This is a genomic window from Streptomyces sp. NRRL F-6492 (assembly GCF_001280125.1).
GTDB lineage: Bacteria > Actinomycetota > Actinomycetes > Streptomycetales > Streptomycetaceae > Streptomyces.
Window position 1 is genome coordinate 1 of the sequence record NZ_LGEG01000214.1, and the last position, 56,396, is coordinate 56,396.

General features: G+C 71.6%; 50 protein-coding genes and 5 pseudogenes. 27 read left to right on the plus strand and 28 right to left on the minus strand.

Going from position 1 to position 56,396, the window contains the following annotated elements; all coding sequences use genetic code 11:
- The 3 genes and pseudogenes from ADL08_RS17430 to ADL08_RS17440 all read left to right on the plus strand — a co-directional run.
- Positions 1–203: pseudogene (locus ADL08_RS17430) on the plus strand (hypothetical protein); the annotation flags it as partial.
- A 54-nt stretch (positions 204–257) separates the two neighbouring features.
- Positions 258–1,019: a DUF4239 domain-containing protein gene (locus ADL08_RS17435; RefSeq protein WP_053643933.1), complete on the plus strand. Its 762-nt coding sequence runs from the start codon at positions 258–260 to the stop codon at positions 1,017–1,019.
- Positions 1,020–1,093: 74 nt separating this feature from the next.
- Positions 1,094–1,747, plus strand: a complete 654-nt coding sequence (locus ADL08_RS17440) for a hypothetical protein (protein ID WP_053643935.1) — start codon at positions 1,094–1,096, stop codon at positions 1,745–1,747.
- Here ADL08_RS17440 and ADL08_RS17445 read toward each other — a convergent pair.
- From ADL08_RS17445 to ADL08_RS17455, 3 genes are all read right to left on the minus strand, one after another.
- The gene (locus ADL08_RS17445) at positions 1,696–2,889 is read right to left on the minus strand and encodes a DUF2201 family putative metallopeptidase (protein ID WP_234352169.1); all 1,194 of its coding nucleotides are present in this window, start codon (positions 2,887–2,889) and stop codon (positions 1,696–1,698) included. The genes ADL08_RS17440 and ADL08_RS17445 overlap by 52 nt on opposite strands.
- A 170-nt stretch (positions 2,890–3,059) precedes the next feature.
- Positions 3,060–4,334 carry an AAA family ATPase gene (locus ADL08_RS17450; RefSeq protein WP_053643937.1) on the minus strand — a complete coding sequence of 425 codons (1,275 nt, stop codon included), beginning with the start codon at positions 4,332–4,334 and terminating at the stop codon, positions 3,060–3,062.
- Between the two features lie 119 nt (positions 4,335–4,453).
- Entirely contained in the window at positions 4,454–5,944 is a 1,491-nt protein-coding gene (locus tag ADL08_RS17455; protein WP_053643939.1) for a hypothetical protein, read from the minus strand.
- A gap of 330 nt (positions 5,945–6,274) precedes the next feature.
- On the opposite strand from ADL08_RS17455, the gene ADL08_RS17460 reads away from it, so the two are divergent.
- The gene (locus tag ADL08_RS17460) at positions 6,275–6,820 is read left to right on the plus strand and encodes an EF-hand domain-containing protein (RefSeq protein ID WP_053643941.1); all 546 of its coding nucleotides are present in this window, start codon (positions 6,275–6,277) and stop codon (positions 6,818–6,820) included.
- Positions 6,821–6,854: 34 nt separating this feature from the next.
- Here the strand turns inward: ADL08_RS17460 and ADL08_RS17465 are convergent, their stop codons facing one another.
- Complete coding sequence (locus ADL08_RS17465) at positions 6,855–7,772, minus strand: alpha/beta hydrolase (protein WP_053643943.1); 918 nt, start codon at positions 7,770–7,772, stop codon at positions 6,855–6,857.
- 298 nt (positions 7,773–8,070) lie between these two features.
- Between ADL08_RS17465 and ADL08_RS17470 the strand changes: the two genes are divergently transcribed.
- On the plus strand, positions 8,071–8,406 hold the full coding sequence (locus ADL08_RS17470; RefSeq protein WP_053643944.1) for an ArsR/SmtB family transcription factor: 336 nt from the start codon (positions 8,071–8,073) through the stop codon (positions 8,404–8,406).
- Between the two features lie 129 nt (positions 8,407–8,535).
- Entirely contained in the window at positions 8,536–8,910 is a 375-nt protein-coding gene (locus ADL08_RS17475) for a hypothetical protein (RefSeq protein ID WP_053643946.1), read from the plus strand.
- A gap of 211 nt (positions 8,911–9,121) precedes the next feature.
- On the opposite strand, the gene ADL08_RS17480 is transcribed toward ADL08_RS17475, so the two are convergent.
- Both ADL08_RS17480 and ADL08_RS17485 read right to left on the minus strand, forming a co-directional pair.
- Positions 9,122–9,346 carry a ferredoxin gene (locus ADL08_RS17480; protein ID WP_053643949.1) on the minus strand — a complete coding sequence of 75 codons (225 nt, stop codon included), beginning with the start codon at positions 9,344–9,346 and terminating at the stop codon, positions 9,122–9,124.
- Positions 9,343–10,536 carry a cytochrome P450 gene (locus tag ADL08_RS17485; protein WP_053643951.1) on the minus strand — a complete coding sequence of 398 codons (1,194 nt, stop codon included), beginning with the start codon at positions 10,534–10,536 and terminating at the stop codon, positions 9,343–9,345. Before ADL08_RS17485 ends, ADL08_RS17480 begins: the two co-directional genes overlap by 4 nt.
- Before the next feature lie 118 nt (positions 10,537–10,654).
- Here ADL08_RS17485 and ADL08_RS17490 point away from each other — a divergent pair, with 118 nt between their 5' ends.
- Complete coding sequence (locus ADL08_RS17490) at positions 10,655–11,368, plus strand: TetR/AcrR family transcriptional regulator (RefSeq protein WP_078968166.1); 714 nt, start codon at positions 10,655–10,657, stop codon at positions 11,366–11,368.
- A gap of 60 nt (positions 11,369–11,428) precedes the next feature.
- Here the strand turns inward: ADL08_RS17490 and ADL08_RS17495 are convergent, their stop codons facing one another.
- On the minus strand, positions 11,429–11,830 hold the full coding sequence (locus ADL08_RS17495) for an NTP pyrophosphohydrolase (protein ID WP_053643953.1): 402 nt from the start codon (positions 11,828–11,830) through the stop codon (positions 11,429–11,431).
- Between the two features lie 50 nt (positions 11,831–11,880).
- Positions 11,881–13,137: an extracellular solute-binding protein gene (locus tag ADL08_RS17500; protein ID WP_053643955.1), complete on the minus strand. Its 1,257-nt coding sequence runs from the start codon at positions 13,135–13,137 to the stop codon at positions 11,881–11,883.
- 212 nt (positions 13,138–13,349) lie between these two features.
- On the opposite strand from ADL08_RS17500, the gene ADL08_RS17505 reads away from it, so the two are divergent.
- Entirely contained in the window at positions 13,350–14,261 is a 912-nt protein-coding gene (locus ADL08_RS17505; protein WP_078968167.1) for an aldo/keto reductase, read from the plus strand.
- A 158-nt stretch (positions 14,262–14,419) separates the two neighbouring features.
- Here the strand turns inward: ADL08_RS17505 and ADL08_RS17510 are convergent, their stop codons facing one another.
- From ADL08_RS17510 to wecB, 4 genes are all read right to left on the minus strand, one after another.
- A complete protein-coding gene (locus ADL08_RS17510; protein WP_053643957.1) occupies positions 14,420–14,953 on the minus strand; it encodes a DoxX family protein in 534 nt (177 codons plus the stop codon).
- A gap of 282 nt (positions 14,954–15,235) precedes the next feature.
- Positions 15,236–16,615 (minus strand): glycosyltransferase, encoded by a 1,380-nt coding sequence (locus ADL08_RS17515; protein WP_053643959.1) that lies wholly within the window; start codon positions 16,613–16,615, stop codon positions 15,236–15,238.
- An 88-nt stretch (positions 16,616–16,703) separates the two neighbouring features.
- Positions 16,704–16,877 carry a hypothetical protein gene (locus ADL08_RS37215; RefSeq protein ID WP_159043061.1) on the minus strand — a complete coding sequence of 58 codons (174 nt, stop codon included), beginning with the start codon at positions 16,875–16,877 and terminating at the stop codon, positions 16,704–16,706.
- Between the two features lie 89 nt (positions 16,878–16,966).
- Positions 16,967–18,106, minus strand: coding sequence for a non-hydrolyzing UDP-N-acetylglucosamine 2-epimerase (wecB, locus tag ADL08_RS17520; protein ID WP_053643961.1), 1,140 nt, complete (start codon positions 18,104–18,106; stop codon positions 16,967–16,969).
- Positions 18,107–18,412: 306 nt separating this feature from the next.
- Between wecB and ADL08_RS17525 the strand changes: the two genes are divergently transcribed.
- Positions 18,413–18,664 carry a hypothetical protein gene (locus ADL08_RS17525; protein ID WP_053643963.1) on the plus strand — a complete coding sequence of 84 codons (252 nt, stop codon included), beginning with the start codon at positions 18,413–18,415 and terminating at the stop codon, positions 18,662–18,664.
- Positions 18,665–18,826: 162 nt separating this feature from the next.
- On the opposite strand, the gene ADL08_RS17530 is transcribed toward ADL08_RS17525, so the two are convergent.
- The gene (locus ADL08_RS17530; RefSeq protein ID WP_053643965.1) at positions 18,827–19,630 is read right to left on the minus strand and encodes an SGNH/GDSL hydrolase family protein; all 804 of its coding nucleotides are present in this window, start codon (positions 19,628–19,630) and stop codon (positions 18,827–18,829) included.
- A 798-nt stretch (positions 19,631–20,428) separates the two neighbouring features.
- On the opposite strand from ADL08_RS17530, the gene ADL08_RS17535 reads away from it, so the two are divergent.
- From ADL08_RS17535 to ADL08_RS38235, 5 genes are all read left to right on the plus strand, one after another.
- Positions 20,429–21,340: a S1 family peptidase gene (locus ADL08_RS17535; protein WP_053643966.1), complete on the plus strand. Its 912-nt coding sequence runs from the start codon at positions 20,429–20,431 to the stop codon at positions 21,338–21,340.
- A 163-nt stretch (positions 21,341–21,503) separates the two neighbouring features.
- On the plus strand, positions 21,504–21,713 hold the full coding sequence (locus ADL08_RS35635) for a helix-turn-helix domain-containing protein (RefSeq protein ID WP_078968169.1): 210 nt from the start codon (positions 21,504–21,506) through the stop codon (positions 21,711–21,713).
- The gene (locus ADL08_RS17545) at positions 21,713–22,264 is read left to right on the plus strand and encodes a Clp protease N-terminal domain-containing protein (protein WP_053643971.1); all 552 of its coding nucleotides are present in this window, start codon (positions 21,713–21,715) and stop codon (positions 22,262–22,264) included. The genes ADL08_RS35635 and ADL08_RS17545 overlap by 1 nt, the downstream gene beginning before the upstream one ends.
- Before the next feature lie 95 nt (positions 22,265–22,359).
- Positions 22,360–23,058 carry a hypothetical protein gene (locus ADL08_RS38230; protein WP_234352171.1) on the plus strand — a complete coding sequence of 233 codons (699 nt, stop codon included), beginning with the start codon at positions 22,360–22,362 and terminating at the stop codon, positions 23,056–23,058.
- A 468-nt stretch (positions 23,059–23,526) separates the two neighbouring features.
- Positions 23,527–24,426 (plus strand): Mu transposase domain-containing protein, encoded by a 900-nt coding sequence (locus tag ADL08_RS38235; RefSeq protein ID WP_420709606.1) that lies wholly within the window; start codon positions 23,527–23,529, stop codon positions 24,424–24,426.
- A 910-nt stretch (positions 24,427–25,336) separates the two neighbouring features.
- Here ADL08_RS38235 and ADL08_RS17560 read toward each other — a convergent pair.
- The 4 genes from ADL08_RS17560 to ADL08_RS17575 form a co-directional block, all read right to left on the minus strand.
- Entirely contained in the window at positions 25,337–26,011 is a 675-nt protein-coding gene (locus ADL08_RS17560; RefSeq protein ID WP_234352173.1) for an SMI1/KNR4 family protein, read from the minus strand.
- Positions 26,008–30,732, minus strand: coding sequence for an RHS repeat-associated core domain-containing protein (locus ADL08_RS17565; protein WP_053643976.1), 4,725 nt, complete (start codon positions 30,730–30,732; stop codon positions 26,008–26,010). Before ADL08_RS17565 ends, ADL08_RS17560 begins: the two co-directional genes overlap by 4 nt.
- 521 nt (positions 30,733–31,253) lie before the next feature.
- Positions 31,254–32,420, minus strand: a complete 1,167-nt coding sequence (locus tag ADL08_RS17570) for an adenylate/guanylate cyclase domain-containing protein (RefSeq protein WP_078968170.1) — start codon at positions 32,418–32,420, stop codon at positions 31,254–31,256.
- Positions 32,417–32,866, minus strand: coding sequence for a universal stress protein (locus ADL08_RS17575; RefSeq protein ID WP_053643979.1), 450 nt, complete (start codon positions 32,864–32,866; stop codon positions 32,417–32,419). The genes ADL08_RS17570 and ADL08_RS17575 overlap by 4 nt, the downstream gene beginning before the upstream one ends.
- Before the next feature lie 157 nt (positions 32,867–33,023).
- Between ADL08_RS17575 and ADL08_RS17580 the strand changes: the two genes are divergently transcribed.
- A complete protein-coding gene (locus ADL08_RS17580) occupies positions 33,024–33,572 on the plus strand; it encodes a phosphatase PAP2 family protein (protein ID WP_053643981.1) in 549 nt (182 codons plus the stop codon).
- Between the two features lie 152 nt (positions 33,573–33,724).
- On the opposite strand, the gene ADL08_RS17585 is transcribed toward ADL08_RS17580, so the two are convergent.
- A complete protein-coding gene (locus tag ADL08_RS17585) occupies positions 33,725–34,450 on the minus strand; it encodes a dienelactone hydrolase family protein (RefSeq protein WP_053643983.1) in 726 nt (241 codons plus the stop codon).
- A gap of 902 nt (positions 34,451–35,352) precedes the next feature.
- On the opposite strand from ADL08_RS17585, the gene ADL08_RS17590 reads away from it, so the two are divergent.
- From ADL08_RS17590 to ADL08_RS17605, 4 genes are all read left to right on the plus strand, one after another.
- Positions 35,353–35,778 carry a hypothetical protein gene (locus tag ADL08_RS17590; protein ID WP_053643984.1) on the plus strand — a complete coding sequence of 142 codons (426 nt, stop codon included), beginning with the start codon at positions 35,353–35,355 and terminating at the stop codon, positions 35,776–35,778.
- Between the two features lie 238 nt (positions 35,779–36,016).
- Positions 36,017–36,325, plus strand: coding sequence for a hypothetical protein (locus ADL08_RS17595; protein ID WP_234352174.1), 309 nt, complete (start codon positions 36,017–36,019; stop codon positions 36,323–36,325).
- 299 nt (positions 36,326–36,624) lie between these two features.
- Complete coding sequence (locus ADL08_RS17600) at positions 36,625–37,452, plus strand: thioredoxin domain-containing protein (RefSeq protein ID WP_053643986.1); 828 nt, start codon at positions 36,625–36,627, stop codon at positions 37,450–37,452.
- 1,448 nt (positions 37,453–38,900) lie between these two features.
- Positions 38,901–39,464, plus strand: a complete 564-nt coding sequence (locus ADL08_RS17605) for a hypothetical protein (RefSeq protein WP_053643988.1) — start codon at positions 38,901–38,903, stop codon at positions 39,462–39,464.
- A gap of 253 nt (positions 39,465–39,717) precedes the next feature.
- Here ADL08_RS17605 and ADL08_RS39210 read toward each other — a convergent pair.
- The 3 genes and pseudogenes from ADL08_RS39210 to ADL08_RS17615 all read right to left on the minus strand — a co-directional run.
- A pseudogene (locus tag ADL08_RS39210) lies at positions 39,718–39,930 on the minus strand (transposase); the annotation flags it as partial.
- 99 nt (positions 39,931–40,029) lie between these two features.
- Entirely contained in the window at positions 40,030–40,449 is a 420-nt protein-coding gene (locus ADL08_RS17610) for a DUF5958 family protein (protein ID WP_053643991.1), read from the minus strand.
- 278 nt (positions 40,450–40,727) lie between these two features.
- Positions 40,728–41,429 carry a TetR/AcrR family transcriptional regulator gene (locus tag ADL08_RS17615; RefSeq protein WP_053643994.1) on the minus strand — a complete coding sequence of 234 codons (702 nt, stop codon included), beginning with the start codon at positions 41,427–41,429 and terminating at the stop codon, positions 40,728–40,730.
- A gap of 118 nt (positions 41,430–41,547) precedes the next feature.
- Here ADL08_RS17615 and ADL08_RS17620 point away from each other — a divergent pair, with 118 nt between their 5' ends.
- Positions 41,548–42,759 carry a saccharopine dehydrogenase family protein gene (locus ADL08_RS17620; RefSeq protein ID WP_053643996.1) on the plus strand — a complete coding sequence of 404 codons (1,212 nt, stop codon included), beginning with the start codon at positions 41,548–41,550 and terminating at the stop codon, positions 42,757–42,759.
- Positions 42,760–43,089: 330 nt separating this feature from the next.
- On the opposite strand, the gene ADL08_RS17625 is transcribed toward ADL08_RS17620, so the two are convergent.
- The 3 genes from ADL08_RS17625 to ADL08_RS39215 all read right to left on the minus strand — a co-directional run bounded on the left by ADL08_RS17625 (position 43,090) and on the right by ADL08_RS39215 (position 45,047).
- Positions 43,090–43,359: a GlsB/YeaQ/YmgE family stress response membrane protein gene (locus ADL08_RS17625; protein ID WP_053643998.1), complete on the minus strand. Its 270-nt coding sequence runs from the start codon at positions 43,357–43,359 to the stop codon at positions 43,090–43,092.
- Between the two features lie 779 nt (positions 43,360–44,138).
- Positions 44,139–44,324 carry a hypothetical protein gene (locus ADL08_RS17640; RefSeq protein ID WP_159043062.1) on the minus strand — a complete coding sequence of 62 codons (186 nt, stop codon included), beginning with the start codon at positions 44,322–44,324 and terminating at the stop codon, positions 44,139–44,141.
- Positions 44,325–44,666: 342 nt separating this feature from the next.
- Complete coding sequence (locus tag ADL08_RS39215; protein ID WP_420709603.1) at positions 44,667–45,047, minus strand: zinc finger domain-containing protein; 381 nt, start codon at positions 45,045–45,047, stop codon at positions 44,667–44,669.
- A 188-nt stretch (positions 45,048–45,235) separates the two neighbouring features.
- Between ADL08_RS39215 and ADL08_RS38245 the strand changes: the two genes are divergently transcribed.
- Complete coding sequence (locus ADL08_RS38245) at positions 45,236–46,270, plus strand: transposase family protein (RefSeq protein WP_234352175.1); 1,035 nt, start codon at positions 45,236–45,238, stop codon at positions 46,268–46,270.
- A gap of 567 nt (positions 46,271–46,837) precedes the next feature.
- Positions 46,838–47,165: pseudogene (locus ADL08_RS17655) on the plus strand (hypothetical protein).
- Here the strand turns inward: ADL08_RS17655 and ADL08_RS17660 are convergent.
- Positions 47,158–47,986 (minus strand): annotated as a pseudogene (locus tag ADL08_RS17660) (IS110 family transposase). The pseudogenes ADL08_RS17655 and ADL08_RS17660 overlap by 8 nt on opposite strands.
- Before the next feature lie 512 nt (positions 47,987–48,498).
- Entirely contained in the window at positions 48,499–48,861 is a 363-nt protein-coding gene (locus ADL08_RS17665) for an STAS domain-containing protein (protein ID WP_053644009.1), read from the minus strand.
- A gap of 168 nt (positions 48,862–49,029) precedes the next feature.
- Here ADL08_RS17665 and ADL08_RS17670 point away from each other — a divergent pair, with 168 nt between their 5' ends.
- Positions 49,030–49,494 carry an ATP-binding protein gene (locus ADL08_RS17670; protein WP_420709604.1) on the plus strand — a complete coding sequence of 155 codons (465 nt, stop codon included), beginning with the start codon at positions 49,030–49,032 and terminating at the stop codon, positions 49,492–49,494.
- A 392-nt stretch (positions 49,495–49,886) separates the two neighbouring features.
- Here ADL08_RS17670 and ADL08_RS35670 read toward each other — a convergent pair.
- A pseudogene (locus ADL08_RS35670) lies at positions 49,887–50,474 on the minus strand (transposase); the annotation flags it as partial.
- 576 nt (positions 50,475–51,050) lie between these two features.
- Here ADL08_RS35670 and ADL08_RS17680 point away from each other — a divergent pair.
- The 3 genes from ADL08_RS17680 (at position 51,051) to ADL08_RS17690 (ending at position 54,357) form a co-directional block, all read left to right on the plus strand.
- Positions 51,051–52,586: an IS110 family transposase gene (locus tag ADL08_RS17680; protein WP_324610433.1), complete on the plus strand. Its 1,536-nt coding sequence runs from the start codon at positions 51,051–51,053 to the stop codon at positions 52,584–52,586.
- 38 nt (positions 52,587–52,624) lie between these two features.
- Positions 52,625–53,311: a TMEM175 family protein gene (locus tag ADL08_RS17685; protein WP_267889575.1), complete on the plus strand. Its 687-nt coding sequence runs from the start codon at positions 52,625–52,627 to the stop codon at positions 53,309–53,311.
- A gap of 182 nt (positions 53,312–53,493) precedes the next feature.
- Complete coding sequence (locus ADL08_RS17690; RefSeq protein WP_053644015.1) at positions 53,494–54,357, plus strand: SDR family oxidoreductase; 864 nt, start codon at positions 53,494–53,496, stop codon at positions 54,355–54,357.
- A gap of 208 nt (positions 54,358–54,565) precedes the next feature.
- Here the strand turns inward: ADL08_RS17690 and mscL are convergent, their stop codons facing one another.
- A complete protein-coding gene (mscL, locus tag ADL08_RS17695; RefSeq protein ID WP_053644017.1) occupies positions 54,566–55,009 on the minus strand; it encodes a large conductance mechanosensitive channel protein MscL in 444 nt (147 codons plus the stop codon).
- A gap of 212 nt (positions 55,010–55,221) precedes the next feature.
- On the opposite strand from mscL, the gene ADL08_RS17700 reads away from it, so the two are divergent.
- The gene (locus ADL08_RS17700; protein ID WP_053644019.1) at positions 55,222–55,971 is read left to right on the plus strand and encodes a ZIP family metal transporter; all 750 of its coding nucleotides are present in this window, start codon (positions 55,222–55,224) and stop codon (positions 55,969–55,971) included.
- Positions 55,972–56,396 lie beyond the last annotated feature (425 nt).

Genomic DNA, 56,396 nt, shown 5'->3' on the forward strand with positions numbered 1-56,396 from the left:
CCCCGGCCCCGACCCCCGCGTCGGCTCCGGCGCAGGTGCGGCAGGCCTTCCGGTGGGTACCGCGCCCGCACTACACCGGCGGCCCCACCCGCCCGGCCCCGGCCGGAATGTCGACGACCATGACCACGGTCGTCATCACCCTCCCCGGCGTCCTGGCCGCGGCCGCCCTGCGCCCCGGCTCCCGCCGCCGCAGCCGCGGCTGACGACCCGCCCCCCTTCCCTCTCCCTTCTCCCCTCACCCGTCCTGGAGTTGCGCTGTGCCGGAATGGCTCGTCTACACCCTCGCCGCGGTCCTGGTCTGCTTGCTCGTCATCACGACCACCGTCATGCGGCACCGCCGGGCGGACGCGGACGAGGACACCTCCGAAACCCCGGACGTGCTGGAGTACATGGTCATGATGGTCGGCGTCGTCTACGCCATCGTGCTCGGCCTGGCCATCGCCGGCGTGTGGGAGGCCCGCGGCGCGGCCGAGGACACCGTCCAGCGCGAGGCGCAGGCCCTGTACGAGATCGACCAGCGCCTGGACGTCTACCCGGCCGCCTTCCGCAGCCAGGTCAAAGAGCACATCGACGCCTACGCCCGGCACGCCGTCACCACCGAATGGCCCGCCATGGGGGACGACGCCCCCGTCGGCGGCACCGGTGCCGACCTGCTCGGCCGCATCCGCAGCGACATCGCCCACCACGCCCCGGCCGACGAGCTCCAGGCCCAGGCCTACCAGCCCCTCCTCGACCAGGTCGCCGCCGCGGACAACGCCCGCCACCAGCGCCTGGACAGCGCCGGCACCACCCTGCCCGGCGCGGTCTGGTTCGGTCTCGTCGCCGGCGCCGCGATCACCCTCGGCCTGCTCTACACCCTGCAGATCCGCCGCTCCGCCCGCGAGCTGCTGCTCGCCACCACCTTCAGCGCCCTGGTGGTCTTCCTGCTCTTCCTCGTCTGGAGCTTCGACGCCCCCTTCGGCCACTCCGGCACCGACTCCGCCCAGCCCCTGAGCGACCTCCTCACCACGACCGCCTGACCCCTCCGCCCGCTTTCCTCGGAGAAGCGAGGAGAGCTTGACCTCAACCGCGGTCGAGGTCGGAGGCTGGTGCCATGAACGCCACCGTCACCGGCCTCCTGCCGGTCGCACCGCCCGACCCCGCCCGCCCGGACGCGGGCCTCGTCCTGGCCTCCCTGTGGCACACCGAGGGGCCCGAACAACAGCGGAAGGTCATGTCCGGCGTCATGGACGCCTGGGAGGCGACCCGGCTGCCGGCCGCCTACCTCGCCCGGCACTGCCTGGCGGGGTCCGACGGCCGGACCGTCCTCAACTTCGCCCAGTGGACGACCTCCGAGGCGCACCGGGCCTTCGCCGCCGACCCCGGCAACCAGCAGACCCTCGGCAGCGCCGTCCAGGCGCTCTACTCGGCCGGTCCGCCGGGCCGCTACGCGCCCCACCGCTTCACGGCCCGCCGCGAGGGAGTCGTCCGCTGCCTCACCGCGACCCGGCACGACACCGAGGACGCCGGAGCGGCCCGTTCGCTCGCCGACGAACTGACCGGACGCGACACCGCCGCCCTGGCCGAGTACTTCTACGTCGGCGAGGACGGGCGGCAGCTCCTCGTGCTCGCCGGGTTCGAGGACGAACCCGGCGGCGACGAAACCTCGTTCCGTCCGTTCCGCGGACTGGTGCGGCCGGTCCGCCAGGGACCGCCTCAGGCGATGGCGACGACACGCGCCCAGGAGGGCGGCGCGTCGGGGACGTAGTCGGGATCCCGCTCGTTCGCGGCGCGGGCGGGGCGGGGGAAGAGACCGACGACGGTGCGGCAGGACGGCTGCGCGGAGGGCCAGGGCGTCTGGCCGTCCGTCAGGGCGACGATGACGTCCGGGCGCGGCCGGGAGCGGAGCGCCCGGGCGAAACCGGAACGCAGATCCGTCCCGCCGCCACCGACCAGCTCGATGTCCTCCGCGCGGCAGAGCGGCACGGCGACGCCGGCCGCCGCGTCGCAGGAGATCACCGAGACCAGGTCGCGCCGCCCGCCCACCGCCCGTGAGATCGCCGCCACCTCCAGGAGCGCGCTGCCCAGTTCGGCGTCGCTCACCGACCCGGAGGTGTCGATGACCACACAGACCCTCGGCGGCGTGCGGCGCAGACTCGGCAGCACCACCCCGGGGACACCGGCCGAACGCCGGGACGGACGCCGGTAGCTGTGGTCCTCACCCGCTCCCGGACCTCCCGCCGCCGAGCGGATCGCCGCCCCCAGCAGGTGCCGCCACGGCTGCGGCGGATGGAACGCCTCCTCCGCCCACCGGCGCCATCCCTCCGGTGCGTCGCCCGGCCGGCCCTTGATGCCCTCCGCGACCCGGAAGCGGACCGCGTCCCGCTGCTGTCTGCTCAGCCCGTGGGCCCCGTCGGGCCCCAGTTCCCACGGCCGTTCACGGCCGTCGGCACCGCTGCCGCAGTCCAGCCAGGCCAGGTCGGCGGCGAGCCCCGACATCGACGCCGTCCGCAGGTACTCCTCCATCAGCTGCCCCTCGGGCAGCCGCAGCAGCGACGGCAGCACCGCCCCGGCGGGCCGGGGCAGACCGTCGCCGTAGATGTCGTCGTTGATCTCGAAGTCGGCGGCGATGTTGCGGCGCAGCCGCTCTCCCGGCCCGTACTCGCCGTGCTCCTTCGCGTACCGCTCGCCCCGCCCGTGGTGGTCCCGGAGCAGGTGGGAGACCTCGTGCACCCAGACGCCCGCCAGCTCCTCCACCGGAGTGGACGCCACGAACGCCGGGGAGGCGTAGCAGCGCCAGTACGCGTCCACCGCCATCGTCGGTACGGACCGGTCCTCCACCACGTGCAGGGCGAAGAGCGCGCCCGCCAGATAGGGGCGCACCTTGACCGCGTGCAGCCGCGCCGCCATCAACTTGTCCGTGTCCAGCCGGGGTCCGGACGCACCGGCCGATCCGCCGGGACCGGCCGGCGGCGTCGGTACGGTGGCCCGCACCGGGCGCGGCGGTGGGGGCGGGGCCATCGGGCGGGGGAGCGGGGGCGGGATCTTCCGGTGCGGCGCACGGGGCCGCGCGGCCCCCGTCACCGGCGTACCCCCGTCACGCGCCCGGTGCCGGCCGCGGCGGTGGCGCGTCCCACCGAGCGGTCCGCGCGCCGGGCGAGTCCGACCACCCCGGCCAGCCGTTCCACCGCCCCGGGGATCACCCAGTCGTCCCGGCGCAGCGCGGCCAGCGCCGTCGCCGGGGCGACGAGCAGGTCCGGGGCACCGGTCTCGAGGGCCCGGACCAGTACGGCCCAGCCCGCCTCCCACCGCTCCCGCTCCGGGCGCGCCCCGACGGCGGCCACCACCGCCTCCAGCGCCGCCTGGCGCAGATCGCCCCGCTCCGGCAGTTCGGCGGAGGCCGGATCGGCCAGCAGCGACTCGGGGTCCGGCAGGTCCATCCGGTCCAGATGGGCGAGGAGTTCGAGCCCGGGGCCGTCACCCACCGCTCCCCGCACCAGCAGCGCCAGCACCTCCCGCGAGACGGAGGCCGCCGTCCCGAAGGCGAGCAGGGTCAGCGCGGCCTCCCAGCTCCGGGGCGAGGGCCAGGCGCCCCCGCGCTGCGTCTCGGTGGTCGGCAGCCGGTGGATCAGCGTCGGCCGGGCCTTCAGGAAGCCGCAGACCGCGCGGCGGGCGAAGGCCACCGCCTCCGCGAGCCGCTCCGGGGCCAGCCGGGGCAGCTCCGCCCGGGGCCAGACCCCGCCGAGGCCGCGCACCACCACTTCCCGGTCGTGCACCCAGTACAGGTGCACGAACCGGTTGGCCAGCGGAGGACTCAGCTCCCATCCGTCCGCCGCCGACGCCCGGGGGTTGGCGGCGGCCACGATCCGCACGCCCGGCGGAAGCCGCAGCGTGCCGACCCTCCGCTCCAGGACGACCCGGAGCAGCGCGGCCTGCACGGCGGGGGTGGCGGTGGAGAGCTCGTCCAGGAAGAGCAGGCCCCGCCCGGCGCGCACGAGGTCCACGGCCCACTGCGGGGGCGCCATCGGCACTCCCCGTACCGCCGGGTCGTCGCCCACGATCGGCAGTCCGGAGAAGTCGGACGGCTCGTGGACGCTGGCGATGACGGTCGTCAGGGGCAGGTCGAGGGAGGCGGCGAGCTGCGTCAGGGCCGCGGTCTTGCCGATGCCCGGTTCGCCCCAGAGCAGTACGGGCAGGTCGGCGGCGACGGCCAGGGTGAGCGCTTCGAGCTGCTCGTCGGGGCGCGGCTCGGTCGTCGTCGTCCGCAGCAGCCCGAGAAGGTCCTCGGCCAGGGCGAGGCGGCCGTCGGTGCCGGAGACGGGGGCGGGAGCGGGCATGAGGGTGCTGGGCGTCATGGGCATCACCTGAGGGGATGGGGGAACGGGGCGACCCGTCCCGGATGTCGTGGGCCGTGGAAGAGCGCGCGGCGCGCTGAGTACGAAGGGGTACGGAGGAGTTCAGAGGACCGGGCGGGTCACGGGGACAGGGCGGTCCGGGGCCGGGCCGGACCGCTGCGCTTGCGGCGCACCGCGAGGGGCGTACGGCGGTCGATCCGGAGACGGCGGCCCGTCTCCACGGGCCCGGCGCCCGGAGCGGCCCCGCCGCCCGCCGCGCCGGCACGTCCTCCGGCGGCGGGGTGCCCGGTGGCCAGCCCCGCGCGAAAGAGGCCGTGGTCGACGCGACGGTCCGCGGCGGACAGCAGTTCCTCCCGGAGCGGACCGTCCCGCAGGACCGCGCCGGGACCGAGGAGCTTCACCACGACGGCCAGCGCCCCGGAGACGTCACCGTGGCCGAGCCGTTCCCGGACCGCCGGCAGGGCCTCCGGACTGCGGTGCACCGTGTCGATCACCCGCAGACAGGGCAGCGCCGGCCCGCCGAGGGCCACCAGCAGTTCCTCCCGGCGCAGGGTGACCGGGTCGTGGTCGATCGCCGACAGCACCCCGTCCCGCAGCGCGATCCGGTGGACCTCGCCCCCGCACTCCACCCGGTGCGGATCACCGGGGTCGTGGAGGGGCCCGGACACCACGGCGGGGGCGGCGGGGACGGACGCCGCCAGAGCCCCGGCGACGAGAGGATGCAGCCGCTCCGCCGTGATCAGCCCCGCGCGCAGCAGCTCCAGGTCGGGAAGGGTCCGGGCCGCCGCCTCCGGCAGCACCGGAAGCGCCGCCGCCTCCTGCGGCGGCAACGGCTCCCGCAGCGGCCCGAAGGCCGGGGCGTGGCTGTCGTCGGGAGCGACGAGCTCGAACACGGCCCGCCGCCCCGCCCCGAGCCGTACGGTGAAGGCCCCGCGAGGGCGGAGCCCCTCGGCCCGCAACAGCGACTCCGCTTCGGCCGCCCACCTCGCGACCGCCCACGGGGCGTCCTCGGGGAGGGGCGCGTCGAGCAGTCCGGGCGGTGCGGACGGTGGCCCGTCCGCACCGCACCGCGACGCCAGCTCACCGGCCCGCCCCGCGTCCCAGAGGTGCCGGTGCAGGTCGAACCGGAAACGCCGCTCGGGACGCGGATGCGGATGGGTGTACGAAGGGCCGCCGGGGACGTGGTTCCCGGGCCCCTCCCAGACGGCGAGCGACATCCGCTGCCCGGCATCCGCCCAGGCCGGCGGCGTTCGCACCACCAGGGTCGGCGGGACGGCGCCGGGACCTCCGTAACGGGCCAGAGCCACGGTGAGGCCGGGCCGCAGCCGCCCGTCGGGGGCGATGCGGGGCATGTGCCAGCGCAGCAGGTCCGGCGCCAGACGGCGCAGGTCGGTACGGAGCCGGGCGGCGAGATCGGTGCCGTGGCGGTCGGCCACGGCGCGCAGATCGAGATCGACGTCGATCCGGGCGGCGGCACAAGCCCCCGCCCAGTCGCCGACCGCACGCCGTGCGGTCGCGGTCTCGATCATGGACGGTGGCACGGCGTACTCGCGTACGCGCCGCCACATCGACAGGCGGGTCGGAATCCCGTTCACGAGGTGAGGTGCCATCAGCACTCACCTTGTGTGAACGAGTCCCCCAATCGGTACGAGGAGAAGTTCATCATCTCCGGGATCGTAACCCACCGTTGTCCGATCTCCCAGGGAATTTGACCGGGGGAGAGGGAGACCGCGAACGCCACTTGACGCGCGAGGGGCCGCGCCCGCCTTCCGGGACCGTCGGTGGGTCACCCTCGCGGGTGACGCCGGACCGCCGAACGGGGCGCGTGAGGCATCGGGCGCACGAGCGGGCCGCGAGCACGCCCCTCCGCGCCACCGGGCGCCGTTGGGGCGCGGCCGCTCGCGGGCAGGATCGCCGGGACAACGACAGAAAGGCCGACCGTGGCAAGTGAGTTCCAGCGCGACAAGCTCGTCGACATGTTCCGCGCGTTCGACGCCGACGACAACGGCTACCTCGACCGGCGCGACTTCCAGGCCCTCGCGGAACGCTGGAGGAACCTGCCCCGCGTGCGGCCGGGATCCGAACTGGCCGCACGCGTGGACGCGGTCATGCTGGGCTGGTGGGACCACCTCGCGACGCACGTGGACACGGACGAGGACGGCAGGGTCGACCTGGACGGGCTCCTCGCCATGGTGGACCTGCTGCCCGCGATGCGCGAGGCCGTCGCCGCGACCGCCGAGACCGTCTTCGACGCCGTCGACGAGAACGGCGACGGCCGCATCTCTCCCGACGAGCACCGGAAGCTGGTCGACACGTGGCACGGCGGGAGCGTCGACGTCGGCGACGTCTTCGACCGCCTCGACCAGGACGGGGACGGCTACCTCGACCGCACCGAGTTCACCGCGCTGTGGATCCAGTTCTGGATCAGCGACGACCCGTCCGAACCGGGCAACCACCTGTGCGGCCCCGTCCCGACCCGCACCTGACGACCCCCTCCCGGACACCGCCGGGACCGGGGCCCTACGGTGGCGTGATCCGGTCCCGCAGCCAGGAGTCGACGCCGTGGAGCGCCGTCCTGGCCATGGCCGTGGGATGGCCCGTGAAGCCGTGGGGCGCTTCGGGGTAGATCCGGAGTTCGACGTCGTTGCCGGCGGCGGACAGCCGGCCCGCCAGCGCCAGGTTGTCCTCCAGGAGCACGTCCTCGCCCCCGACGACCAGCAGCACGGGCGGAAGCCCGCCGAGGGCGCCGTAGACGGGGGAGACGTCGGGAACGGTGCGGTCCTCCACGTGGCCGACGTACGCCCGGAGGAAGTACTCGTCCGCGATGCGGCGTCCGGCCGGGGTCCGTGCGCTCAGGTCGTAGGTGCCGAACTGGAGGGCGGCCCCGGTGAACCGGCCGACGGCACCCCTGTCCCTCAGCCGGAGCAGGGTCACCAGGGCCAGGGTGGCCCCCGCCGAGCTCCCGCCGATCGTGAGCCGGGACGTCCCGAAGCGGGCCCCGGCCTCTTCGGCGAGCCAGAGCGCCACCGCTTCGCAGTCGTCGGGGGCCGCCGGCCAGGGGTGCTCGGGGGCCAGCCGGTAGTCGACGCCGACGACGGCGAGACGCAGGGCGTCCGCGAGCTCGCGGTTGCGCCGGTCCCCCCGCGCCGCGGAGTCCATGAAGAAGCCGCCGCCGTGCACGTCCAGGTGGACGCCCCGCGGCGGACCGCCGGCAGGCATGAGGATCCTGACGGGGACGCGTCTTCCCGCGGCCTCGACCGTCTCCTCGACGGCCGACGGATCGACGGCCGGCGGGACGGACCTCTTCGCCCGCGCCTCCCGCAGCTCCTCCGGCGTGCCGGGTCCGCGGCCCGCCCTCCGCGACCTGTAGAAGGCGCGGGCCTCGTCGACCTGCTCCGCGGGCACGTCGGCGTACAGTGCGTCCAGCGCGAACCGCACACGGCCTCCTCGTCGTACGTCGGGGTCAGGGCCCCACGCTATCCCCCGCCCCACGCTGTCCCCGCCCCGCCGGAGCCCCCGCACACCGGGAGACGCCACCCGCGGGGAACACCTCAAGGCCGCCGGAAGGGGACGGGAGCGGCTCCGATGTGCGAAGACGGGTGTGCCGTGGTGCGGGAGTCTGGGATCGTGGGGGCGACAGCATCGGCGGATCGACGACGGCCGCCCGTAGCCAAGGAGGGGGCCCACCGTGCCAACACGCGCACCCAGGGCGGCGGGCGGCGAACCGGCCACCGAGGTGAGCACACCGCTCTACCAACTGAAGGCCGAGTTCTTCAAGACCCTCGGACACCCGGTCCGCATCCGGGTCCTGGAACTGCTCAGCGTGCGCGAGCACGCCGTCTCCGAGCTGCTGCCGGAGGTGGGCGTGGAGCCGGCGGCGCTCTCCCAGCAACTGGCCGTGCTGCGCAGGTCGAACCTGGTCCTGACGCGTCGCGAGGGCGTCAGCGTGTACTACCGCCTGGTGAACGACGAGGTCGCGGAGCTCCTCAGGGTCGCGCGCGGCATCCTCACCGGAGTGCTCCAGGGCCAGGCCGCGCTCCTCGCCGACCTCGACGCCTCGGCCCGCCGCTGACCGCCGGACGGGCCCGCCGTACCCACGTGTTCGGGCAAACCGCCCCCGTCGAACGGGCGGGATGGGTAGCGTCGGACCGATCGGGTCCGCAAAGGCGCCCGGCATATCCCCTACGGAAGGCGGCAGCCCATGGCGAACGTGGAAGTCTCTCTCAAGGAGATCATGACCCGGGTGGAAGGCAGTCTCGCCGCCGCTGTGGGCGATTACAGCAGCGGCATGGCCCTGGGATCCCTCGGCGGCGGACGCGACTTCGACGTCCACGTCGCGGTCGCGGGGAACACCGACGTGATCCGGGCCAAGCTCCACACCATGGAACTCCTGGGCCTCCAGGAGCAGATCGACGACATCCTCATCACCCTGGGCAACCAGTACCACCTCATCACCCTCGGAAAGGGACGGGGCAAGACCAACCTCTTCCTCTACCTCGTCCTCGACAAGCACAAGGCCAACCTCGCCATGGCCCGGCACCAACTGCGCCGCGTCGAAGAGGAGATGGAGGTCTGACCCCCTCCCTCCTTTCGCATGCCCGATAGTTGCAGAAATTTGAAATTCTCTACGAAGGGATTTCCTGAAGTCTGAACGCCCGGTCGGCGCGCATCCGTCCACGACGGCGGGAAGTCCGGCCGGACGATGCGCGCGTCCTTCCCGCCGACCCGCCCCGCGGCGGCCGACGGGAAGGACGCGCGCCGGTCCCTCCCCTCCGCGACCGGTCCCGTCAGCGGCGGGGGCCCACCGTCCGGGCGCCCGCGCGGACGGTGATGGCGAGCGCGGGACAGGAGTCGGCGGCGTCCAGGGCCCGTTCGTCCTCGGCGATCTCCGGGCGCACCGGCTCCGCCGTGTCACCCTCCAGCCGGTACAGGTCCGGAGCGAGCCCGGCGCACATGCCCGAGCCCATGCACATCTCCCGGTCGACCGCGGTGGTCCAGCCCGCCGCGCTCACCAGCCCACCGGCATCTCGCGCGGGCCGCGCACCAGCATCCGGTCCTTCCAGCGGACGTCTCCCGCCAGGTGCAGACCGGGGAAGCGGGTGAGGAGGGCCAGGACCGCCTCCTGGAGTTCCAGGCGGGCGAGCGGCGCGCCCAGACAGTGGTGGACGCCGTGGCCGAAACCGAGGTGCTGGACGCCGGCGCGGGTGACGTCGAGCCGCCCGGGACCGGTGAACTTCAGGGCGTCGCGGTTGGCGGCGCCGATCGCCACGAGCACCGGCTCCCCGGCCCGGACCAGGGTGCCGCCCACTTCGACGTCCTCGGTGGCGTACCGGGGGAAGGCGGCGCCGCTGCCGAGCGGGACGAACCGCAGCAGTTCCTCGACGGCGCCCTTGATCAGATCGGGCCGCTCGCGCAGCAGGGCGAGCTGGTCGGGATGGTCGAGCAGGGCGTGGACGAAGTTGGGGATCTGGCTGGCCGTCGTCTCGTGCCCCGCGACGAGGATGCCCACGCACAGGTCGACGAGCTCCGGCTCGGTGAGCCGGTCACCGGTGTCGCGGGCCTCGATCAGACCGGTCATCAGATCGGGGCGCGGGCGGGCGCGGTGCTCCTCGATGAGCGCCGCCATGTAGGCGCGCAGCTCCTCGCGGCTGCGCCAGAACTCCTCGGCGGTCAGCGAACTCGTCGACAGGGCCGCGTCGCTCCACACCCGGAACTTCGGGCGGTCCTCCTCCGGTACGCCGAGCATGCGGCAGATCACCGCGACCGGGATGGGCAGCGCGTACGACTCCACGAGGTCGGCCGGCGGTCCCGCGGCCTCCATCTCGTCCAGGAACCCGTGCGCCAGCTCGCGCACCTGGGGCCGCAGCTTCTCGACCTGGTGGACCGTGAACGCCTTGGCGACCAGGGTGCGCAGCCGGGTGTGGCCGGGCGGGTCCATGCCGAGGATGCCGGTGTCCTGCTGCGCCTCCGACTGGCGCGGCTCGTCGTGCTTGACGGCCTCGGCGCGACTGAAGCGCCGGTCGCCGAGGACCAGCCGTGCGTCGGCGTAGCGGGTGGCGAGCCAGGCGGGGTCGCCGTACGGCATCCGGACGCGTAACAGTCCGGGCCGCTCCAGCGCTTCGCCGTACGCCTCGGCGAGGCCGAGTCCTTCGGGCTCGTTGAACGGATAGTCCAGGGGGGTGTGGTCCGCCGTCTCGGTCATGGAGCGCCTCCGTTGTGTAAGCGGGTGCTTACAGAACCTAGGCTGGTCGCCGGAGGCGGTCAATGGGGCCGTTTGGGCCGTTCGGGTGGCCGACGGCGGGGGTGCGGAGGGGGCGGGGATGACACGGGCGAGGGTCGACGGGGCGGAGACGACGGGAACGGGGGCGGCCGGGGCGGTGGCGGAGCGGACGCCCGTACGACGGGCGGGCGCGGGGGAGCGGTCCGTACCGGCCGGCGGCGCCCGGACCGGCGGCGCGCGGGGCGGCGACACCCGGGAGCGGCTGCTCGCCGCGGCGTCGGCCCTCTTCGCCGAGCGGGGCTACGACCGGGCGACGGTACGGGAGATCGCCGCCCGGGCCGGAGTGAACCAGGCCCTGCTGTTCCGGCACTTCGGCTCCAAGCAGGCGCTGTTCGGCGAAGTGGTCGCACAGGGCGGGTACGAGCAGCTGCGGAGCACCGCGCCGGAGCGGCTGGTGGAAGCGGTGCTGCGCAGCCTGCTCCATCCGCCGGCGGACCCGGCCGGGGCCCCGGGGGCGAGCCGGTCGCTGAAGACGATGCTGCGCTCGGTGGGCGGCGGCGACGAGGTCGCCGCGGCGGTGGCCGCGCTGGGCGAGGCGTACGCCAAGGCCCTGGCGGAGCTGAGCACGCGGCACGACGCGGCGCTGCGGGCGGACCTCGCCCTGTCGTGGCTGCTGGGCATCGGCCTGACCCGGGTGGTCGCGGGCAAGCGGCCACTGGCGGAGGCGGACCCGGACGAGGTCTGCCGACTGGTCCTCGGGACGCTCGGCCACCTCCTGGACGGCCTTCCCCGGGACGGAACGCCCGGGACGTGAGCGCCGGCGAAGAACCGGGCCCTCCTTCCGGAACGGTCAGCGGGCGGGCACCCGGAACGGTCAGCGGGCGGGTGCCGGAGGGAGACCGCGGGGGCCCACGCAGCGGGCGCCCTCCTCCTCCGCGCGTCGGCGCAGCTCCCGGTCGGACGTGACGACCAGACACGGTCGCCCGCCCGCGCTCCGGACCAGCTCGACGATCAGGTCGTCACCGCTGCCGGGAGCCTCTTCGATCCGCACGCCGGGCACGGGAGCGACGCCCCGGGCACGGCCCTCGACGACCAGCACGATCTCGTACGGACCCGGGTACGGGCCGTCGGCCGGACCACCGGTGGCGGCGAGCCGGTCGCGCAACCGCTCGGCGGCCCCGCGCCGGTCGCGCCACCAGCCGTCGGGCACCGAACCCACGACATTGGCCCCGTCCACCACCAGGAGAGGACGGAGGGCCGGATCCTCAGGACTCATGACCCCAGGATGTCAGGCCGCGGCCGTGGCGCGCCGTCTCCGCCGAGCCGCTACTCCGGCTGCGACGCCTCCCCGGCCTGCCGGGCGATCTGCTCCAGCACGGTCTTCGGATCGGCGGACGGCTCGACCGCCCTGCCGATGTTCCGCTTGATGGTGTCGCTGACCCGCAGCCAGGACGGATCGTTGACCGGGTAGAGCCGGGCGCCGCGCAGGGCGATCAGGAACTGCTCGGCGCTGGGGTCCGCCGCCGCGTCCTGGGACGCCTGGGTGGCGGACACCGTCGACGGCAACAGCTGGTAGCGCTCGGCGAATTCGTTGAGGTTCTCATCCTTGTAGACGAAGTCGAGGAACGAGCGCACCAGTTCGCGATTGCCGTCGCGCTTGAAGGCCATCATCCAGTCGGCGACGCCGGCCGCCGGAGGAATCTCCTCGCTGCTCAGCGTGTCCGACACCGGCATGCTCAGCGTGCCGACCTTCATGCCTTTCCTCTTCGCCTGGTGGAGGAGCGAGGGATAGCCGTTGAGCATGCCGACGTCGCCGCGCAGGAAGGCGTCGAAGGCGTCCTGCCGGTTGAGCGCGGCCGGCGGAACCGGGCCGGTCAGGGCCGGCTTGACCAGGTTGTCCTTGATCCAGCGGAACGTCTGCGTGTTCCGCTCGGAGGCGAGGCTGTACTCCCCGCGGAGGTCGGTGTAGCCGCCGCCGTTGCTGAGCTCCCAGATCAGGGCCTCGGCATGCGCCTCCTCGGGACCGAGGGGCAGCGCGTACGGACAGACCACGCCCGCCGCCTTCAGGGCCTCGGCCGCGGACTTCAGCTCCGACCAGGTCTTCGGCGGCTTCGCCCCGGCCCTGTCGAACAGCTCCTCGTTGTAGAAGAGCAGCCGGCTGCTGGCCACGAAGGGCAGGCCGTAGAGGGTGTTGTCGACCGAACCGGCCTCCACCAGCGGCGGCAGGAAATTCGCCTCCGCCCTGATCGACAGCACCTCGTCGGCGGGGTAGAGGCGGCCCTGCGCGGCGAAGTCGGAGTACGCGCCCAGCAGGGCCACGTCCGGGGCGTCGCCCTCGTGGACCATGCGGGTGACCTCGCGGTCGACCTCCGCCCACGGATGGAGCGTCACCTCGACCTTCTTGCCGGGGTGGGCGGCGGTGAAGGCGGCGGTCAGCCCGTCCCAGTAGGCCCGGGAGCCGGTCGCCGGGCTGTCGCCGTACTCGGGGGCCACCAGGCGCAGCGTCGTCCCGCCACTCCCGGAGGAGCCGCAGGCGGTGACGAGGGAGCCCAGCAGTCCGAAGGCGGCCACGGACGCGGTCATGCCGAAGAGTCTTGGTCGCACGAATCTTTCCTCTTGGTCTTCCGGGTGGTGCGACCGGAATTCTCTCCTGATCAGGCCGAATATCGCGCCCCCTACCGAACGGTTGTGCCATATCTCCAATCGGGGGGATTCCGCATGGTGCTTTCGAATATGCGGGTACCGGCTCGTGCCGCACCGGCCCCGGTATCGTCGGACCGATGAGCGGAAAACCGATGACCCCGAGCACATCGAACCCTCCCAACCCTCCGAACGCACCGAACCCTCCGGATGCGGCGAGGACGTTCTCCATCGGGGGCGAACACCGGGTGAACCGCCTCGGGTTCGGTGCCATGCGCCTGCCGACCGGGCCCGGCCCCGAACGGGAAGCCGCCGTCGCGGTCGCCCGGCGCGCCGTCGAGCGGGGCGTCACCCTGATCGACACCGCCCACCTGTACGGATGGGGTGCCAACGAGGAACTCCTGGCCGAGGCCCTGCATCCCTACCCGGACGGGCTGCTGGTCACCACCAAGGTCGGGATCCTCCGGACCGGCCCGGAGGGGTGGGCGTACGACGCACGGCCCGAGAGCCTGCGCGAGCAGGTCGAGCAGGGCCTGCGCCGCCTCCGGACCGAGCGCGTCGGCCTCCTGCAACTGCACCGGATCGACCCGGAGGTCCCGGTCGCCGAACAGATCGGCGCGCTCCGCGAACTCCAACGGGAAGGAAAGATCGGGCACATCGGCCTGTCCGAGGTCACCACCGAGCAGCTCGCCGAGGCCCGGCGGACCGCCGAGATCGCGAGCGTGCAGAACCGCTACAACCTCTTCGAGCGGGAGCACGAGCCGGTTCTGGAGGCGTGCGAGGCCGCCGGCATCGCCTTCCTTCCCTGGCGCCCCGTCGCCGTGGCGGCCGACTCCGGCGGGTCCTCCGCGCTCGCCGCCGTCGCCACCGAACTCGGCGCCACCGCCCCCCAGGTCCTGCTCGCCTGGCTGCTCGCCCGTTCCCCGGTCGTCCTGCCGATCCCCGGCACCGCCTCGCTCGCCCACCTGGAGGAGAACCTCGCCGCGGCGGACCTCCGGCTCACCGACTCCCAGCGCCGGCTCCTCGACCGCGCGGCCGCGCCCGACCGGAGCGCCGGCCGCGACTGAACCGGTGCCCGCGACCGCCCGGCCCGGAGCACCGGCCGACGAGCGGCGACTCCACCGACGAGACCGCGTTCCACTCCGGGTCCAGACCGGTCAGCACGGCTGTCGGCCCATCCGGACGTCCAGCGGCGGCCCGCCCGTCCGTCGGACGACTCCGGGGCTCAGATGCCCAGCTTGGCCCGGCCGCTGCCGATCGCCGCCGCGGGAGGCGCCGTGGCCCGGACCGAGCGGCGCACCAGGCGGGCGTCGTGTCGCAGGTCCTGGGCGGCGTGACGGCCGCGCCACAGGACGGAAGGGGCGCTGCCGGTGTCGTCGGCGGTGATCAGCAGGCCGCCCAGCATGGACACGTTCTTGAGGAAATGGATGCGCTGCTGGGCCCGGTCGGAGGGGTCCTCGACCTCCCAGTAGCGATGTGCCGCCAGCGTGGTGGGCACCAGCGTCGCGGCGAGCGCCAGTGCGGACAGCCGGGGACAGCGGCCGAGCCCGAGCAGGACGCCGCTCACCACTTGTACGGCGCCGGTGAGCCGGACGACTTGCTTGGTGTCGTCCGGCAGCACGGAGATCCGCTCGGTCACGGGCCGGACGACGGATTCGGCCACCGGGACCACGCGCTGGGGATCACGTAGGGAGCTCACGCCGCCGGCGATGAACATCGAGGCGAGCATCGGGCGGCCGACGATACGCAGAAGACTCATGACGATGCCTCCGGAACGAACAAGGGGTTCGGTATCTGCTGGAAGTATCAGGTGCCCCGTCGGCACGCCGCCATTCGGCATCCGGCGGAACCACGCCGATCACCGGCCCCCTCTTCCCGGCCCGCTTCGGGCGGTCGGGGAGCCCCGCCGCCCGAAGCGGGCCCGCACCCGCGCCCGGCTCCCCGTCGGCGGGACCGCCCCCGGAGAGGCCGTCCGGCAGGTGCCCGCCGAGCGGGTGAGGCGCCGGTCGGGCCGTGGGGGAGCGGGGCGGCCGAACCCCGGTCAGGCTTCCTTGGCGACGGGCCCGCCGGCGGGGGCTTCGGCGTTGCGGCGCGTCTTGGCCCAGCCGTTGCGGCCGCTGATCATGCGGCCGACGGCGCGCCAGGAGACGACGTAGAGGAACAGCAGGTAGAAGGGGTAGGTCAGCCCCCAGCCGAGGGAGCGCCAGAGGCCGGTGCCGGGTTCGCATTTGCGCCGGTAGATCGGCCCCCAGATCACGAACTGGCCGAGGGCCATGACGGCGTAGAGGGCGATGCCTCGCCATCCGCCGTCGGCGAGGTACGCGGCGGCGGCCTCGGGGTGACGGCTGTAGGAGGCGGCGAGGGCGATCAGCGGGATCGGGTACAGCAGTGCGCCGATGAGCTGGAGCCAGGGCTGGCTGAGGAAGAAGGTGAGTTCCAGGAAGCCGATGTTGGGGATCTTGTTGCTGCGCCAGATGGCGGGGATGTAGCCGACGCACTGCATGACCCCCTGGGCCCAGCGGGTGCGCTGGGTGAGGAAGCGCTTGGTGTCGAACAGGGCCTCCTGCTCGACGTGGGTGTCGGCGCAGAAGGCGTTGATCCAGCCGGCGAGCATGAGGTGGATGCCGAGTTCGAAGTCCTCCAGGAGACGGCCGGTCCAGGGGCGGCCGCGCTCGGCGTCGAGGTCGTCGAGGGCGGAGAGGCGGACGAACTGTCCGTTGCCGCCGAGGCAGACGGTGCGGGAGGTCTTGCGGGCGTGCTGGAGCGCGGCCACCGGGGCGCGGAACTCCAGGTCCTGCATGCGGATGAGGAGGCGGCTGTAGAGGTTGCGGCCGGCGCCCTTGCCGCGGGCGGGCCGGCGGTCGTCGCGGTTCATCATCCGCACCTCGATCTGGACACCGCCGATGTCCGGGCGCCCGAAGAACCTGCGCGCGGCGACGTGGTCCAGGCAGCCCGGTGCGGGGCGGCCGTCGGCGTCGAAGACCCCGACGACGACGCGGTGGCGGTCGGTGCCGGGCGGGAGCAGCGAGCTGAGCGTGTCGTACGCGGCGTTGAGGGCCTCGCCCTTGCCCAGGCGGGCGTTCGGCCGGCGCCGCTGGACGAGGTGGACGCCCGGGTCGAGGGCCGCGGCCCGTCGGACGATGTCGCCGGTGCGGTCCTCGGAGTCGTCGTCGATGACCCAGATGTGCGCTTCGGGGCAGGAGGCGCGCAGGTAGGTGAGGGTGTCCCCGATGACGGCCTCCTCGTCGCGGCACGGTACGAAGAGGTGCCACTGGTAGTCGCCCGCCTTGCCGTGCCTGCGCTTGCGGCGTACGAGGAGGGGCAGCACCAGGCCGAGGAGGTAGAGGGGGAAGAAGAGGCTCAGGACGAGGCTGAAGTCGGCCAGGAGGCCCAGCAGGCCGGAGGGCTCGGAGGACGTCACGGAGGTTCCTGGTTCCAGAGGGGCGGGTGCTGCGGAGAGGGCCGGTCCGGCCGGCGGGCGAGCGACGGCCGGACCGGCCGGGCCCGGGTCAGGCCCTGGCGGCCTTGAGGCGGGCGGAGCGCATCATCAGGGCCCCGCCGACCACGAGGGCGACGGCCAGCAGGGTCGCGACGAGGCCGGGCATGCCGCCGGTCACGGCGAGCTGTCCTCCGCCGACCACCACTCCGGCGCCCACGGCGCCCTTTCCTACCGACCCGTACACGGGTCCTCCTTTCGTCGGGGAGCCCCGCCGGCCGATCCGGCGAGGCTCCGATGGTCACCGGCGCGCGGTGCGCGCCGGCTGCTGCGGGGTCAGCGGCCCGGCGCCGCGCCGGGCAGGGGCGCGCCGTCGGCGAGGGCCGTCGCCAGGGCGTGGATCTGCCGGGAGGCGGTGCCGTCGCCGTACGGGGACGCGGTGCCGGCCAGCCGGGTGCGCAGGTCCGGGTCGGCGAGCGCGGCGCGGGCGGCGTCCAGGAGCGGCCGGCCGGGCTCGACCAGACGGCTGAACCCGGCGGCGACCGCTTCGGGGCGCTCGGTGCTGGTACGGACGACCAGCAGCGGCTTCTTGAGCACGGTGGCCTCCTCCTGGACGCCCCCGGAGTCCGAGACGAGCAGCCGGGCGCGGTCGGCCAGGGCCAGGAAGGTGGGATGGTCGACCGGGTCGATCACGTCGAGCCGTTCCAGGAGGCCGTCCAGGCCGAACTGCTTGGCCTTGGCGCGGGTCCGGGGGTGCAGCGGCACCACGACGCGCTCGCCGGTCCCGGCGAGGGCGGTGAGCAGCGCCCGCAGCCGCTCGGGACTGTCGGTGTTCTCGGGGCGGTGGACGGTCGCGAGGACGAACGGCCCGTGGGCACCGTGCTCGTGGGCGATGCGGTCGCGGTCCGCGGGCGCGGGCAGGGACATCAGGGTGGCTTCGACGACCGTGTTGCCGGTGACGCGGATCCGCTCGGGTGCCGTTCCGGTCGCCAGGAGGTTGGCGGCGGCCCGGTCGGTGGCGGCGCAGTGGACGTCCGCGAGCACGCCGACGACGAGCCGGTTGATCTCCTCGGGCATCGCCCTGTCCCCCGAGCGGAGCCCCGCTTCGACGTGCACGACGGGTATGCCGCAGTAGTGCGCGGCCTGCGCTCCGGCGGAGGTGCTGTTGGTGTCGCCCTGGACGACGACCGCGCGCGGCGGGTCGGCGACGAAGGCCCGTGCGAGTTCGGACGTCAGCGAGCCGATCTGGTCCCCGCGTCCCCATGGCCCGGAGGCGCCGTCGAGCAGGAGGTGGGGGTGCGGCAGGCCGAAGTTGGCGAAGAACGTGCCCGACAGGGCGCTGTCGTAGTGCTGACCGGTGTGCACGATCCGCGCCCGTTCTCCGAGGAGCCGGATCAGCGGCGCGAGCTTGATGATCTCCGGCCGGGTGCCGAGCACCACGGCCACGTCACGTCTGCCGGACGGAGTCCCGTTCATGTCTGGTTCCTACCGCGCACGCCGAGCGACCGGTGCACGCGCGCGGCCTGGTACCCGGAGCCGCGCGTGATCGACACAGCAGCCGAGCGAAGCTTATGAGCCGCCGGATGGCCGAAAATGCCACCCTCGGCGTTTGTGATGGAATTGTGTTCAACTTGAGGATTTTCCAGTTCACCGCCGGACGGCTCCCCGCGGAACCGGCTCCGCGACCGCCCGACGCGACCACCGCCCTGCGTTCACGCGGAGCCGCGACGGTGCGCGGACGCGAGCGGATCGCCGGCGGGACGTTGGAAGGGGAGGCCGAGGATGGTGACTCGCCGGGGACGCCACGGGGAGCCGGAGGCGCCGGCACGGGCGGCGACCTGCTGCACGACCGAGGGGCAGAGGTACTTCTGCGACTACGGCGTCACGACCACGAAGTTCCCCGACGGGACGAAGCGGGAGTTCGTCGTCGGCGCCGATCACGCGGTGTGGACGAACTGGACCCGCACCGACGGCTCCTGGACCGACTGGCAGGTGAGCTGCGTCGTGAACCCGAACGGTCCGGGCTGCCCGTGACGGCCGCGGGGGAACCGGGCCGGTGGGCGCACCGGGCCCGCAAGGCCGCCGGGGCGCCGACGGGGCCACTCACCGGCACCCGGTGAGCGGCCCCGTCGGCGATGCCGCGCCGGGCCGCGACGACGGAACGCGGCCACGCCTCGCGGGGTTTCGCGCGGGCGGTCAGACGACGGAGCGGAAGGCCGGCAGATACCCGCTGGAGTGACCGGCGGCGGTGGGGTGGTAGCTGTTGGAGACCGGCACCGTGACGCTGTGGAGCCAGGCGTTGCCGGAGCAGATCTCGTGGCCGGTGAACTCGTCCACGACGCTGGAGTACGTGAAGCCCGCGTTGGCGGCCTGCTTGGCGAGCATGCCGTTGAGGGCGTCGCTGCCCCGGTTGATCGCGGCGCGTTCGGTCTCGCTCAGGCCGGCGATGCAGTTGCCGTTCAGCTGGTAGAAGCGCGGATAGCCGAGGACCACCACGCGGGCCTGGGGCGCGCGGCTGCGGATGGTGCCGTAAAGGGACGAGAGGCTGGCGGGAAGGGACCCGTTGACCTGCGCGATGGCGCTGTTCACCGCGTTGACGCAGGTCGCCTCGCTCTGGAGCACACAGGTCTGCATGACGTCGGCGAAACCGACGTCGTTGCCGCCCGCGGTGACGCTGACGAGCGTGGTGGAGCTGTTGAGCGGGGCCAGCTGACCGCTTTTGACCGTGCCGGTCGTCGCTCCCGAGCAGGCGGTGAAGGTGAACGAGGCCGGGGCGTTGGCCGCCGCCCACAGGGACGGGTAGGCCTTGCTGCTGCGCTGACAGCTGCCGCTGTCGGACAGGTAGCTGCCGGCGCCCACCCCCGAGGAGTAGGAGTCGCCGAGCGCGACGTAGCGCTCTCCGGCCGACACGGCGGCGGAAGCGGGCTGGACGAGGCCCACGGCGACGGCCGACACGGACAGCAGCGCGGACAGAACCCATCTCAACTTAGTTGTGCGCATGACAAGGAGCTCCTTGGGAGTGAGGGGGAGTCACTCTTCTAGCAGGCCGCGTGGCTCACGGAATAGATGTGTGAAGTGGTTTTCTTCTGTTCGCATCGCGTATCGAGGTGCGGAGCGTTCGGTCTCGGGATCGCCCGAGGGGGCCCCTCGCGCGACTCGGTGCGCCCTGCGGTGGAGAGGTGGCGATTTTCCTGCGGACGGGACGGGCGGCTCCGAACCGGAGCCACTCCTGTCGCGCCTTCGGGGGTATGAATTCGGCCATGTGGCAGATCGGATGAATGCCCATCATTGCCGTGTACGCGCTCGGTCGGCGTGATCGCTTTTCCGTTCGCGGCGTCTGGGCCTGGAAATTCGTGACAGCGGCAAGGTGGCTCGCGTGGCCGCCTCGATGACTCCGTACGGCCTTCGGGCGTTGCGTCAGTGTCTGATTGCTCCTCGCGGCCGGAGGGCGGGGCCGACGGAGTCGCATCCGATCGGAGCTGCGCCTTCCGTCTCTCCGTGTCCCGGCGGGCCGGATCCGGAGGATGGTGCGGAGTTCTGGATCGCAAAAGCCTTCTGCAACTTACTGACGGAGCTTCAAGCGAGGTCGATCATGAGGGTGACATCTGTTCGATCCTGTTGAGTTCGCCTGGTGATGCGGACGCGCGTAGAGCGGCCGAAAGGACACCTTGTGGCGCGCCGGTACGGAGTCAATGATTCCCCCAAGCAATTGACAGGTTCATGGCGGCCACCGTCGCCGATTCGCGCTCCACCGGGCCGCTCACCCCAACGGCCCGACCACCCCCACCGGAGGATGCAGTGAACCGTTCGTCCCGTCGTGGCAGGATCGTCCAGGGCAGCCGACTGATCGCCGTGCTCGGCGCCTTCGTGGCCGCCTCGGCCCTGACCGCCCCCGCCTCCTCGGCGCAGCAGGCCGACACCGCGCGGGCCACGGCCGTCGCGCTGGCCTCCACCAGCGACGCCGTCCTCCGGGCCGACGTGGCCGGCTCCGCCTGGTACACCGACCAGGCCACCGGGAAGGTCGTCGTCACCGTCGACTCCACGGTCTCCCAGGCCCAGATCGCGACCCTGCGCAAGGCCGCCGGCGACAACGCCGGGAACCTGAAGGTCGAGCGGACCGCGGGGAAGATCAACAAGCTCATCGCGGGCGGCCAGGCCATCTACGGCGGGGGAGGCCGGTGCTCCCTCGGCTTCAACGTCCGCAGCGGCAGCACCTACTACGCGCTGACGGCCGGCCACTGCACCAACGGCGGCAGCACCTGGTACACCAACTCCGCCAACACCGCCGTCCTCGGCACCAGGACCGGAACCAGCTTCCCCACGAACGACTACGGCATCATCCGCCACTCCAACGCCTCCGCCGCCGACGGACGCGTCTACCTCTACAACGGCAGCTACCGCGACATCACCGGCGCCGGCAACGCCTACGTCGGGCAGTCCGTCCAGCGCAGCGGGAGCACCACCGGCCTGCGCGGCGGCACCGTCACCGGTCTCAACGCCACCGTCAACTACGGCGGCGGCGACGTCGTCTACGGCCTCATCCAGACCAACGTCTGCGCCGAGCCCGGCGACAGCGGCGGCGCCATGTTCTCCGGAACCACGGCCCTCGGTCTCACCTCCGGCGGCAGCGGCAACTGCTCCAGCGGCGGCACCACGTTCTTCCAGCCCGTCACCGAAGCCCTCAGCGCCTACGGCGTCAGCGTCTTCTGATCCCTGATCCACCGTGCCCGAGAGGCGCCTCCGTCGACGGAGGCGCCTCTTCGCCGTGCGCGTCCCCCGTACGGGGCGGGCGCGGTCCGGCGGTCGGGGCCTCCCCGCCTCACCCGCGTCAACTTTGGTTGACGCAAGTGGTGTGTCAATGTAGGTTGACGTCATGAGTGATGCGACCGATCTCGCCGAGCGGGCGGGTGACCGCGATCCACGAATCGGACTGCGTGCCGTCTCCGCGTTGCGGCGTCTCCTGGAACAGCTGGAAGCCGTTCAGGTACGCAGTGCGCGCGCCCAGGGCTGGTCGTGGCAGGAGATCGCGGCCGAGCTGGGCGTGAGCCGCCAGGCCGTCCACAAGAAGCACGGGAGGCATTGATGTTCGAGAGGTTCACGAAGGGCGCCCGGGCGGTGGTGACCGGGGCGGTGGCGGTGGCCGAGCGCGAGGGCGCTTCCGCGGTCACGGAGGAGCACCTCCTGCTGGCGCTGCTCGACGCGCAGGACACCAGGGCGGCCTTCGCGCTGCGGGACCTGGGAGCGACGGAGCGGCGCCCGTCACTGGAGGCCGCACTCGCGACGGCCCGCCGCAGGGGCGGTCTCTCGGCGGTCGAGGTCGACGCGCTGGCGGATCTCGGCATCGACGTGACGCAGATCGTCAGCCGGGTCGAACAGGCCCACGGCCCCGGCGCGCTCACCGCCGGCCCCGGCACCCGGACCCGGGGCACGAAGCGACGCCCCTTCACCCGCGAAAGCAAGAAGGTGCTGGAGCAGTCGCTGCGCGTCTGCCTCGGCCGACGGGAGAAGGAGATCGGCGACGAGCACCTGCTCCTGGCCCTGACGGCCCGCCCGGGAGTCGTCTCCGAGGCCCTGGCGGACCACGGGGTCACCTACACGACGGTGGAGCAGGCGCTCGACCGGCACCGCGACTGAGGGCCGGGCCGGTACGCGACATGGCGGTACGAGAGGCGGAGGCGGCGCGGCGGTGACCGGCCGATCAGGGCGTTCACCAGGTGGGAGACGGGTGGGTGAGCGACGGGAAGCCGGACGAGTCGCTCACGGCCGACCAGGTGGCGCACCCCTGGGCCGGCGACGTGTTCGCCGAAGACCCGGACCCGGCCGACCGGGTGCGGCCGGCCTTCGGCCTGCTGGACCTCCTCGACGGCTACCGGGTCACCCGCGAGAGCCGGTTCGCGGACGCCGGCGCGGAGGGCCCGCTGCCGGTCGACGCCCTGTGGGACGGCTACCGGCAGCGGCTGGAAGCGGACGAGGACGCCGAGACCGTCACCTACTCCCTGTGGGCCGACTGGTTCGAGGACCGCACCACTTCCGCGACGGCCGTCGCCGAAGTGCTCGGCGACGACATCGACCGTGTGGTGGCCGATCCGTCGGAAGCCCTGCTCCGCCGGGCCCGTCGGGTCCTGGAGTGCTCGGGGCCGGTGCCCTGGACGGCCAAGGAGCCGACGTACCGCACCGCACTACCTGGGACACTGCGATTCGCTCCTGCTCCTGCTCCTGCTCCTGAGACGCGGCCCCGGCAGACGGAAGAGGGGCACTGGGGAGGCGGGGCGGCGGACTCGAAGCTCGCGTCCACCATGTCCTGCCACATCGCCGTCGGCCTCGTACCCCGCTCTTCTTTCCGCCGATCAACGTGCGCCGGCAGGCCCCGGCTTCCTGGGGCCCGAGAAGACGGACGGCGTGCAGGCCGCGGCCTCTCCCAACGGTGATCCGCTGGAGATCGAGGAGCCCCTGTCCCCGGTCTTCCGCCACCGACTGGGGTTCTACCGTCCTGGGGACTGTGGTCCGCGGCCTCCCCGCTTCCCCTCCGGGTGAGCACGTGCTGATGTTCGGGGGGTCGCCAGGAAGGGCTTCTGGACGGCCGTCCCCTATCGCCCGACCGTGGATCAGCCCGTCCTTCCGGGTCTGTTGCCGGGCTGACCGCCCGGAGGCGATTTCGTGGGTGTGGGCAGTGGAATCGGGGGCACGCGGGTGGTGAGCGCATGGGACCGCTCTGGATATGCAGAGTCCGCCGAACTCCCCCCTCGGCGGACTCTGGGGTGGTTGAACGGCCCGCACCGACGTGGTGCGGGCCGTTCAGCGTGGGGACTGCACGGGTTGCGCGGCCTGCCCTTCAGCTGCCGCGCGACGCGTCACCGAGACAATCCGGCGAATGACTCGAGGAGTGCGACGAGGGGCTGGGCGGTGTCGTAGGGGACGTCGGCGAGCGCGCACGCGGCACGGCAGACAGCGGCCTTGGTTTCGCGGCTCGCGCCCCGGCGGAGCCGAAGTCCTTCAGCAGGCGAAGCCCTTCGTCCCGGCGCTCGACCGTCTGGCTCTGTCGGCGAGTTACGAGAGCGTTCGCAGCTCGGCGTGGAGAGCGCCTCCTTACGGGTCGGCTCTTCACGCTGCGGGTCGACCGCTACAGCCGGATGAGCGTCCGGACCCACCGCACCTCAGTGCCGCTCCGGTTGATCGGCCGGAACGTCCGCGCGATGCCGCACGCCTCCGAGCTGGTGGTCCACGACGGCCGGTACCAGGTCGCCCGGCACGAACGGCTGATCGCCAAAGGCGGCACCCGCCTCGAACCGGGCCACTACCCGGAAGCTCTCGTCCGCAAGCCCGGCGCTCTACCGGCCGCGACCGCACTCGACCCGGCGCGCTCCGCGGGCCGGTTCACTCCCGTCCACGACGCCTGGTGGGAGGCCGCTGTCAAGGCCCACGGCGAGCGGGACGGCACCCGCGCGCTCATCGAAGTCCTCCTCCTCGGCCGCCACCTGCCGCACGAGCACCTGGTCACCTGCCTCGCCGCCGCTCTCCGGACCGGGGCGCTGACCGCGGACGCCGTCGCTTTCGGAGCCCGCAGGGCAGCAGACGCCGACACCGCCACCGCCACCGCCCGCGCAGAGCAACAGGCCGGCATGAGCCGATCAGGACGCATAAGGGTTCGTGAGCATCGTCAGCGTTCACGAATCCTCGACCACCACCAGCCGCCCTCCGTCCAATCGCTCACCGGCCCGGGATCAGGCAGAGTGCGACGCTCGAACTCGTCGTCGATGCGAGCGATCAACCGGCCGAGATCACGCCGGGCACCGTGAGGGAGGTGCAGCATGACCTCCGCCAGATTTTCGCGGGCATACTCCACCTCCAGTCCGGGCTGCCAGACCTCGGACGCGTTCAGATAACGGCCGGGTTGCTTGAACGCGTCCTCGAAACAGGCGAGTGCGCGAGCAACGGCGTCGGGCCACATCCGCTCATCCTCGATGCGGCGGACAGCTGCGCGAGTCCTCGCGGTGACGCCGGGGATCCGCCGAACCGCAACGTGTCTGCGAGGCCGCCATCGCTCGGCGCGGACGGCCTTCGGGCGCCTACGCGGCATCGCCCTTTCTGATCAGCATGACGTCATCCTGTCATGAACGGGGCCGGCTCAGCACGCACGATCGAGAGAGATCCCGCCGCCCAGGTGCTCTTACTTCTCCCCGGCACCACGCGCTCCCTGGGCAACGCGTGATGCCGAAACCCATCGACAAGTGCTCTCGCTCGGAACCTGCGCAGCCGACGGTCCGCTCCGGCACGCCCGTACGGATCCGCCGCAGGACCCTTGCCGGACACCCCGTCAGGAACTCGATGCCCTCGCCGAAGAACCCGAAGACCCCGAAGGCCCCGAAGAATCCGGCGATCCCGGCCGCGTGGTCGAGACCGCAGACCTGCCCGCCGCCGTCTGCGGCGGTCCTGGACCGGGTACCGCGCGGAAAGACGGCCCGGTCGGCGACCCGACGGTGACGTGCGGCCACCGGGTCAGGCGCGCCTGTGCGGGCCGTGCGGGTGGCGCTTCGAGCCGGGACGGAAGCGGCGGACGGAGGAAAGGCCGACAGGCCCCCGTTGAGGACCCGGACATGTGATCCGCCCCCAGAGCCGAACCCGACCCGGCAGCGAGGACGACGGCCACGACCCGTCCGACTGATTCCACGCACCGAGCAGCCGGCACGTCCCTCCCCGTTGCCGGGCCTACTGGTCCTGCTGCCAGGCCTGGATGATCCTGGCGGGGATGCGCCCGTGGTCGGGGACGTCGTACCCGTTGGCGCGGGCCCACTCCCTGACGGCTTGGCCACTGATGCTCGCCGGGGCGGAAGGCCGGTCGGGCTGGTGGTTCGAGCCCGTCGGGCGTGACGGGGTGAAGAACACACCGCCGTCGAGGAGCCGGTCGGGGAAGACGGGGACGCGGGTCCGGCCGCTCAGCGCCGAGACGAGGAACTCGGTGAGGTCGCCGTCGTAGGTGTACCAGTCGTGGCCGTCGGGTTCGTTGACCGTAAGGCGCCAGGCGTCGGGGTCGGCCGCGGGATCGGTGACCCAGAAGAGATGGTTGCCGTTGTCGGTCACCCCGATGGCGAACAGGTTCTCCGGGGGGTGGGGCATGGAGTACGTGCCGCTGTCGCGGTCCTTCAGCAACTGCCGGCGGAGCCGGGCGGGCATCGGTCCGGTCAGGTCGACCCATTCGGTGGGGCCGTGGGGGTGGTAGACGCGGACGAAGTCGCAGAACGCGCCCGGGCCGTAAGCGCCGGCCAGCCGTTTGTAGTCGTCGGGCAGCGTCATGCCCAGCGTGTCCTCGACCGCGCGCCAGTCGATCGGGGCGGGGCCGGGCGGCGGCGGGGCGAGGCGGGTGAGGTCCTCGATACTGGTCACAGAATTCCTTGGCGGCGTCGCTGTTGCTGCTGCTGCTCGTGAGCGGGGTTCTCCAGCATGGTATCGACCAGCACTTTGCCGTTCTTGTCGAACGCTTCGAGCTGGATGTACTTGGGCACGGAGTCCTTCCTGTCGTCCGTGTACTCGAGGTAGACGTTGTAGGTGACGCGCCCGCCGGTGGGGGAGTCGACCTCGTTGTATATGGCCTGCTCCAGATCCCGCATGTCCGGACTGTTGGTCGGGTTCTGGGTGATGGTGAAGAGGTTGTCCAGCGTGTCGCCGGATCCTCCGAGCATGCGGGCGAGCAGGTGTCCACGGGCCTGGTTCTCGTCGCCGCCCATGAACCCGGGCGGCCTCAACGCCTGGGCGGCATGGGTGCCTTCGTCCAGCATGTCCCTGGTGATGGTCGCGTTCATCTCGTACGGGCGGCCGTGCTGGTCCCGGGTGAAGGTGACCCGCCCGCCCCAGGTCGGGTCGGCGTCACACCCGGCCAGGCCCAGAGGGTCCGCCAGGGTGAAGGGGTTGGGCACGTAGGCGTAGTGGTTGACGGCGGGTGCGAGCCCGAGGGGGTCCGGCGTGATGTAGCGGCCCAGCGCGGGGTCGTAGTAGCGGTTGACGTTGTAGTGGAGACCGGTCTCGGCGTCGAAGTACTGGCCGGGATAGCGCAGCGGGGTGAAGGCCGTGCTGTCTCTGCTCCACCGGGCCGCGCCCCAGGCGGTGCTGCGGGAGCGCCAGGCGAGGGAGCCGTCGTCGCCGACGAGCTCGCTCGGGGTTCCGGACAGATCGCTGACGATGGCGAAGAAACGCCGGTCGATCTCCTGCTGAGCCCCGTCGAGCTTGACCTCGCGCTGGGCCAGGGGCCGCAGTCCGGTGTAGTCCCAGACCAGGATCGCGCCGTAGGCGTGCATGTACTGCTCGGCGAGCTGCGACCCGTCCCAGGAGTACGAGACGGTCTCCAGCAGGGTCCCGTCGCCGTCCTCGTGCCGCTTGGCGACGCGACGGCCGAGAGCGTCGTAGTGGTAGTGCCACCGGCCGCCGTCGGGAACCTCGACGCGGATGAGCCGGTCCTCGGCGTCCCAGGTGAATTGCCAGCCGAGCGACTTGCCGCTGAGGGTGGTGGTCGTGCGCCGCACCATGCGGCCCTGGGCGTCGTAGCGGTAGCGGGTGCGACCGGCCTGGGTGACGCGTGTGCCGTCGTAGTGCCGGGCTCCTGCGCTGTCCTGCCCGGGCGCCCGGGAGGGGAGCACGACATGGGTCTGATCGCCTGCGGCGTTGTAGGCGTACTGCTCTGTCCACCCTTCGGCACGGACGGCGGCGATCCGGCCGGCCGGGTCGAGGGTGAACGCACGACGGCCGTCCAGGCTGTCATGAATGCTGACGGGAGAACCGTCGGCCCGGTAGGCGAAGGCCCGGTGCACCAGAGTGGTCTCCCGGAAGGCCAGGGACTGCTCCGTGACACGTCCGACGGGATCGAACTCCTGGCGGAGGGTGAGGAGGTCGTCGAGCGCGCGTGACGTCTCGCGGCCCAGGGCGTCGCGCTCGAAGCGGAAGGTGTGCTCCCCTGCCGTGTAGGCGGTCAGACCGTGTGCCTCGTACGCGAGGTCGCTGGTCGCCCCCGACGGGGTGCGCCGGTGGACGCGCCGGCCCAGGGCGTCATAGGCGAAGGTCATGGCCCGGCCGTTGACGCTCTCCGTCAGGACCCTCCCGACCCTGTCGCGCTCCAGGTCGATCCGCGCGTGTGCGTTGGCGATCCGCGAGACGTGACCGGACTCGTCGTGGGTGAAGACGGACACGGCACCGTCGTCATGACACAGGCGGACCACCCGGCCCAGGACGTCACGCTCGAACACGAGACTTTGACCAGCGGCGTTCGTACGACGCGCAAGGCGGCCGACCGCATCGTGCTCGTAGGTCAGCAGACGGCCGTCGAAGTCGGTCTCGGAAACGAGCCGGCCGGCCGCGTCGTAGGTGTAGCGCCACTCCAGCCCCTGCGCGTTGACCACCTTGGTGAGGCGCAGCTCGGTGTCGTGGACGAAGCGGTAGCCGCTTCCGTCGCCGGTGGTGCTGGTCGAGGGCCGGTCGAAGTGGGTGGCGGTGTGGGAGCTGGCGCGGCCCATGCGGTCCGTACGGCTGACGAGGTTGCCCTCGCCGTCCCAGTCCCATTCCTCACGGGAGCCGTCGGGCAGTTCTCGCCAGGCCGGTTTTCCCTCGACGGTCCAGCCCTGGCGCAGAGTGCCGCCGATGGCATCGGTGACGGCCACGACCCGGCCGAAGGCGTCGCGGGCGCACAGCACGCTCGCCCCGTCCGGCGCGGTGACGCGCAGGGGAAGACCCGCGGCATCGGTCTGGATCCGCGTGAGCCCCCCGACGGCGTCACGTACCGCGGTCACGTGTCCGCGACCGTCGAACTCGTACTCCGTGCGCGCGCCGACGGGATCGACGACCGCGGTGCAGTTGCCGCGGTCGTCGTACTCGAACAGACGCCGGACACCACCGCGCTCGGTGACTTCGACCGGCAGGCGCATCGTGTTGAACACCGCGCTGGTGCGCGCACCGTCGGGGGCGGTGAGCCCGACGAGGTTGCCGTGCCCGTCACGCTCGAAGCGAGTGGTGTGGCCCAGGGCGTCGATCTGGGCCAGCAGCCGGTCCTGCTCGTCGAACTCGAAGCGCGCGGTGTTTCCCAGCGGGTCGGTTTCAGCGACCAGCCGGAGACACCGGTCGAGCTCGAAGACGGTCGTGGCACCGGTGGAATCGGTGTAGCGGGTGATCCGCCCGCCTGTCCCGGAAAGCTCTTCGTAGGCGAACGCGGAGGACAGGAAGCCCTCGGGACCGATCGTCCGCACGACCCGCCCCACCGTGTCGTAGACGTACTGGAACGTGGAGTCGTTGCGATCGGTCCAGGACGTGACCCGCCCTTCGGCGTCGTAGGCGAACCGCAGGGGGAGGCCGGAAGAGTTGGTGACGTCGGTGAGATCGCCCAGGTCGTCGTATCCGTACCGCATGACGGTGAGGGGACCCCCGGGCGTCCGCAGGGACAGCTCGGAGACGCGATCGTCCACGATCCGCAGATCCGCCCGGTAACCGCCGTCGTGCACGACCTGGACCGGAGCCCCGTCGCTTCGGCGTACGAACGTGATTCCCGTGTGGTTGCGGTCCTCGATCTCGCTCAGCCAGTAGGCGGAGGACTGGTTGTAGGGGCTGCCGGTGAAGTGTCGCGTCAACCCCGACGACGGATCGAAGACGCGATAGGTGAGGGAACCGTTGTCCCGCCCACCGTGGGTCAGACGCAGCGGAGGCCCTTCGAGGGGCAGAACGCCGTCGATGTCGTCCGGAGCGGGCAGCCGCGGGTAGACGAGGAGGGACCCGTCCTCGCGCGCCCAGATCGCCCCCTGGGAGGTGGCGTCCAGCTCTATGCGTTCGTCCAGGGTGGAAGCCCAGCTGCGCCCGAACCAGCGGCCCCAGCGGTACTCGGACAGGTGGGTGCGAAGCAGGACGAAGGGAAGGACGGCGGCAAGGGACAGGTCTGTCTGGGGCAGCGTCATCTCGCCGGTGGCGACATCGATCGGATCGTTCTTGCAGGTCTTCTTCCTCAGCGGGATGCCGTTGCGTCGCGCGTCGTCCTTGGCCGTATCCAGAGTCTCCGGCTTCGTCCGCCTGCCGCCCGGCCCTCCCCGACCGCGCCCGGGCTCGGAACCACCCTTCCTGCCGGCCAGATCGCTTCCGTCCCCGCCGCCCTTGGCGTGGATGCCTCTGACCCGATCACGGACATCGCCGTCGGTGTCCTTGTGGACCTTGGAGCTTTTGGTGATGGCGGCAGGAACCTTCTTGCCGATGTGGTCGCCCAGGTCGTCGAGCGCCTTGGTGAGTTTCTCCGTGACCCCCTCGATGGTGGTGTCGAGTACGGCGGTGAGGGAGTCCTTGCCCTTCGCGCGGCCGTGGTGGCTCTTGGCTTTGCCCAGTTTCGACCTGGTCTTGTCGCGCATGTCGATCTGCACGCCGGCCAGGTGCATTCCCGCCTTGCCGTGCGCGTCGTGGTCGATCTCCGGACCGCCGCGCGGACCCGGAACCGACGCCCCACCGACGGAGTTGAGCCGCAGGCCGTCCTTGCCGGCCTGCACCGTCTGGTCGGTGTCGTAGCCGTCCTGGACCCCCGCCGCGTTCAACGCCGTCTGTATGGCCAGGTCGGCCACGATGTTCTCGATCGCGGCGACTGCGGGCTCGGTGAGCGTCGCCACGATCTCCGCGACGGCTGCTTCCGCCATCTCCTTCAGGATCCTCTTGAACGCGATGCGCGTTGCCACGATCTTCGCACCGGCAAGCAGTGTCGACAGGCCCGCCGTCAGCGGTGCGAAGGCGAGGGTGATGCCCACCGTCGCGCACAGATCCGCCAGCTCGCCCACAGCCATGATCTTTCGGGCGACGATGATGTCCGCCACGCGGTCGAGCGCACCGGCGACGATGCGGGCGGCCTTCGCCAGGTCCTTGTGCTTGCCCTGCACTTTCGACCAGTGTCGGTCCAGGGCGCCGAGCGACTCGCTCTGCCCGGTGGAGAGCAGCTTCTGCACGTGGGCGTAGGCGACACCTGCGTCGTCGTCCGCGTCGTCGGCGAACTCGCGCAGGGAGTCGGCCATGTCGCGGTAGGCGTCCTCGTCGACGTTCGGCCATCCCACGCCGACGACGTCGAGCATCGTGTCGACGCCTTCAGGAATCGTGTACCCCACGACGCAGCAACCCCCGGTCCGCAAAAGCTCGGCTCACACATGCAAAGAAGATCAAACACCATGTCACGAGACGCCTGCCAGTGCCCAGACGGTTCCTGGTCGTTCTCGTCCACGGCGCGGTCGTCAACGCGCTGAAGGACACCTCGCTCCAGGTCGACCAGCTCGCCGCCCGGGGTGTTCCCCGGCCTCCCCGGCCTCCCCGGCCTCCGCGGCCTCCGCGGCCTCCGCCCAAGGGCCGGAAGGACGAACTGCGCGAACGCTGGAAGGCCGCCCACCAGGACCCCGCGCCCCGGACCCGCCCCGACCGGGATCTCCTGGAAGCCGCGGGCCAGGACGGCCGGGGACCGCACGACCCGACTCGGCCAGGAGCCCGCGCACCTCTCCGGTGGCCCGGGCGACGGTGGAGCGGCCGGCACCGGACAGCGGGGCTGGAACATCCCGCCCGACCGTGATCGTCACGAACCGGACCGCCCCGCTCCGCCCCGAGCGATCGCCCTTCGTCGCGGTCACGCACCGACTCGTCAACGGTGAGGACGCTTCGTTGCCGACGGCTCGCCGGGACGGGCCGGCCGTAGCAGGACGGGGCGCAGGCGGCTGTAGCCCCGTACCGATACGGGGCGCAGCGTTTTCAGGTCGTACGCCGTCGTGCCCGCCAGTTCGCCGGCGAACGCCGTGTCGACCAGCACGGTGTCGGGACGTGCCACGGCGGTGAGCCGCGCCGCGATGTTGACCGCTGCTCCGTACACGTCGCCGTAGCGGTTGAGGACCGCTCCGTGGGCGAGCCCTGTCCGTAGTCGCGGCAGCCTCTGGTCGTGCGCGGCCCGGGCGGTCAGCTCCAACGCGATGCCGGCGGCCGCGGACGCCGACTCGCACACGAAGAGCACCTCGTCGCCGATGGTTTTCACCACCCGGCCCCGTCCCTCGGCGACCACGTCACCGATCAGGCTCTCGAACCGGTCGAGGACCCGGGAAAGTTCGCCGCTGTCCAGCCCTCGGGTCATCCGGGTGTAGGCGACCATGTCGGTGAAGCCCACCGCCAGATGGCGGATGTCGGTGCCGCCGCGTGGCGGCTCCGGCTCTTCGGCCACGGCGGCCCCGGCCCGGACGTGCTTGTCCTGTGCCCTTTCCGCCGCGTCCGCGCCGGTCTCCCGCCCAGGCCGATGAAGCGGGTCCTCTTCGCTCGCGGCAAGCATCCGTCCGGCATGGGCCGCGAGATGCCGACGCCACACGTGCCTCTGCAGCAGCTCCATCTCCGGCAACAGCCGAGCGGCGTGCTCTGTCAGCGCCGCCCGGTCTTGGCCGTCGCCTTCGCCGAGGTCGCGGCTGAGCCAGGTCCACAGAGTCTGCATCTGCCATTCGGCGAGCCTGGAGAGATGGTGGCCCAGGGCGCGGGCCATCACCGTCTCGCTCTCCTCGGTGACGAGTCCGGCCTCGATGAGCCGTTCACCCGACCGCAGCGCCTCGACATCGGCGTCGGTGAACACCCTCGCGTGGTCGTCGACCACCGGAAACCCGAGCGCCCGCCAGATCTGAGCCGAGCGCTCCGGTCCCACCCCGGACCGCTCGGCGATGTCCCGCCTGGTCCAAAGACGGCCGCCGTCGAGCAGCATCTCCTCGATGGCCCGGTGGAGTTCGTCACCCCTCGTCAGATCGGCCGCCGCCTTGCGTCCGGGCTCCGCCACGCTCATGTGGTGTGCACGATCAGCACGTCGAGACCGGCTTTCCTCGCGATGTCGGCAGGCACCGAGCCGAGGATCCGCCCGGCGAGCGAGCGTAATCCCCGGTTCCCGACGACGATCAGATCCGCCGCGTACTCCTGCGCGATCCGCTCCAAGGCCGCGACGGGTCTGTCCTCCACCGCGACCGATCGAACGTCCTCCACGCCCTCGTTCCGGGCTTTGTCCCTGGCGACGCGCAGGGTGTCCTCGGCCGGGGCCGAACCCACCACCTGGTACGCCTCGGCTCCCAACCTGTCCTTCGCCACGTCCAGGTCGGTCCCACGCATCGGAGAGTACGCGCAGGCGATCACGAGCCTGGCCTGGCAGGCGACAGCGAGGCGTGCCGCACTCGCGACCGCCGCGAAGGACGACTCCGAACCGTCCGTGCCGACCAGCACGGTCTGATAGGTGGCCAAGGCCAATCTCCTTACCCAGTAGTAAACTTACTTTTAAGTAAGGTAGAGCGGGGCCGACACGGCGGGCAAGATGTCGTGAAGCGGCAACCCGCTTCCTCATGGGGGTGTGGATCACGAGCCCGGTGTGGCATGGCCATGAGCGGGGAAACCGCGAAGCATGGAAATCCTGGCCGCGCTGCGCGACGTCGACCACCAGCTGTCCCGGCGCATGGCCGCCTGGGATTCCGCCTGGGCCCGCCGACTGCTGCCGCCGGTGGAGGAAGCGGCCGAGCACACGAAGTTGTGGTGGGCGGCGACTGCGGCGATGGCGGCCGGTGGAGGTCGGCGCGGCCGCAGGGCGGCGGCGGCCGGGGTCACGGCCATGGCGATGGCGGAGCTGCTGTCCAACGGGGTGGTCAAGAAGCTCGTCGAGCGACGACGACCGCCCAAGGAGTGGATTCCCCACAGCGATGTCGAGGACCGGCCCGACAGCTTCTCCTTCCCCTCCGGCCACACCGCCGCCGCCGTGGCCTTCACCGCGGCTGTCGCGCCCACCTGGCCCTGGGCCGGGGCCGCGTGCGCCGTTCCCACGGTGCTGGTGGCGATCGAACGGGTCCACAGCGGCGCGCACTATCCCTCCGACGTCGCCGCCGGCGCCGCCATCGGCCTCTCCGTGGCCGCCCTGGCCCGCTCGGCGCCCCGCCTCGTCGTCCGCCACCTGGGATGAGCCGAGTCGCCGACGGGCGCCGGCACGTCGCTAACCTGCCGGCGCCCGCCTCGCGGCGGGTCGCTTGGGCCGACGTGCAGAGGAACCAGGGCTCGTCCGTGGTCGTGCCGTCCGGCCTGGTCTGCGGCCCGGAATCGCGGTTGCCGACCAGATCACTCCGTTATGGGCAGGCACTCGGCGAGCAGGTCGACGACGTCACGCCAAGCTCGCCGCGCGTGCTGCGGGTGGTGGCCGACGCCGGGGAGCACAGTGTGGTCGACCGGTGGGTGATGGAAGGCGTGCAGGGCGCCGCCGTAGACCGTGAGGCGCCAGTCGACGCCCGCGGCCTGCATCTCGGCGGTGAACGCGTCCCGTTGCGCGGGCGGCATGATCGGGTCTTCCGATCCGACCCCGGCCCACACCGGGCAGCGAATGCGCGCCGCCTCGCCCGGTCGGCCCGTGGTCAGCCCGTTGACCGTCCCGATCGCGCGCAGGTCGGCGCCGTCACGCCCGAGTTCCAGCGCGATCGCGCCCCCGGTGCCGTAGCCGACGGCGGCGATCCGGTCCGGGTCGGTCCGCGGCTCGGCGCGCAGCACGTCGAGCGCCGCACGGCCGATGCCCCGCATCCGGTCGGGGTCGGCGAGCAACGGCAGGCAACGGGCCAGCATCTCCTCGGGGTCGCTCAAATAGCGCCCGCCGTGGAGGTCGAAGGCCAGTGCCACGTATCCCAGCTCGGCGAGCGCATCGGCCCGGCGGCGCTCGACGTCGCCGAGCCCCACCCCCTCGGGCCCGACCAGGACCGCGGGCCGGCGGTCGACACCGGCCGGGAGCGCGAGGTGCCCGATCATCGTCAGGCCGTCGGCCGCGTATTCGACCGTCCGCGTCGTAACCGTCGTCATGAGTCTGGACTGTAGTGATCGTCGAGCCCGGTCGGGCCGGTGTTCTGCCGCTGGCAGAAGGCGGGTCTCCGGCGTGTTCCGGAACCACCCCGTCAGCGGTTCGGCCGAGCCGTCAAGCCCCCGGTCCACGGCACGTACGGCAGCGAGGTCCTCGTCACGCTCGGCGAGTTCGGAGCGAGCGCGCCGATCCGGCGGGTGAGTGTTTCGACGTCGGCGGGGGCGCCGAGTCCGGAGGCTTCCCGGACGGTCTGTCCGGACGCTTCGGGCCGGCGTCGTTCGAGCCGGTTGATGTGTGCGGAGAGACGGCCGTTACGGGCCGTGAGGCTCGCGACGTCGGCCAGCAGCGACCGGCGGCTGACCTGGGGCCCACCGCCGGCGTCGGGCGGCGGTGCGGCTGCGCGGGCCAGGACGGCCGCGCACAGGTCGCTGTGACGAAACTCGGTTTCGGGCGTTGCGGCAGGCCCGTAGCCGGGCCAGAACCCCCTCGTCCGCGGCACGGCCGACCGGCTCGTCGGGTACGGCGGCCTGGTGCCGTGCCTCGGCGAAGTGGCGCGGGCCGCTGCCCTCGCCACGGGCCTCCGGCGGCAGGTCGCGGTCATCGGCGATCTCGTAGAGCCGGGACGGCACGAACATCGGCACCGTGCCCAACGTCCTGTCGTGCGAGAGGAATTCGCGTACTCCGGCAAGCACGGTGTTGATCCGGCGCGGCCCGCGAAAGCGGCGTTTGTCTATCGGTTCGAGCGGCAGTTGGTGATCGGCGGGTCTCGGAAGGTTCACGAGAGATAGCGTCAGCGCACGGACCGGTATGGCCTGGACCGCTGGCTCGGGTGCCAGGGGACACGTCGGCGCCCCGGAAAGACGTTCGCCGCCTGCCGTCTAACCTCTCCTCGTGAGGGGGGATTATGGAAAAGTCGATTCTGGTTGAGTCCATCAGGTACTCCGCTGTGTGCCAGGGGTGCGGTGCCGAGGCGGAGTGCTGCGGTGTTCAGGCGCTGGTGGGCGAGACACTGCGGTGGGACGTCGAGTCGACGTGTCCGGCCTGCGGGTTCGCCCTGGCTGTGTGTGGCGGTGAGCTGCCGGAGGAACTGCGTGGCCGACTGCTTTCCCAGTACGGTCGGGCAAGGTTGCGGGTGACCCCGCCGACGAGGAATGCCGCCGTCATGCGGGTGCTGCGGGCGGAACTCGGCATCGGTCTGAACGGCGTCCGGGCCGTGCTGGAGCAGGTCTTGACCGGGCAGTACTCGGGGACCCTGCCCGAGATGGGGCTCCTGGCGCGCAAGCTGCGGGCATCAGGCATCGAAGCGACCGTTTCACGGACCGTGGATTGAGTGAGCCTGCCGGACGGAACAGCCGGGTTTGGAGGGCCGTCGAGGTAGACAACGGCAGGGATCAGCCGGCCTTGGCTGTCTCCTCAGCGCGGGCTCGGGTGCCGGCGAGGCGGCAGGAGTCGCTGCCGGTCTCAATGATGGTGCCGTTGAAAGTGAGGCGGTCGACGAAACGCGAAGGGGTGGTGACACGGCGGTCTGGGAGTGGTTCCCGGAGCACGCCGCCTTCTCCGGTCGGCAGGTGGGAACGCCGATCATCCTCGGACTGAATGTCGTCGAGCACGCCGATGAAGGGGACCGGCTGGAGTTCCTGCTCCAAGTGGTGTGGACAGATCTGGGCCGGCTCGCGGTCGACGCGGCGGTGAACGTGGCCTGCTGGTGCCGGACCGATCACGCCACCCATGACGTCGACGCCCTCACGCTCGTGGTGAGCGAGGATTTCTCGTTGCCCGAGGCCTTCTCGGCCGCGGTCGCGCATCTGACCGGTCGGCTGGCCGAACCGCGCGACGCCGACCACTGGCGCGCCAAGGCAGGACTGCCTCCCCGGTGAACTCGTCGGTCTACTGGTGCCGAGCAAAGGACTTCAGGATCACGTAAACGCGAACCAGAAGGTGAGGCCCGGCGGGCAGTCCCCGCGCGGAACGTCCGAGGCGGCCTTGTCCTACGGCCGGAAGGGCCGGACCCGACCACGCCGCCGTGGCGTCTCCGGCGGCTACAAGGCGGCGGCGAACACGACGCGTGCGACCGGCTGCCCGGCCCGGTGCGGTACCGCCACCCGAAAACACCAGGCGACTTGTCATACCGGACGCGTAGAGTCCACCTGTTCACAGGGGAGGGATCCACAGCCAGATGAAGATCAGCACCATCGGCCGGGCCGCTGTCGCGGCAGGTCTCGTAGGGGCCGTCGCGGGATGCGCGCCGGGCGGAACCCGGGCGGGAGAGACGAGCCCGGACGCGCAGCAGGCAGGGGAGGCCCGCCCGGCGGCCCGGCCTGAGGCCGTACGTTACGCCTCCGCCGCACAGCTTCCCGAGCAGACCGCTCTCGACGGCACGACGATCGTGGTCGGCAACCCCGCGGCTCGCTCCACGGTCCACCTGTACGAGGACCCGCGCTGCCCCGTGGTGGAGGAGTACGAGCGGACCGGCGCCAAGTCGCTGGAGAAACTGCTGCTGGCCGGCGAGATCAAGGCCCAGTACACCTTCGCGTCCTTCAAGGACGACCGGCTCGAGGGCGACGGCTCCAAGCGAGCCGTCAACGCGCTGCGCGCAGCGCTGGAGAAGGACAAGTTCGTCGAGTACCACCGGGTGCTCTTCGACCACCAGACCGACGTCGAAAGCAGCGGCGGGTTCACCACCCAGCGCCTTCTGCAACTGGCCGACAAGGTCCCGGGCCTTCGCGACGAGACCTTCGACCAGGCGGTCAGGACGATGAGGTACCGCCCGTTCGTCACCGCCTCCGAAAAGGCCTACGAGCACACCGGTGACGACCCGCGCGGCCCCGGCACTCCCACCGTTGTCGTCAACGGCCACATGATCGACGGCGCCCTGTACCCGGCCAACTTCGACCCGCGCCTGTTCACCCTCCTGGTGACAGACCTCCACCAGCGCCCCCACTCCTGGGACAAGGAGTACAAGCCGCTCAAAGACAAGCTGGATGCCCAAGCCGCCGATTCCTGAACCGGACCGGGCACCGGCGGCGCCGTACCGGCGGACACCAGCACGACCGGCCGGCGGGGCTGACAGCAGACCGCGCACCGATATGTGCACGCCTCCGGCTCATCGCTTGCCCCGGCCGGTGAGCCGGCTCCGGCCGCAGGAGGACCGTCGTCGCCGGGCCACGCCGATCCGCGCGTCTTCGCCTCGGGAGTTCTCGAGGCGGTCGACCGCCCGTCCGGCCTCGTCGCGGCGTCCGTGGGCCTCGCTGTCGAAACCGGTGGGCAGGCCACAGGCCCGTCACTGCCGCAGGGAGCACGGAGTTCGACAGCAAGCGGGGTCATGAGCGGCTGTGGCCGACCGGGAAGCGATGACACGGGGGAGCGGGGAGGTTCACAGTCGAGCCGCTGCGGATGGTCCACTTCGTGGAGCATGTACGCCGCCGCCCCGAGACGTACTTCCTGGTCGGGCAAGGCAGCACCCCCGAGCTGCCCACCGAGACGCTCCGGGCGTTGGCCCGGGAGGCGCTGCACCATCGCGATGGCAGGCATGCCCAGATCAGCGCCGAGATCGGATCCGATCCCGGCTTCAGGAGGGAGAGCGATCGGCCTCCGGCGTCGGTGGAAGGCAGTGACTTCCTCCGGCGTTCCACGATTTCTTGTCCGACACGTTCGACATGTTCGACATGCGGTACCGGGCTCCCTCCGCGGCTGCCGCGCTCGGCGTCCATACGGTCATCGAGGTGCGGCTGGACGGCTACGGCTACCGCCAGGAGCCGGCCGGGATGGATCCGACCGGCGCCCGGGAGGAGTTCTCGGCACCCCAGCCGTACGAAAGCCGGATCAGCTTCCCTCTCGATCCTTGGACCTGCCGTTGCGTACGTAGGCGCCGTACTCGTCTTGGGCGATGTTCTCGTCCACCCGACGACCACGCTCGGCCCCTGCCACCGCTCGGCGATGCCCAGCGCGGCTGACGGACCTTCGGCCGCACCCACGAGCCGTCCGTACCCACGAGCCGTCCCTATCCACAAGCCGTTGTCCGTACCCACGAGCCGGCCGAACTCACCGGCCTCATCGTCCGGGGCGAACGGCGGTGACCCGCCCAGGTCCGAGAACTCTTCACTGCCGGCGTCCCGGACCATACGGAGGTAGACCTCGAACAGGTCCTTCGCCGCACGCACCTCCACGTAGCGCACGCCGGGACGCTGCGCCGAGCCGCACGGGCCGAGGAACCGCTCGACCGGACGGCCCCGCCGCACGGCTCCGGGAGCGAACGGCTCCGCCAAGGACCGCACCCGCGCACCCTGCGTACGGCTGCTCGCCACCCCGCCGCGCAGTCCGCTGCGGCATGTGACGGCCGCACTGCTTGCGAAGCGGTCTGCGGGGGAAGGAAACCCGTGGCCCGGGCAGCCCGCGGAGACCGCGTAGTGGACCCGGCCCGTGACCGCACCAACGACGAACGGACCCCCTCACGTGACGACCGCTCCCCTCGAATCCCCCACCGCGCGTGTGCCCGGGCGGGCTTGGACCGTCCGGATCACCGGTCACAGCGACCGCACCGCGAGCGTCACCTGCACCTCGCCCTGCAAGATGCCCGCCCGCTCCCGTGACCTGTCCGCCCTGCGGGCCTTCGCGGCCCAGCATGCCGCCGCCCACGCCAAGGTGGCCACCGTCCGACCCAACGCCGACTGCCACTGCCGCTCAGAGCACTGCGAGGCGCACCCGGGGCACAAGACGCCGTGCGCGGGGGAGGTGGTGATGATCCTGCGCCACGACCCCCTCGTCGGCCAGGTCTGGATCGTCGAGGAAGTGTGCGGGATGTGCGCACCGCACATCCCGCACACCCGGGTCCTGGCCCGCGCCGCGGCCCCCACCGGACCCACTGCCGCCAAGCCGGCCACCCAGGCCCGGGCCGGCGTGCTTCCACGCCCGGGTGTGCCGAACCTGTTCTCCTCCGCCGGTGCCGTCGCCGACGCGGGCGCCGACACGATCCGCCGCCCGCGCAAGCCGCACCATCGCCCCCGCCGCCAGGGCTGACGCGTACTGCCGCAGCGAGGAGGGCGGGCTGGAGGTCTGTTCGGCGGGCGCGGTCGGCCAGGACCACATCCGCCGTTGTCCACGGTCCACCGACCGGCCTGAGCAGCCGGATCCGGGCCATGAGCGACTCGAAGGCGGGTGTGTCGCCTGCCTGGCCCGCAGTGAGGACGAAGGCGAAGGGCCGGCGGTGACTGCCGGCGGCGAGGCGGACTGCGCTGTCCGCCTTGGCCGGCAGGGTGGTGAACACTTTCTGCGAGATGCCGTCGGCGGCCCAGGTCCGCAGCCGGTCGTGGACGCCCTTCCACGAGCCGAAGCGCTTGGGCAGGTCCACCCGCGCCGCTCCGGTGCGGTACTTGAACCCGATCGCATCAAGCACCTGTCGGCGATTCCGCCACCGCCCACCCCACCCCACCTCGGCGACCGGCCCGGTGACCGGCCCGTTGGCAACGGCCCGATCCTGGCCCACCAGGCGTCAGCCGATGACACACGTCAACAAACGATCAGATGATCCAGCGGCGACGACCGGGAGAACCCGATACGAGTCGGCGCGCGCCGCCACGGCACTTCAGCGGGGAGGCACGTTGTGCCATGAGTGTCCGCAAGTGCCTCTGCAGTACGTCCGCCTGCGGCGGGTGTCGGCGACGGAGAACACCGAGACGAGGACACGAAACGCTTTGACGTGCTCGTCGGCCGGGAGGGCTGCGAACCCGTAGCGAGGCGGGTCCATGCACATCATCACCGAAGGGTTGGCCGTAGGTTTCACGCCGGACCGGGCGACTCCTTCGCGCCCGTCTGCCGCCGTGATGTGGGCCTGCATCGCGTAGCGGGCGACTTCCCGCAGGACAACCTGCCGTCCTGCCGGGGAAAGGACGGAGAACCAGGACGTTCCCTCGTCCAACGTGCGGAGCTCCTGGGCGATCTCGTTGACGACCCGCTCGGCTTCACGCCGAAGCGCCCACTCGTCCTCACCGCCGGTCTCCGACATCTGCCGATGATTCCACAGCGCCTCGGTCGAGGACGAGCCCGAGACGGGCGGCGCGGCTCTTCCGCCGGCTCACGGCATGATCCACAGAAGACGCCCTGGCCGGCCCGGATGCCGGCGGGAGACACCGGTGAACGGACGATGCGCGAGAACATCCCGCCTGACCGTGATCGTCACGAACCGGATCCCCCACCCCCGAGCGATCACCCTTGCCGCACTCACGCACCAGCCCGTCAGAACATCCCTGATCAGTGAGGGTCGCCCCGCGAGCGACAGCCGATTCAGCCCGCCCGGAGCATCGCCGCCGCGCTGTCGAGCAGCATCTCCAGCGCGGTCGGGTAGGCGCTGTGGTTCATGCGGGCCACCAGCAGGGGCGCGGTGGCCGCGATGTGCGGGTGGGTGTCGGGGGAGAGGCGGGCGTAGGTGGCCCGCCAGACCTCCTCGTCGGCGGTGCGGGCCGTGGCGGGCAGGGCGAGGCTGGCGGCGTCGAGAGCGGCGAAGGCAAGGGTCTGGTCGATGAACGCCTGGTAGATGCGGACGACGTCCGGATCGGGCAGGCCGGTGGCGCGCAGAATGCCGAGGACGACCTCGTCGGTGGCGATCTCGTTCGCTCGGCCGCTGACCCGGTTGGCGGTGAGGACGGCCGCTTCCGGGTGGTCGAGGTAGGCCGTGTGGATGCGAAGGCCGATGTCACGCAGGTCGGAACGCCAGTCGCCGGTGGCCCGCCAGTCCCGCATCGCGCGTCCGATCAGTTCGTCGGCGATGGCCAGCGTCAGGTCGTCGGTGCCGCGGAAGTAGCGGTACAGGGTGCTGGGATCCGCGCCGAGCGCCAAGCCCAGCCGTCGCACGGTCATCCCCTCCCTGCCGTGCTCGCGCAGCATGCGCAGAGCGGTCTCCACGATTAGCTTCTGAGTGAGGACGACACCCTGCTTCGTGGGTTTCCTGCGGCGCCGGTCCGTCTCCGACACCACTTCCTTCGCCATGCGTACCTCCTTCTCCACCTGCCACGACCTTATGCCAACACCGTTGACGGTTTCCGGCCGTCCCCCGTTTCATGACGCATCCAAGGCTTCGGCCTCCCCGTCGAAAGGCACCCTTGTCATGCGAGTACTCCTTGTGGGCGCGGGCGGCGTGGGCACCGCGATCACCAAGATCGCCGCCCGCCGCTCCTTCTTCGACCACATGGTCGTCGCCGACTACGACGTCTCCCGCGCCGAAGCGGCCGTGGCCGCGCTGGGTGCGGACGGAACCCGGTTCAGCGCCGCGCGCGTCGACGCGTCCGACCAGGAGGCGGTCACCGGCCTGCTCCGACGGGAGCGGTGCGACGTGCTGCTCAACGCCACCGACCCGCGGTTCGTGATGCCGCTGTTCGAGGCCGCGCTGGCGGCCGACGCGCACTACCTGGACATGGCGATGTCGCTGTCGTCCCCGCACCCGGAGCGCCCGTACGAGGAGTGCGGGACCAAGCTCGGCGACGGCCAGTTCGAACGGGCCGCCGCGTGGGAGGAGGCCGGGAAGCTGGCGCTCGTCGGGATCGGCGTGGAGCCCGGCCTCTCCGACGTCTTCGCCCGCTACGCCGCGGACGAGCTGTTCGACGAGATCGAGGAGATCGGCGTACGGGACGGCGCGAACCTGACGGTCGACGGCTACGACTTCGCACCGTCGTTCTCCATCTGGACGACGATCGAGGAGTGCCTGAACCCGCCGGTGATCTGGGAGAAGGACCGCGGCTGGTTCACCACCGCCCCCTTCAGCGAGCCGGAGGTCTTCGACTTCCCCGAGGGCATCGGCCCCGTCGAGTGCGTCAACGTCGAGCACGAGGAGGTCCTGCTGATCCCGCGCTGGGTGGACGCCCGGCGCGTCACCTTCAAGTACGGCCTCGGCGACGAGTTCATCGACACCCTCAAGACGCTGCACAAGCTGGGCCTGGACCGCACCGAGAAGGTGACCCTGCCCGGCGGCGCCGAGGTCTCGCCGCGTGACGTCGTCGCGGCCTGCCTGCCCGACCCGGCGACGCTCGGCGAGCGCATGCACGGCAAGACGTGCGCCGGCACCTGGGTGAAGGGCACGAAGGACGGCCGGAAGCGCGAGGTGTACCTCTACCACGTCGTCGACAACCAGTGGTCGATGAAGGAGTACGGCTCCCAGGCGGTGGTCTGGCAGACCGCGATCAACCCGGTCATCGCGCTGGAGCTCGTCTCGAACGGCACCTGGACCGGCACCGGCATCCTCGGCCCCGAGGCCTTCACCCCCCGGCCGTTCCTCGACCTGCTGACCGCGTACGGATCCCCCTGGGGCATGCGCGAGCAGTGAGCCGGGCACCGGGCCCCGAACCGGTGCCCGGCCGACACCCGCGACGCCGTGAAGACCCGCCCCCCACCCGGCGTACCGGCCCGGTCCTTCGCCCCACCGGGCAGACAGCGGCACCGCCTGCCCGGTGGCCCGTCCCGCAGCGAGCCCCGCTTCGACGCGGGCACGACGGAACGGGAAAGGCGGACCGAGGTGGCGGGGAGCAGGCCGCGGTAGCGGTCCACTCCGCCTCCGTACGGTTGGAGGCTGGCGACTCGGATACGGCGAACGGCTCCGCCCCTGGAAGAAAAGGGGGGAGCCGTTTCACGGGTGGTGCGATTTTGCAGAGGACACTCAGGCGTGTCGTCGGTTTCCGGTGATGAGGCGGTAGACGGCCAGGAGGATGACGGAGCCGATGATGGCCGCGATCCAGGTGGAGAGCTCGAAGAAGCCGTCGATGGAGTCGACGCCGAATATGACCTTGCCCAGGAAGCCGCCCAGCAGACCGCCCGCAACGCCGATCAGGATGGTGATGATGACGCCGCCCGGGTCCTTGCCCGGCATGATGGCCTTGGCGATGAAACCGGCGATGAGGCCGATGAGAATCCACGCGATGATGCCCATGATGCGTCTCCTACCTGCTGATATAAAGTCTGCGTCAACACGCGTATGCGCGCTCTGGCGGCTTTCAAACCCCCCATGCACCCCACACGACTGATCGTTTCGGAATGAGATGAGCGTAGGCCGAGACGTCACGCGTCGTCGGAGCGACGGCTGAGGACCTCGCTCCATACGTCGTCGCCGTCGGCCCAGGTCCAGAGCCGACGTCGCAGCGATGACGACGAATGTCGCAGTCCGTCATGCGGGTCTTCGCCCCATGTGGGCTCCCCACCGTCGGCGTCGTAAAGGAGCACCGGGTTGTCGACCGCGGTCAACGAGAGGTGCCACTCCATCGTGCAGCCGTCGTACGCGAGGTGGAGCCACGACGCCGGCACGCCCTGAGCCGGACCGTTCCCTTGCTGCCGTACGACACGATGTCGTCTCGGTCCTGCTCCAACCGCTCGCTGCCGTAACGCTCGGTTATCCACGCAACAGGGACGTCCGCTGCGTCGAAGCGCCGGCCCGGGTCCCACGCGCGAGCCCGCAGCCTCTCGATCAGCATGTGGTCGTCCCTCTCCCCGGCCTTGGGCTCGCGGCGACGTGCCGCGGGCGAGTTCGAGCAGACCTTGATGGAGGCGGGCGCGCTGTTCGTATCGGATGCGCCCACCATCCGGATAGGCACGTCGCACCAGGCCACGCCCCTGCGCATGACATGGAGGATGGCGCCCAGCGCGACCCGGTCACCGCAACGGACAACTACCTTCCAGCTGCCCTGAAGCCGGACGAGGGTCGGGGCGTGCGGTTCAACGCCCCTGGACGGGGCCGGCCTCGTCGCAGCCGCCGTCCGCTCGATCGACTTCCGGCACGACGGCGCCCGAGCCCTGGTCGCCGACGGCCTCTGGCTCGACCTGCACGGGGCCCTGTGCGATCCGGCCGACGATCTCGGGATGCGCTGCGTCACCGGTCTGGACGCCAAGGTCTACGGGCACGTCCTGACCACCCCCGGCGCTCTGGTGACGCTCGACCACGGTGGCAGGCAGTCGCTGAACGCGACCGGGCCTACGGCCAGGGTCACGACGCCCCCGGACCGGTTCCGAGGCCTGTTCGGACCAGACCTGCGCCGAACTCGCCGACGGCCTGCTGGACGCTCTCTCCGCCAGGAGCGGAGCTACTGCCGAAGCGGCGCACGTCTGGCCGGGCTCCGTCCAGATCGTGCCTTCTACGACTGTTCCCCGCACCCGCGGGATGGAGCCAGGAAAGGCGGGTTCACCGACCGGTCCCGCCCTGCCCGCCCAACCGGCACGTGACGCCGACGCCGCCCGCCCATGTGTTCAGCAGGCCTCCGCGGCCATAGGGGAAAACGGCCTGGTCTGCGCCACCCGAATTCGATGTGCCAGTCGGCGGGCGGTGTGCACACTGCGACGCGTCAGGCAGAGTTCGCCCGCCGGGACGTGGCAGGTCGGACAGGGTTCGGCGAAAGCGCCGTGCCGGAAGCGGCGGTGCGTCTCATAGGTGGCGTCCAGCATCGCATCGAGCGCCGAAGACGGAAGAGCGACGGAAGCACGGGTGGCTGTGTGCACCGGCCGGTGGGGGAGGGGCAGGACCGTGGTGGGGCTCATGGCGGGCATCTCCTCGTGCGGCGTGGGTGCGAGGCCGTGGGCTCTCGCACTCCATGGGGTGAAAGAGCGGCGGTTTTTCCTGCCTACCCGCATTACCGCAGCTCAGACGTGACTAACGAGTTGGTGCGTGATTGTGGCGAGGGATGATCGCTTGGAGGCGGGGTGGTCCGGTTCGTGACGCCCACGGTCAGGCGGGACGTTCTCACGCATCACCTGTTCACCGGTGGCTCCCGTCAGCAGCTGGGCTTCTGGTCCAGGAGTCGGCCGCCCCGTGGCGGGCCGTGGCCGAGGAGCGCCGTCACGAAGCACGTGGCGGGGCCGGAGAACGTGAGGCAGAGGCAGGCGCCCGGCATCAGCTGGTGTTCTTCGGCCGACTGGTCGTCACGCTGATCCACCCGTGGCACGACCCCCCGCACGAGGCCCTCGCCCCGCTGTTCGGTGTCGACCGCTCCACCGTCCCACGCGCCACCGCAGCGATACGCGGGCTCCTGGACTACGGATGTCTCGACCTCGGACGCGACCATCCCGGCCAAGCGATCGCACCACCCGGAAAGCCGGGCAAGATCGCCTTCCCACACGTGCACGCCGCGCACAGCGCCGAACGCCGCAGGGTCCGGTACCGCGTCGAGCACGCCTTCGCCCACATGAAGCACTGCCGAGTTCCTCCACGACTGCCGCCGGCTCGGCGAGGGTTACGGCTGCTGGTAGAACTGGGCCGTGCCTGCTTCGGAGTCGGCACGGACGACTCTCTTGTCCGGCGGCCCTCCGCCCCGGCCTTCACCCTGGAGCCCTCTTTGCCTCTGCGGACAAATAGTGCCACGCGCTCGATATCCGTGCTCCTGTCGACCGCGCTTGCGGCCGCGACGCTCACGGGCTGCGTGCTGCTGGAACTCGCCAGGGACTGCGAGGGGACTGACGACCGGGTGGAGGAGATGGCGGCGCTCGACATCCTCGACTCCCGGCCCGACGGGGCCACCATCGCCCGGGGGTTCGAGGAGGTGGACGCCGGCTGCTGGGCGGACAGCGGCGATGTCGTGGTGTACGCCGACCGGACGTACGCCTTTCCCGGCACACGGGCCGAAGTGATCGCGTACTACCAGACGGCGGTGGTACGGGACGGATGGATTCCGGACCCCGAAGCCCTGCCCGGCAAACTGTGCTTCACCAAAGAGAGCATGGCCCTGTGGATCACCTTCCTCACCGCCGAACGCCTCAAGGAGGACGGTCACGGAAGCCGCCCCGACCTCACCACCGGGGCCGGCTACTCGGTCAGTGTCGATTCGTACGTGAACAGTGGCACCGAGGCGAGTTGCTAGGTTCTGTCGCCTGTGCAATCCCGGCTGAGGGATCGTGACCGGATGACGCGACGTCATGAACTGGCCGACACCGAGCGGTATTTCGTACGGCCATTGCCGCCCCGGACGCCGATGGGGAGGCCTCGGTCGGACGACCGGACGATGCTCAACGGGAACGTGTGGAAGTTCCGGGCCGGGGGCCCGGCGAGATGTGCCGAGCGGTACGGATGCCGGGCCGGCCCGCACCACCGCCGGTGCCGAGCACGTCGACCCATCGCCCTCCAGGCGACCCGCGCCGACATCGACCGACCGCTCTCCGGAACGGTCCTCGCCGACCGGATCCGCCTCGTCGAGCGGTGGCACGACGGCGCGCATCCGGTGGGAGCCGATCGCCGAGATGGCGCTGAGGGAGCGGGAGCGTCAGCCTGCTCCCCGCACTGCGTCCGATCCACGGCGACGCCCCCCACATCGTGATCGGCACCGACCTTCGCGTTTTCGTCGGGAAGATCTCGATCGGGGGGTGCCCCTATCTCTTTGGTCGAGGGAAACGGGGCTGCGTCGGATCGAACTGCCAGGCAGCAGGGCGGTGTGGCTGATCTTCTGTGGGACGACGTGAGGTGTGTTCTCCGACCCGGACCTGATGGGGTCGCTGCCGGACCTGCGGGTCTGGCCGACTTTGGACGTGCCGGCGATCTTCCGTTTCCTTGACGACGAGGTCATTGACTTCGACGTCGGCCTGCGGGAGTTGCAGGGCCAGGAACGACTCGATGTGTTCTGCGGTTTCCTCCGGGGGATCGGGCGACGCTTGGGCAAGCCGGTCCTGATGCATCCGGAGGGCGACTACGGCCATCCGGTACTCGGCTTCGATGTCGAGGCCGATCGGGTCGTCCTTCTGGCTGAGCCGCTGGTCATGTGACCGCGGCCGCGGGCCGGGACTCGTAGAAGGTGCCGTCACGGAGCATCGCGAAGAGGACACCGGCCTGCCGTCTGGCGAGGCAGAGCAGAGCCTGCGTGTGGTGTTTGCCCTGGCTGATCTTCTTGTCGCAGCAGGCCCGGGATGCCGGATCGCCCAGGGCGGCGAACGCGGAGAGGAAGAAGACCCGTTTGAGCTGCTTGTTTCCCCTCCGTGAGGGCTGTTCGCCGCGGATCGATGAGCCTGAGTCGCGGATCGCTGGGGCGAGACCCGCGTAAGCGGCGAGGTGGGCGGCGGAGGGGAAGTTGCTGCCGTCGCCGACGTCGATGAGGATCCTGGCTCCGGTCCTGACGCCGACTCCCGGCATCGAGATCAGGACCTTCGAAAGAGGGTGGGACTCCAGCAGTTCCTCGATCCGCCCGGCCAGCAGTTTCCGCTGGTCGAGGGAGGCGGTGAGGGAGCCGGCGCATCGCGCGGGCGGCATCCGCGATGATGAACGTGTCTTTCGCGTCGGTCTTGGCCTCGCTGGGATGGAGGTCGGCGATCCGCCGCATCATTGATCCGGGCAGGTGGGCGACCGGGCAGCCCATGTCCCTCGCCACCGCCAGCGGCAGGGCTCCGATCGAGGCCGGCTGGTCGACGACCACCAGCACGGTGCCGTGCTTGGCCTGCAACTTCGCGAACGACTCGCGGAGTTCGTGATCGGTGTTGGGTAGCCGTTTGTCGAATGCCTTCTTCCCGGCCGGGGTCACAGCGGTGGCGTGGTGTTCGCCTTTGCCGACGTCCAGGCCGAGGTGGACGTCGATGTCGCCGGTGTCGGTCACGTGCGTCCTCCGGTCGTACTTCCTCCCGGCCTCACCCACGGCACCGATCGCCACATCCACATTGCGAAGAGCCTCCCAACCTGCGGAAAGTCGGTGTTCAAGCCCCTAATCAGCGGTCAGTCAGTGCCTCCGGACCCGGTGACACCACCCCCCCCGGATCATGGTTGACAAGGGGGGAGGTCATGCCGGGCCCGGAGGCCGGGAGCCCCATTGCGGAGCCAATGAAGACGGTAATGCGGGGGCGGCGAGAGCGGCCAGGACTACGCGGAGCTCGTCCTGCCGGACGCCGACCCGCGGCAGCGGCGCGACCTTGAGCGCGCCCGGCGCTACCGCTTCGAGCCGTACCTCGACAGCCAGAAGTTCTAATCCTCGCCGCTCGGCGCGACGACGACGACTCTCCTGCCGTGACCGGCTCCCCGGCCGGTGCCGGGGCCACGGCGTTGGTACGACACGAGGCGGTCGCCCGGGTTACCCGGGACGGCCGCCTCGTCGTGACCACGTCGGGGTTCGGGTCAGGCGTTGAGGGCGTCTTCGAGGGTGGGGTGGCAGGGGATGACGCTGTCGACGCCGATCAGGGCCAGCACGCGCTGGACGGCTTCCTGGGGGGCGGCGATGCGCAGTCGGCCCTGCAGATCGTTCAGGTGCTGGTGGGCGAAGATGAAGACGTTGATGCCGCTGGAGTCCATGAAGGTCACCCCGCTCAGGTCCGCCACGACCCGGGGGGCTGTTCCTTCTCCGGGCAGCAGGGCGTCGCGCAGGGTGTCCTTGGTGGTGTGGTCGATCTCGCCGAGCAGGGTGGCGACGCGGACGCCGCCGACGGTGTGGTGCGCTACGGACAGCCGCTCGGGCCGGTCCGTTTCCTCGTTGCTCGTCATCTTCTCCTCGACCGCGCTTAGGCTGGCCCCGGGATGGGGGCGTGCGGACGATTCTGCCCCACCCGCCAGACCGGACGCACCCGGATGGCGGGGCCGGGTCATCCTTGTGTAATAGGGAGCCGCCGGGCGGGTAAAGACGTCGCGTGAACGGGATCGAGGACGAGGCCAGTGGAACCCCATGCTGACGGCGACGACGGCGCTTCTCCTCTGCCGGACGGGTGCCTGATGCGCGCCGGCTACGCGCTCGACGGCGACAGCGGCTGCATCTCCGACGCCCGTCACCACACCGCCGCCTTCCTGGACAAGGCCCGCGCCGAGCACGGCCTGCCGGTGTCGGAACGGGTGCGGGATCTGACCGCGCTGGTCGTCAGCGAGCTGGTCACCAACGCCTGCAAGTACGCCCCCGGCCCCGTCCTGATGGAACTGCGCATCAGCACGAGCAGCGTGGACATCGTCGTGTGGGACAGTGATCCGGCCGTCCCCGCGGCCCGGGCCGCCGACCCGGACCGGGTCGGCCAGCACGGCATGGAGATCATCAAAGCGGTCGCGGAGGAGCTGTTCATCGAGCAGGAGCCGGTCGGCAAGCGCATCACCGCCCGCATCGCCCTGGCCGACGCCCCCAGCCTGGCGTAGAGGACGACTTCCGCCTGCTGCCGCCGAAGCGCCTGAGCCCGGCCGCCCGGGCGGGTGAGCCCGAAGCAGTGCCGCCACGTACTGCTCGACCCCATCACGGCCGACAGCCCCGGGTCGTCGACGAGACGTGCCCGCTCCGTCGCGTCTCCCGGCCCGCGTCCGCCGCACCCGCAGCCGGCTCCTCGCGCTGATGTCGCGGCGCCCGCCGCGTACGGACCACGCCCCGGAGGAGTTGCTCCGGCTGGTGGAGGCCGCGCCGTCCTGCATGCGACGGCGAGAGGGCTCCTGCGCCGTCTGCCCGTCCCGCCGGGCCTGTCCAAGGAGGCACGGGCCGGGAGACGGGCGGACCGCCGCGCGGCCGCCGTCCTCGCCCCGCTCACGGAGACGGGGCGGACGGCCCCGTCCCTCAAGAGAAGTTCACCGTCGTGGTCGAGCCATGAGGAGCGGTGGTCGAGCCTTGGGCGGACCCGATCCCGTGCCTGAGTCTCGGCCTTGCCGTAGTTGGTGGTTGCGGTGACCGTGGTGATCGCGGACTCGGGCCAGGTCTCCAGCTTGGCGAAGCGGAATTCCGGGCCGTGTTTGGGCGGCCGTCCGCCCTTCGGGTCGTGGACGCGAGGTGGCTTGGGCAGGCGCATGACCTGGTCGGAGCGGACGCGGCCGACCAGCTCGACGGGCAGGCCGCGCAGGACCCGGGCCAGGCGGGTGACGTCATAGTCGGCGTCGCTGACGATCACGATCTGCGGGTCCCCGTTCTGCCACTGACCGGCCGCGACGAGCCGTTCAACCACGCCTCGGAGCTGGGCGGCGGTGACCGCGGTCGCGTCCGCACACAGCACCGCGTCCACCAGCTCGAACAACTCGTCGCGCCGTGCGGTCGGGCACTCGTAGAACTCTCCCCGGAAGCGTGACGCTTCCGCGAACGCTTCCCTCCGGACAGCGTCAGGCAGCCGACTCACCCTCACGGCCTTCGTCGTGGTCATGTGCACCTTGGTCGGAGCACAGGATCAGACGAAGGCCGCCCCCGCGTCCGGCGCCCCCCATGTGAGCGAATCCGTTCGAGACGCCATTCGAGACCGTGGCACCATGTACCGCATGACGACGAACCGAAAGGTCCATGCCGCGTAGACGGCCGGGACAGATCCGCAGTGGCGCCCCCGGCAACCACCGGACAACGGGTGCAAGGCCAGTCGTAGACGGCCTGTCTTCGCATGCGCTCTCCGAGATCACCCGTCTTGAGGACACCCGCAACTATCTGCAGCCAGGCGACGTCAGCAAGGCTGTGAGCCTGTGGAAGAACTACGTCCACCAGCCCGAGCGGGATCTGTGGCACGACTACGAGTGGGGCAACGTGCACTGGTACTGCTGCGGCAACCCCCTCGAAGCCCGAGCCCTACTCGACACCGTGATGCAGGCCATGTCACCCGGAAGCGCCCGCGAACTTCGAAAGGTCGTCAGTCGGTCAGACGCCGTCTGAAACCTTCCGTCCTCGCCCCATGACGCAGACGTGAGCCGAAGCTCGGGAGTTGTCACCAGCGGGACCGGCTGAGCTGGTGAATGTGGACGATCGAGGCAGCCTGGTTGCCACACGCGAGGCAGCCGACTTGTCACAGACGCTCATTCGGCAGTCTTTCTGCCACCAGAAAGATCTGTCGGGCTGTGCATCGGAATGGGGAACCGCGGGTTTGGCCCCGGACCTACGCTGGCGCTACGGCCAGCCCGTCGCCTACCTCACCGGCCGGACCACCCACCAGGCGTCCACCACCTACCGGGGCGAGGGCAACACTGACGCCCGCGACGCCTTCATCATCGCCGACCAGGCCCGCATCCGCCGCGACGTCAGCATGCTGCGGCCGGGCGACGACATCGCCCTCGACCTGCGGCTCCTGAGCGCCCGGCGCCTGGGCGTGGTCCACGACCGGACCCGCCAGATCAACCGCCTCCGGGCACAGCTCCTGGAGTACTTCCCCGCGCTTGAACGGACCTTGGACCTGACGAAGAAAGGCCCAGTTCTACTGCTGACCGCCTACCAGACCCCGGCCGCGATCCGCCGCATGGGCGTCCGCCGGCTGGAGACGTGGCTGCGTAACCGCAAGGTTCAAAGGGCCGGCACGCTCGCGGCCACAGTGGTGGAAGCCGCTCAGGCCCAGATGACGGCCCTGCGCGGCGAAGAGCTGGGTGCCGAGCTCGCCGGCCGTCTCGCCCGGTCGGTGGCGACTCACGATGACGAGGTGGCCGAGCTCGACGCCCGGATTGAAGCCCGCTTCCGCGAGCACCGGGACGCCGAGGTCATCCTCACCCTGCCCGGCATGGGCCCCACCACCGGCGCCGAGTTCATCGCCGCGACCGGCGGCGACCTCACCGCCTTCGCCAGCCCCGACCGCCCCGACCGCCTCGCCGGCCTCGCTCCGGTCCCCTGGGACTCGGGGAAAGTCAGCGGCAACCTGCGGCGCCCTCGGCGCTACCACCGCGGTCTCCACCGCGCCCTCTACCTCTCCACCCAGGTCAGCATCTTCTTCTGCCCTGTCTCGAAGGCGTACTACGACCGGAAACGGAAGGAGGGCAAGGGGCACAAGCAGGCCGTCATCGCTCTCGCCCGCCGACGTGTCAACGTCCTGTGGGCCATGACCCGCGACCACACCCCCTTCGAGACGACAACCGGTACCCCGCTACGGGGACCGATCTCGCCGACCCGCCTACCCGTATGGAGGGGAGCAGTAAGCGCGATCTCCTCCGACGCATCGGGTATCAGGAAGTGCCTCGGGCCGGTCGGGGCCCACGTGCACCGCCACGCTGGGTGGCGGCCCGGTCGGCCAGGGGCGGCAGAGGTTGGCCGCGACTGCGCGTACGCCGTCGTCCCAGCCGTCCCCGAAGCGCTCCTCGGACCCGTCTGGGGGCTGGTCCCGCACCGGATCGCCCCCGCCGCACCGCACATCGTCGCCGTCCTCGTCTGCGGACACACCGAACTGAAACTCGCCGCCTTCGATCCGGCGAGCGGCCGCGAGCTGTGGCACACCACCCTGCACAAGCAGGACGAAAGACTCGCGCCGCACTCGCGGCTCGCCGGCCCGGCGGCATGCCACCGGTCGGCGTAATCCGCCGTCCCGGTCCTGACGAGGACCAAGGTGTCAGGGTGGACAACGCCAGCTCCCCGGCACCGCGCGCGGAACGTCTGATCACTCTCTCCGACGGTATCTTCGCGATCGCGATGACCCTCCTCGCACTCGACGTGCGGGTCCCCCCGGACCTCGGCACCGAGCAGTTCCACGAGGCGCTGCGCGCGTCCCTGCCGTCGCTCGCCGCGTACGCGCTGTCCTTCCTCATCTGCTGCGTTTTCTGGCGGGACCAGCGTCAGATCCTGTCGATGGCCGCCACCGTCGGCGGCGTCCCGCAGTATCTCGCCCTGGCGGTCCTCGCCGTCATCGCCATCGTGCCCTTCCCCACGTCGATGCTCGCCGAGTACGGCGCCCGTGAACCGGTCGCCGTCGCCGCCTACGCCGCCACCATCTGCCTGGTCGACCTGCTCCAGTTCGCGATGTTCGTCACCCTGCGCACGCGCCACGGGGTCCGGACGGTGGGGGAGTGGGGGGACACCGCCGTCGATCTCGGCGCGACGATCCTCGTCTTCGGCCTCTCCGTACCGCTCGCGTTCGTCGCACCGCACGCGGCGCTGTGGTTCTGGCTGGCGCTCTTCCCGGTGAAGGTGTTCCTCGGGCGGCGCGAACAGCGCAGAGTGGCCGCCGCGCACAAGGACGGCACCGGGACGAGGAACCCGGGCACGGGCACCGAGGGACCTGAGGAGGACGGCAAGCACACCTGAGGCAGAGGGCGTCCACCGCGCCCGAAGGCGCCGGGCACGCTCCTCCCGTGCACCCGCGCGCCCCCGCACGGGCATGGTCCGCCGTTCCCCGCGGCCCCACCATGAGCGCGGGAACCAGGATGCGGCCGAGGCCGCACGCCGGACGAGCACCGGCAGCGGTGCCGCGCACCACGGGGGGACGTATGGGACGACGCTGGCTGGTGACCGGATGCTCGTCGGGTCTGGGCCGGGCACTGGCGGAGGCGGCCGCCTCCGCCGGGCACGAGGTCGCGGTCACCGCCCGGAGCGCCGCGGCGCTGGAGGAGACTGCCGCCCGCCACCCCGGGCGGATCGTGCCGATCCCGCTGGAACTGCGCGACGCGGCCCAGTGCGAAGACGCCGTCCGCCACGCCACCGCACGGCTCGGCGGCATCGACGTCCTGGTCAACAACGCGGCGGCCGGGCTGTTCGGCGCCGTCGAGGAGGTCTCCGACGCCGAGATCCGCGACCAGATGGAAACCCTGCTGATCGGCCCGTGGCGGCTGGTCCGCCTCGTCCTGCCGGGCATGCGTGCCCAGGGCCACGGCCACATCGTCAACGTCTCGTCGCTCGCCGGCCGGATGGCCTTTCCGGGCCTCGGCGCCTATGTCGCGGGGAAGTTCGCGCTGGAGGGCATGAGCCAGACGCTCGCCGCCGAGGTCGCACCCCTGGGCATCCGGGTCACCGTGGTCGAACCGGGCGGCTTCGCCACGCGCTACGGGACCTCGCTCGGCCGGTCCGCACGGCGGATGCCCGAGTACGCCGCCGAGACCGCCGGAATGCTGGACGGACTGCGCGGCATGGCCGACGACGCGGCGATGGGCCGACCCGAGGACTTCGCGGCCCGGGTGCTCGCCCTCGTCGACCCGGACAGCGCCACGCCGCTACGGGTCCCGATCGGCGAGGACGCCTTCCTCTACCTCGAAGCCGCGGAACGGGCGGCCCGTGACGAACTGGCCGCCGCCCGCGCCCTCACGAACGCGCCGCCGCCCCCGGCGGCGAAGGACACTGTCCATGACCTGTTGTGACGTCGCGTCCACTACTCCCTGAGCCTGCAGGGGCCCGGGCTCCCGCAACAGACTGCTTTCTGTAGGTGCGGGGGGTTGCGGGGCGCCGGGGCGTTCCTCGATGCCGTGGACCGTGGACGAGGGCCTGGAGCGGGCGGGCGTCGGGCCCGAGGATCCTCGTCCTCCACCGCGCCGGGCCCGCGCCGGCGGGGCCGGGACCGGCAGTCGGCTACTCGATGCGCCGGGTCGTGTCCCCCGGCTGGACGGGCACCGCGGGCAGGGGGGCGGTGCACGCCGCGCAGCGGCGGGCCCGGGCCGGGACGGGGCTGAGGCATTCGGGGCAGTCCCGCTTGGGCGCCTGGACGTCCTGGTGCGGCGCGAGACGCTCGTGCAGCTTGTTGATCGGTAGTACGACGAGGAAGTACAGGGCACCGGCGAGGAGCAGGAAGCTGATCACCGCGTTGATGAAGGCGCCGTAGGGGAACTGGATGGCGCCCACGGTGAAGGTCTTGCGGTTCATGTCGCCGGTGGCGCCGGCGGCCAGCCCGACCAGGGGAGTCAGGAAGGCGCTCACGAAGCCGTTGACGACGGCGGTGAACGCTGCACCGATGACGATGCCCACGGCCAGGTCGACCACGTTTCCGCGCAGGATGAAGCTGCGGAATCCTTTCACCTTCTTGCTCCTCGGAGTTCCTCGACGTCGATGGCGGCCCGGAAGTGCGGCCGGTTCCTTCCCCGGATGCCCGGCCGCGTCCCGCCCATACCTGCCGGACACCGACCGGAATCGCGCCGGCGTTCGTCGTCCTGTCGTCCTGTCGTCCTGTTGTTCTTTTGTTCGACGGGTAGGAGGTGCGCATCTGTCGACGATGTTGAGAGGGGCCGGTTGTGGCGGGAGCGTTGATTGCGGGCGGATGGGGCCTGTTCGCGGGGGCGGCCCTGCTGGTGGGGGCGGCCGTCGGCACGTTGGTGCGGGTTCCGCCCCGGCTGATCGCACTGGTCATGGCCTTCGGCAGCGGTGTCCTGATGGCCGCGGTGTCGTTCGAACTCATCGCCGAGGCGTACGAACGCTCCGGCATGGTGCCCGTGGTCACCGGCGCCGTCGGCGGTGCCGCCGTGTACTCGGGAGCCAATGCCCTCCTGGCGCGGCGCGGCGCGCGGCACCGGAAGCGCTCCGGCGAACAGCAGCCCTCCGAGGACGAGGCGCCGGGGTCGGGCAATGCCATAGCCCTGGGAGCGCTGCTGGACGGGGTCCCGGAATCCGTCGTCATCGGTACCAGCCTGCTGGGAGGCGGGCACCTGGGAGTGGCGACGGTGGGAGCGGTGTTCATCAGCAACCTGCCCGAGGGGCTCGCGAGCGCCGCCGGGATGCGTGCCGCCGGGCGCGGTCGCGGATACGTGTTCGCCCTGTGGGGAGGCATCGCCGTGGTCAGCGGTCTGGCGGCACTGGCCGGGTACGCCCTGCTGGGCGGCGCGCCCGCGGCGGTGATGGCGACGATCACGGCGGTGGCGGGCGGGGCGATACTGGCGATGATCGCGGACACGATGATCCCCGAGGCGTACGGCAGGGTGCACCTGCTGACGGGCCTGACCACCGTGATCGGCTTCTTGTCGGCGTTCGCTCTGGCTCACCTTTAGGCCGGACCCGGCGTCGGACCTCGGCGGGCCGGGGGCGTTCCGCTTCAACGGGTGGCGGCGAACGGCCCGACGACGGAAGCATGTCCATCAGGTCGACGCCGCGACGGGCGGGTCGTCATCGAGCGGCGAACGCCTTTTTCCGAGGGGGAGTCGGGATGCGGTACAACGGCTTACGCGGATGACGGCACCCGACTGGATCATGCCGGTCCTCGTGGGCGCCTTCCTGGCGGTCTCGTACCGCGTCGTGCGCAAGAGCCGTGTCGGGTTCGGCGCGGCGGTGCTCTTCATGGCGGTACTGAACGCGGGCCTGCTCCGGAGCCTTTGGGCGACCGGTCCGTCCTGGGCGGCACCGGTGGTCGCGGTGGTCTCCCTGCTCGCGGCCACGACCGGCGCGTTCGCGGCGCTCCGTGCCGCGGCGGCCCGGA

Bases quoted from the DNA above. Each gene is read 5' to 3' on its own strand.
- ADL08_RS17440 (WP_053643935.1), top strand. From the start codon at position 1,094: ATGAACGCCACCGTCACCGGCCTCCTGCCGGTCGCACCGCCCGACCCC.
- ADL08_RS17445 (WP_234352169.1), bottom strand. From the start codon at position 2,889: ATGGCGGCGCGGCTGCACGCGGTCAAGGTGCGCCCCTATCTGGCGGGC.
- ADL08_RS17450 (WP_053643937.1), bottom strand. From the start codon at position 4,334: ATGACGCCCAGCACCCTCATGCCCGCTCCCGCCCCCGTCTCCGGCACC.
- ADL08_RS17455 (WP_053643939.1), bottom strand. From the start codon at position 5,944: ATGGCACCTCACCTCGTGAACGGGATTCCGACCCGCCTGTCGATGTGG.
- ADL08_RS17475 (WP_053643946.1), top strand. From the start codon at position 8,536: ATGGCGAACGTGGAAGTCTCTCTCAAGGAGATCATGACCCGGGTGGAA.
- ADL08_RS17485 (WP_053643951.1), bottom strand. From the start codon at position 10,536: ATGACCGAGACGGCGGACCACACCCCCCTGGACTATCCGTTCAACGAG.
- ADL08_RS17490 (WP_078968166.1), top strand. From the start codon at position 10,655: ATGACACGGGCGAGGGTCGACGGGGCGGAGACGACGGGAACGGGGGCG.
- ADL08_RS17495 (WP_053643953.1), bottom strand. From the start codon at position 11,830: ATGAGTCCTGAGGATCCGGCCCTCCGTCCTCTCCTGGTGGTGGACGGG.
- ADL08_RS17500 (WP_053643955.1), bottom strand. From the start codon at position 13,137: ATGACCGCGTCCGTGGCCGCCTTCGGACTGCTGGGCTCCCTCGTCACC.
- ADL08_RS17505 (WP_078968167.1), top strand. From the start codon at position 13,350: ATGACCCCGAGCACATCGAACCCTCCCAACCCTCCGAACGCACCGAAC.
- ADL08_RS17510 (WP_053643957.1), bottom strand. From the start codon at position 14,953: ATGAGTCTTCTGCGTATCGTCGGCCGCCCGATGCTCGCCTCGATGTTC.
- wecB (WP_053643961.1), bottom strand. From the start codon at position 18,106: ATGAACGGGACTCCGTCCGGCAGACGTGACGTGGCCGTGGTGCTCGGC.
- ADL08_RS17525 (WP_053643963.1), top strand. From the start codon at position 18,413: ATGGTGACTCGCCGGGGACGCCACGGGGAGCCGGAGGCGCCGGCACGG.
- ADL08_RS17530 (WP_053643965.1), bottom strand. From the start codon at position 19,630: ATGCGCACAACTAAGTTGAGATGGGTTCTGTCCGCGCTGCTGTCCGTG.
- ADL08_RS35635 (WP_078968169.1), top strand. From the start codon at position 21,504: ATGAGTGATGCGACCGATCTCGCCGAGCGGGCGGGTGACCGCGATCCA.
- ADL08_RS17545 (WP_053643971.1), top strand. From the start codon at position 21,713: ATGTTCGAGAGGTTCACGAAGGGCGCCCGGGCGGTGGTGACCGGGGCG.
- ADL08_RS17570 (WP_078968170.1), bottom strand. From the start codon at position 32,420: ATGAGCGTGGCGGAGCCCGGACGCAAGGCGGCGGCCGATCTGACGAGG.
- ADL08_RS17580 (WP_053643981.1), top strand. From the start codon at position 33,024: ATGGAAATCCTGGCCGCGCTGCGCGACGTCGACCACCAGCTGTCCCGG.
- ADL08_RS17585 (WP_053643983.1), bottom strand. From the start codon at position 34,450: ATGACGACGGTTACGACGCGGACGGTCGAATACGCGGCCGACGGCCTG.
- ADL08_RS17590 (WP_053643984.1), top strand. From the start codon at position 35,353: ATGGAAAAGTCGATTCTGGTTGAGTCCATCAGGTACTCCGCTGTGTGC.
- ADL08_RS17600 (WP_053643986.1), top strand. From the start codon at position 36,625: ATGAAGATCAGCACCATCGGCCGGGCCGCTGTCGCGGCAGGTCTCGTA.
- ADL08_RS17610 (WP_053643991.1), bottom strand. From the start codon at position 40,449: ATGTCGGAGACCGGCGGTGAGGACGAGTGGGCGCTTCGGCGTGAAGCC.
- ADL08_RS17615 (WP_053643994.1), bottom strand. From the start codon at position 41,429: ATGGCGAAGGAAGTGGTGTCGGAGACGGACCGGCGCCGCAGGAAACCC.
- ADL08_RS17620 (WP_053643996.1), top strand. From the start codon at position 41,548: ATGCGAGTACTCCTTGTGGGCGCGGGCGGCGTGGGCACCGCGATCACC.
- ADL08_RS17625 (WP_053643998.1), bottom strand. From the start codon at position 43,359: ATGGGCATCATCGCGTGGATTCTCATCGGCCTCATCGCCGGTTTCATC.
- ADL08_RS39215 (WP_420709603.1), bottom strand. From the start codon at position 45,047: ATGCGGGTAGGCAGGAAAAACCGCCGCTCTTTCACCCCATGGAGTGCG.
- ADL08_RS17665 (WP_053644009.1), bottom strand. From the start codon at position 48,861: ATGACGAGCAACGAGGAAACGGACCGGCCCGAGCGGCTGTCCGTAGCG.
- ADL08_RS17690 (WP_053644015.1), top strand. From the start codon at position 53,494: ATGGGACGACGCTGGCTGGTGACCGGATGCTCGTCGGGTCTGGGCCGG.